This window comes from Sulfurimonas sp. HSL3-1 (assembly GCF_039645995.1).
In the GTDB taxonomy this organism is placed as follows: domain Bacteria; phylum Campylobacterota; class Campylobacteria; order Campylobacterales; family Sulfurimonadaceae; genus Thiomicrolovo; species Thiomicrolovo diazotrophicus.
Window position 1 is genome coordinate 1,069,339 of the sequence record NZ_CP147920.1, and the last position, 56,477, is coordinate 1,125,815.

The following is a 56,477-nucleotide window of genomic DNA, read 5'->3' on the forward strand; positions in this document are numbered from 1 at the left end:
CCGGCAGCATGAGGGCCGCTTCAGCACGGTGATCACCTTCGATGCGGCCGTACCGGAGGGTGATCTGCACCTGAGCGTGCAGTAACGTCTCCTTACCGGCGGCATGCTGCCGTCGCTTCACCGCAGATTGACTCTGCGAACTCCTTTACAGACGTAACCCCCACTTTACCGTGCCTCCTGTATAATCGCGCGAATCAACACACGGGGCGGCAGATGGCAGAGATTATCGAACTGATCTTTTTGGGAATTGGCGTCGGTGCGCTTTCGGGCTTTTTCGGCATCGGCGGCGGGACGATCCTGGTCCCTGCGCTGCTCTTTATCGGTTTCGATATGAAGAGCGCCGTCGGTATCTCCGTCGTGCAGATGGTCTTCAGCTCCATCTACGGCAGCTACCTGAACCTGAAAAAGGGGACCCTCGATGTGCGGATGGTCCTGGCAATAGGTGTCGGGGGTGCCGTCGGGGCGCTGGGCAGCAGCTTCATCGTCAGCGCCCTTTCGGGGCGGACGCTCGAGTGGATCTTCATGGGCTTCGTCCTCTTTGCCCTGGGGCGGCTCTTTTTCAAGACCGTCGATCATGACCAGGAGGTCAAAAAAGTCCATCCGGCGCTGCTCTTCGTCATCGGCCTGCTGCTGGGGGCCTTCTCCATCTCCATCGGCGTCGGGGGCTCCATCCTGCTTGTGCCGATCCTGGCAGGCTTCTTGCACGTGCCGCTCAAGAACGCCATCTCCGCCGGCCTCTTCTTTGTCGTCTTCTCCTCCATCTCCGGGCTCGTGAGCCTCTCGGCGGGCGGCTACGTTGATTATTACCACGGCGTCATCATCGGGATCGCGTCGATGGCGGGGGTCTTCGGCGGGATCTGGCTCAAGCACGTGGTGCCGGTCAAGCAGCACAAACTCCTGATGATCGCCTTCTACCTGGTGGTCATCGGCTATTTCTTCTACAGATTGGTGGTAAAGCATGGATAAGATCACGATTACGGGCGCGCGGGAGCATAACCTCAAGGATATCTCCCTCGAGGTGCCCAAAAACAAGCTGGTCGTCTGTACGGGACTCTCCGGCTCGGGAAAATCGACCCTCGCTTTTGACACCCTCTATGCCGAGGGGCAGCGCCGTTATATCGAGAGCCTCTCCAGCTACGCCCGCCAGTTCCTCGACCGCATCGGCAAGCCCGACGTCGACAAGATCGACGGCCTCACCCCCGCCATCGCCATCGACCAGAAGACAACCTCCAAGAACCCCCGCTCGACCGTCGGGACCATCACCGAGATCTACGACTACCTCCGCCTGCTCTTCGCCCGTATCGGGGTGCAGCACTGCCACCTCTGCGGCAAGGAGATCTCGCAGATGTCCGCCGCGGATATCATCGACCAGGTTCAGAAACTCCCCGAAGGCTCCAAGGCCGTCATCCTCGCCCCGCTGATCCGCGAGAAGAAAGGGACCTTCGCCGACCTGATCGAGGGGCTGCGCCACAAAGGCTTCGTACGGGCGATGGTTGACGGCGTCATGGTGCGCCTGGACGAGGAGATCGAACTCTCCAAGACGAAGAAGCACACCATCAAGGTCGTCATCGACCGCGTCGTCATCAAAGAAGAGAACCGCGACCGCATCGCCCAGGACGTCGAAAAGGCCCTCAAGGAGAGCTACGGCGAGGTCGAGGTCGAGATCATGAACCATACCGAGATGGACCTGACCGCGAACATCATCCACTACAGCGAGCACAACGCCTGTTTCGACTGCAAGGTGAGCTTCGAACCCCTCGAGCCGCTCAGCTTCTCCTTCAACTCCCCCAAGGGCGCCTGCCCCGAGTGCGACGGGCTCGGCATTCGCTACGCCCTGGACCATGACAAGATCATCGACGGGGACCTTTCCATCGAGAAGGGGGCCGTCAAGATCGTCTACGGCTTCAACAAGGGGTACTACTTCACCTTCCTCAAAGGCTTCTGCGAGACCGAGGGGATCGATATCACCGTTCCGTTCCGCGAGCTGGAGGAACACCAGAAAAAGGCGATCTTGCACGGCAGCATCAACGAGGTGACCTTCAAGTGGAAGAACCACCCGGTGAAAAGGATTTGGCCGGGGATCATCCGCATCGCCTACGACATGTTCAAAGACGAGAAGGATATCCAGGACTACATGAGCGAGAAGGTGTGCAACGTCTGCGGCGGCCACCGTCTGCGCCGCGAGAGTCTCGCCGTCGACGTGGCGGGCCAGAAGATCAGCGGCGTCATCTCCCAGCCCATCGAGGATACCTACCGCTGGTTCACGGCAGAGGATACCTTCGCCTTCCTCGGCGAGCAGGACCGCATGGTCGCCGCGCCCATTCTCAACGAGATCCGCGAACGCCTCTTCTTCCTCTTCGACGTCGGCCTGGGCTACCTCACCCTCAGCCGCGACGCCCGGACCATCAGCGGGGGCGAGGCGCAGCGCATCCGCATCGCCAGCCAGATCGGCAGCGGCCTGACGGGCGTCATGTACGTTCTCGATGAACCCTCCATCGGCCTGCACGAGCGCGATACCCTCAAGCTCATCCGTACCCTGCGCTCTTTGCAGGAGAAGGGGAACACCGTCATCGTCGTCGAGCATGACAAAGAGACGATCGAACACGCCGACCACATCATCGACATCGGTCCCGGGGCGGGGCAGTTCGGCGGTGAGGTCGTCTTCTCGGGCTCCCTCAAGCAGCTGATGAAGGCGAAGACGGAGACGGCGGCCTATATGACGGGCAAAAAGAAGATCGAGTACTTCTACCGCCGCGAGCAGACGGAGTGGATCGAGATCAAGAACGTCACCATCAACAACATCGAGGACCTCTCCGCCCGCATCCCGCTGCAGAACCTCGTCTGTGTCACCGGGGTGAGCGGCAGCGGCAAGAGCTCGCTCATCCTGCAGACCCTGCTGCCGACGGCAAGGGAACTGCTTAACCGCGCGCGCAAGGTCCACACCGTCGCCGGCGTCGAGATTACGGGTCTGGAGCAGCTTGACAAGGTAATCTACCTCGACCAGAGTCCCATCGGCCGCACCCCGCGCTCGAACCCGGCGACCTATACGGGGCTGATGGACGAGATCCGCAACCTCTTTGCGAAAACGAAGCTCTCCCAGATCCGCGGCTACACGGCCAGCCGCTACAGCTTCAACGTCAAAGGAGGCCGCTGCGAGAAGTGCCAGGGGGAAGGGGAGCTCAAGATCGAGATGCACTTCCTCCCCGACATCATGGTCAAGTGCGACGCCTGCGGCGGCAGCCGCTACAACCCGCAGACCCTGGAAATAGAGTACAAGGGCAAGTCGATCGCCGACGTGCTTTCGATGAGCGTCGAGGAGGCACTGAAGTTCTTCGACGCCATCCCGAAGATCAAGGCGATCCTCAAGACACTGCACGACGTCGGCCTGGGCTACATCACCCTGGGGCAGAACGCCGTCACCCTCTCGGGCGGGGAGGCGCAGCGCATCAAGCTCTCCAAGGAGCTCAGCCGCAAAGATACGGGCAATACCCTCTATATCCTCGACGAGCCGACGACGGGACTCCACTTCGCTGACGTCGACCGCCTGACCCAGGTACTGCACCACCTCGTCGAACTGGGCAACTCCGTCCTCGTCATCGAGCACAACCTCGACATGGTCAAGAACGCCGACTACATTCTCGACATGGGCCCCGAGGGGGGCAGCAAAGGCGGCCGCATCATCGCCGTCGGCGACCCGGAAACGGTGGCAGCGCAGGCCGACGACACCGGCAGCTACACCGGCGAATACCTGAAGAAGGAACTCCCAGCGCAGTAAGCGCCAAGTTGTAAGTGTTTCCATGAAGATGGCATGATTGCCTTAACGCTACACAGCGAATGGAGGTGAGTAATGGCAACGGAGAAAGCGCCGAAAAAGATTTCACTTGCTTTATCGGGCGGCGGCGTACGCGCCGTAGCCCATTTGGGGGTCGTCGAGGTCCTGCAGCAGCAGGGCTACGATATTGCCGCCATCGCCGGCAGCAGCGGCGGGGCCCTGGCCGGGGTGCTGCTCTGCGACGGCTACACGCCCCGGGAGGTCCTGGAGATCTACCGTGAGCTCCGGCGCATCGACCTCGTGCGCCATTTCCGCCAGGGCGGGGTCTTCGCTCTCAAGGGGATCGAACGGCTGCTTTCCCACCACCTCACTGCCACTCATATCGAGGAGCTCCGGACCCCCTGTATTATCACCGCGACGGACCTGACGGCGGGGACGATCCGCTACTTTGACCGCGGCCCCATCGCCAAACTGGCCGCGGCCTCCTCGTCGCTCATTCCCTTCTTCGCCCCTGTATCTTACGAGGGGATGCGCCTGGGCGACGGCGGCTTTATGGACAATATGCCGGTGCGGGCCCTCAAAGCGCAGGGAGTCCCCATCCTCGGCATCAACGTCAACGCCATACTGCCGCAGGAACCGAAGAACGTTATGCAGACGACCTACCGCGCCCTCATATTGATGATGGCGGCCAACGTCGAGGCGTCGAAGCACTTTGCGGATGCCTATTTGGAGATTCAGGGGTGTGCGGAGATGAACATCTTCGACACCTCCAAATTGGACAGCGCCTTTGACGCGGGGCGGCGCGAAGCGGAGGCGGCGCTTAAAAAGGGGTTACTGGATCTTGCGTAGCAGGGCGTCGAGCCCCCGGGTGGGCAGCAGGCGTTTGAAAAGCGCGAGCAAGGTGGTCGCCCCGGTGATGTGGTAGCGCGGGGCCGGGCGCTCCGCCTCCAGGGCCCTGATAACTTTGTCTATCACGGCGTCCGCATCGCGGGTAAAGCGGTCCTTCTCCTCCTTGTTCGCTTTACGCTTGTAGACCTCTTCTTCGTACATGTCGGCAAAACGGCTTTTCTCAACTTCGACATTCTTTTCAAACATTTTGATGGCGTTGTCGCGGAACTTGGAGCGGATCGGGCCCGTGTTGAGGGTGATAACGTGGACCCCCGTGCCCTCGAGCTCCAGGCGCAGGGTGTCGCAGAGCCCTTCGATGGCGTACTTGCTGGCGTTGTAGGCGCCGCGGAAGCGCAGCGAGACGAGTCCCAGCACCGAGCTGTGCTGCAGGATGCGCCCGTAGCCCTGCGCGAGCATAAGGGGCAGGACGCGGCGGGTGAGCTCGTGCAGTCCAAGGACGTTCGTTTCGAACTGTTCGCGCAGGGCGAAGGTCGGGACGTCTTCGAGGGCACCGGGCTGGCCGTAGCCTGCGTTGTTAAAGAGGGCGTAGAGAGTGCCGCCCGTCTGCTCAAGCACCCACTGCAGGGCCGCATCGATACTGTCGGGGTCGGTGACGTCGAGCTGATGGGCATTAAGCCCCTCATTGATGAGCCTGAAGACATCTTCGGGGTCACGGGCCGTGGCAAAGACGTCGTAGCCCTGTCTGAAAAGGGCCAGGGCCGTCTCGTAGCCGATGCCGCTGGAACAGCCGGTAATAAGGATCGATTTTTTCATGGCGCCATTATAGCCTGCCTCCGTGAAAGGGGGCGAATGGCGCTCTGGGGGGAATGGTGGAGAATCAGCCGTGGTAGATGTGGTGGCAGTTATGGCACTTATATTTTCTTTTTCTGAACAGCAGATACTTTTCAACGAACGTACGCTTGAGCCGTAACGCCTGTCCCGCACCGCAGACGGGGCAAACCTTCTGTGTAAACGCTTTCATAATTTTGACCTCTAGAAAAATTCATTCTCTCTTTTTCGCTTCAAGACGGCAATTATATCAGACAAATCTATGATATTCTTATTATAAAATAACAAAAAGCTAAAGGCTTTCATGATTATCTGCCACTGTGATCTTCACTTCGAACTCCCCTACGCGCACTCGCTCAAGGGACGGCGCAGCATCGTGAACAGCATCAGGGAGCGGCTGAAAAGCTTCAACGTCTCCGTCATGGACATCAGCGGCGAATACCCAAAAGAGGCCGACATCGCCGTCGTCTTCCTCTCGCCGACTGCCCGGGCTGCGGCGCAGTACCGCGACGCCATCGAACAGATGCTGGAGCGCCACTTTCCCGAGCTGCAGTACACTATGGCGTATGAAGAGCTGTAGTCGCGCTATAATGGGAGGTAAAAGTTCACCAAAGGAAAAGACCATGGCAGACAAACCGCTCTCCGAACTCGACGAACGCGAACCGGAGCTGGATGAATCCAGCGACTATGAAAAACCGCTCTCTTCCAATAAACGCACCTGGATTCTCAGCGCCTTCGCTATTGCGATCATCGTCTACCTGCTCTACAACATCCTGATGTCTTCTTTTTAGGGAATCATGCTGACCATTTCCAACAACGTAAGCCTCAGCGAGGATGAGATCGAGATCGAGGCCATAAGGGCCCAGGGCTCCGGCGGGCAGAAGGTCAACAAGACCTCCGCGGCCATCCACCTGCGCTTTGACATCGCCGCCTCTTCACTGCCGCCTTTTTACAAAGAGCGCCTGCTCGCCCTCAAAGACAGCCGCATTACCAAAGAGGGGATCGTCGTCATCAAGTCCCAGCAGCACCGCAGCCGCGAACAGAACAAAGAAGAGGCGTTGGAGCGGCTCGTCGAGCTGATCAAAAGCGTCAACGTCTCCAAAAAGAAGCGCATTGCGACCAAACCGACGAAGGGTTCCGTCAAAAAAAGATTGCAGTCGAAAAAGAAACAGGGAGAGAAAAAAAAGCTGCGCGGCAAAGTCGCCGACTGAACTGCTGAAAGCGCGCCAATCGCATTCTAATAAAAGCGCGGGAACAGGGAGTCTTTTCATTTGAAGTGCCGCTCCCGTTTCACGCGGCAGCGGTGGGAGCCTCTGTGCTCCCATGGGCGGTATGTTTGGCCCAGGCGGTGCATACGGCGCACCCTTTAGTAAGATGCCGAACTCCCGAAGGGGCATATGACCTCTCTAAGTGTCGCGAGCCCGATTTAAGCGGCGCGACGTTTCCAATCTCTGGAACGAGGTTGCCCGGCATCTTGTCTGTGAAAGGCGAAGTGACCGCGGTCGCATCTGGTGGCGCTGCACTGTCATGCGCGCCGAGCTCTATTGGCTGCTTCGACCCGGCTTCACCTTGACTCAGAAAAGCATCTTACTTCGCTTACCCGATCCTTCGTCGCGTTTCAGCCCATACCCCAACTCTCTATTAGGGGCGGCATCCTCTTGCAACGAGGGACCCAAAACCGCCAATAAATTCGTTTGATTCATTGGCTTCCTTTGCGGTACCTTGTTAAAGATCTCTAGTACGTACTAAGCTCATGATAACTCCTAAAAAATAAAAGCAAAATAAAATGGAGAAGGTCGTTTCGGGAGGAGATAAAAAGGTGATACGGGGGAGGGTGCGGGCACAATGTGCCCGCGTAGGCGTTACTCGGCGAGCTTAGGAAGCTCGTTCGAGAGGATCTCCAGGTTTGGCAGCATGATGATCTCGATGCGGCGGTTGAGCGCGCGCCCCTCCGGCGTCTCGTTGGTCGCGCGGGGGTGGAACTCGCCGAAGCCGGCGGCGGAGACGTTGTCGGCGGAGACGCCCTCGTCGATCATGAGGTGCACGACGCTGAGTGCGCGCGCCGTGGAGAGCTCCCAGTTGCTCGGGAAGCGCGCGCTCTTGATGGGGACGTTGTCCGTGTGCCCCTCGACCTGGAAGCGGCGGTCGGGGAAGGCGGCGAGGGCCTTGGCGATCTGCGCAAGCGCCTCCTGGCCCGCTTTGTTCACCGTCGCGCTGCCGCTGGCAAAGAGGACTTCATCGGGGAGGTTGATAACGATGCGCCCCTTCTCGATGGAGACGGTCAGCTGCCCGCCGTCGATCATCTTCTGCAGCTCTTTGACGAACTGCGCGTAGATCTCGTTGCGTTTCTGCGTCTCGGCCTCAATCTGCTTCATGGTCTCAAGCTGCTCCTGGGAAGCCCCCAGCTCTTTGCGGGCCGCCTCGAGGTCCTGCTGGAGCTGCAGCTTGCGCATCTCCATCTCGCTCAGCTCGACGTTGTTGAACTCGATCTGCGACTTGCCCTTGGCGATCTCCTCGCGGTCCTTGGCGATCTGCGCCTGGTTGCGCTCAATCTCGTCGCGCTGCTCCTTGATGGTCTGCTGCGCGGAACCGAGCTGCGCGCGGGTCTGGTTCAGCTCCTGCAGCGTCGCCTCGTGCGTACTCTTCATAACACAGCCGGAACTGAGCAACATCACTGCCGCCATCGCGGCCACCGGAATCAGTTTCATAATGGGGACTCCTTTTGATTGGTCGAGGCATTATAACCGAAGAGGAGAAATAGCACCCGCACATGGAAACGTCCCCTTCCTACGCTGTTCTAGGGTGCGAAATGCTGTAAAAAAGGCGAAAAACAGTGCGCAAAAGCGACCTTTGATGAAGAGAATACGAATAATGCAGCGTCATGCGGCGGCTTTCAAAGAGCGCTCAGTGCCAATTTCCGATTTTATTGAATGCGCTTCGACGAGTCGAAGCTCTTTTTTTGACGCTAGCTTCGGTTTGCCGAAGCGCATTAATCAATAGGCTCAGTGTCGTTAAGCATGCCGTGAAAGTCGCCCTGAAGGCATAAAGCCGAGAAAGGGCGAGCGATTCGCGCAACGACGATTTTCTTTTGGTTCTTTTCTTATGAAAAAGAAAAGAATGAATAGAGTGTATTCCTTTGCCACTTTTTTAGAAAAAGTAGCGCAAAAAGCGGCCTTTCGCGAATCGCTCATCCCTCCCGGCTTTATGCCTCCGGGATGGCTTATAAGGAGCGTTCAAGGCCAATGCTTGATTTATTTGAACGCGCTTCGACGTGTCGAAGCTCAATATTTTTCAGTTAGCTTTGGTTCCCGAAGCGTATTTAAATCAATAGGCAGAAGGTCGGGATGTGTGCTTTATAAGCCGTTCCGGAGGCCATACGACGGGAGGAACGTGCGATTCACATCACGACGATTTTCTTTGGGTTCGTTTCTTTGTAAAAAGAAAGGAATGAAGGGAATATTTTCTTGCCACTTTTTTAGAAAAAGTAGCGCAAAAAGCGGCCTTTCGCAAATCGCTCATCCCTCCCGGCTTTGGGCCTCCGGGATGGCTTATAAGGAATGCTCAAGGCCAAGCCCCAATTGATTGGATGCGCTTCGGCGTGCCGAAGCTCTATATTTCCATTAGCTTCAGTCCCTGAAGCGCGTTAATCAATGGGCAGAAGCTCGGTTTGGTTTTTCTAAAACTTAATATAACATATATAGTTATATTACGATAGAATTATTGCATGAAAAAGCTCCAGGAACTCTACAAAGGCGACAAGCCCCGCGAAAAACTGCTGGCAAAAGGTCCCGCTACCCTTAAGGCGTATGAGCTGATGGCAGTGTTGCTCGGCAGCGGGGTTCCGGGCAAGGATGTGCTGCAGCTCTCCAAGGAGATCGTAGGGCTCTTTGATGCCTCTTTCGAATCCCTGACGCTCGATGACCTTACTTCCATCCATGGCATGGGCGAGGCAAAAGCCGCGCAGATCCTCGCCGCCGTCGAGCTCTCCCGGCGTTATCTCATCAAGCAGCATGTCAAAATTACCTCAGCTGCGGATGTCTACGAACTGCTACGCGAATACGGGGCCAAAAAGCAGGAGTATTTCATTGCCCTGGCTCTGGATGGAGCCTCGCACCTTATCGAGAAGCGCGTCGTCTCCATCGGGACCCTCAACCAGTCCCTCGTGCACCCCCGTGAAGTCTTTGCCGATGCCGTTGCGGACAGGGCGGCGGGGATCATCGTTGCCCACAACCACCCCGGCGGCCAGCTCGCCCCGAGCCGGGAGGACGCCGCGGTTACCCGGCGCCTCAGGGAGGCGGGGATATTGTTGGGGATAGAGCTGCTCGATCATGTTATTTTGACCAAAGAGGGGTTCTTGAGTCTGCGGGAAGAGGGGATGTTGTGATCAATCTAAATATATCTAATAAGATATTATTTATATCCTATGAGGCATAATCATGAAATGAGAAGTGGTGTTTTTTACAGATGAGAACGGCTCAAAACCGGTTTATGAGTGGATTCTCTCTCTGGAAGAAAAGACCAAGACAGTTGTATTGAGAAATTTGGATCTCTTGGAGCAGTTAGGTACAGGTATCCGAGAGCCATATGTAAAACACCTGGAAGAGAAACTGTACGAAGTCAGGGCGAAAGATCATAAAGGTATCTACCGGATTATCTATTTTGCACACACCGGTAGACGATTTGTCTTACTACATGGTTTTGTGAAAAAGACGCAGAAGACACCCAGAAAAGAGATTGATATTGCCAAACAGCGCATGAAGGAGATGAAAACATGAGTGAACTCCAGAGATTGATAAAAGAACAATTGAAAAATGAAGAGTTTAAACGCGAATGGGATCGTCTTGAACCCCGTTATCAAGTCATAACACAGCTGTTGAAACTCCGCATCAAGTATGACCTGACGCAGAAGCAGTTCGCGGAAAAGGTTGGAACGACACAGGCCGTCATTTCACGCATCGAAAATGGCAATGTTAACATCGGGATTGATTTTCTTGAACGTGTGGCCAAGGCGTTTGGGAAAAAAGTCGAAGTGAAGCTGATATGAGCACCATGCCGGATCCCAGACAAAGAAAGAACATACGCTTCGGATTGAGCGTTGCCATCGTGTTGAAACAGGACCAGGACACCGGCCGACTGACAGACGGCATCGTCCGCGACATTCTCACCAAAAGCGCCACGCATCCGCACGGTATCAAGGTGAGGCTGATGAGCGGCGAAGTAGGGCGGGTGAAGGAGATACACTAGCAGATTACTATTTTGGTGCTTTCTCCATATACTCTTCGCTTTCTTCCGCCGCCATCATGGCGTTGCCGGAAATAGCATTGGCATAATTCGAAGAATTAGCCGCTTTCTCCGTAGAAGAACCGAGACTCCCTCCGCCATCATAGAACTTCTCTATAAAGCCCATAATCTTATCGAGTACTCTCGGAACGATTTTTTTGCGTTCAAGCAGTTTCGGTTTGACGTTGAGCGTATTGGCGATGTCGTCTTTTAGCGGAGGCCTGCCGTCGTAGAGGTAGGTGTCGATAACCCTGTTGACTTCTGCTTTGTTGAGATCCTCTTCTTCGCAAAGTTCGTCAAAAGCTTTGACCTGCTCTTCGTCCCAGAATTTCTCGAACGCATCATCGATGAGATCGTCGTCTTCGATGTGCATCAGGTGGTCGTCGATGAACTTCTCGATCAGCTCGCGCTTGCTGCGGAGGCCGGGCTGAGCGTTGATGATGCTGACGATGGTGTCACGCTGCTTCTGCTGCTCTTCTGTTTTGGCCTTTCTATATTTGGCCAGGAGTTTGAGGATATAGGCAACATTGATCTCGTCCTTGTGGATGAGCTCCAGCTCAAAGTCGATCTCCTGCAGGACAGAGACCTTTTCCGTTTCATTGCGGCTTTTGGTCCGCTCGTAAAGGTCGAGGTATTTGGACTTGTAGTCTTCGAAGAGTTGCTCCGCCATGGAGAGGTTGTTCCAGTCGAAGTCGGCGAATCCCTCCAGAATATTCCTCACCCGCATCAGTTCCCGGAATGCCTTGATGAATTCCAGCTGTTTCTCTTCGTCGATGATAGCATCGACGCTGTTGATGCTCGGGGCGATAGCAATGAGCTTCGCGAAAGCCTCGTTGAACTTTTCGACATACTCTTCGTAAGGCCCCATGAGAATCTTGTCTTTTTTATCCAGATCAGAGAAGAGGGCAATGGCGTCGTCGGTCGCTGTTTTTAGGTTGCGGAAGCAGACAATATTCCCCTGCGATTTCGTCTCGCCCAGAATGCGGTTGGTGCGCGAGAAGGCCTGGATAAGGCCGTGGTACTTCAGGTTCTTGTCGACGTAGAGAGTGTTGAGGGACTTGGAGTCGAAGCCCGTCAGGAACATGTTGACGACGAGGAGGATGTCGACTTCACGCTGTTTCACCCGTTTGGAGATGTCGTTGTAGTAGTTGTAGAAGCTCTGGCTGTCTTTGGTGCTGAACTTCGTGCCGAACATAGCGTTGTAGTCGTTGATGTACTCGTCGAGCTTCTCGCGGCTGTGCTTGTTGATGTGCTCTTCGTCCACTTTCGTCTCGTCGAAGTCGATCAGCCCGTTGGCGTCTTTGTCCTCCTCATTGGCGGTGTAGGAGAAGATCGTAGCGATCTTGAGGTCGTGCTTTCTACTCTTAAAGGTCTCGTAGTACTTGGTGAGCATGTCCACGCTGCCGACGCACATCATCGCCGTGAACTCTTTGGAATGGGTTTTACGAGGATGGACAGAGAGGATGTAGTCGACGATCTTTTCGATTCTGTAGGGACTTTCCAGCACTTCCTGGGTGTTGATGGCCTCCACTTCGATATCGAGCTCGTTGGCGCTCTCTTTCTCCTTGTATCGCCCGACGTACTCCACGGAGAACTTCAGGACGTTGTCGTCGCTGATGGCATCGGTGATGACGTAGCGGTGCAGGCGGTCGCCGAATAGGTCGGCGGTCGTGCGTTTGCCCAGCTTGTTCCCGACGGCGTTCTCTTCGAAAATAGGCGTCCCCGTAAAGCCGATCATCTGCGCCTTTTCAAAGAAGCGGGTGATGTTGCGGTGGGTCTCACCGAACTGGCTGCGGTGGCACTCGTCGAAGATGAAGACGATGTGCTCATCGCGTAGCTGCTCCATCTCATTTAGGTAGCGCTTTTTGCTGATAGCGGTGTTGAGCTTTTGGATCGTCGTGATGATGAGGTCTGTCTGGACGCTTTGGCCTTTTTTGTCTTTGTAGCGACCTAGGAACTGGTCGACGAGGATCTTCGTATTGTCCGTACCGTCGACGCTTCCTTCGGCAAAGCTGTTGAACTCCTTGGTCGTCTGGAAGTCGAGGTCCTTGCGGTCGACGACGAAGACGACCTTGTGCACATGCGGGAGCTTGACGAGGATCTGCGAGGCCTTGAAGGAGGTGAGGGTCTTGCCCGAGCCAGTCGTGTGCCAGATGTAGCCGTTTTTATTCGTATTTTGCACCCGGTCGATGATTGATTCGACGGCATGGTACTGGTAGGGGCGCAGCACCATCAAAATCTTCGGCACCTCCGCCAGGACGATGTACTTGCAGATCATCTTGGAGATGTGGCAGCGCTCCAGGAAGACCGAGGTGAAAGCTTCGAGGTTGTGGATGTTTTTGTTTTCTTTGTCTGCCCAGAAGAAGGTTTGTTTGAAGGTTTGCTTTTTGTTGTTGGCGTAATACTTGGTGTTGACGCCGTTGGAGATGACGAAGAGCTGCACGTAGTTGAAGAGGGCGCTGTTGTAGCCGTAGGAGTGGCGCTGGTAGCGGTTGATCTGGTTGAAGGCCTCCTTGAGCTCCACACCCCGGCGTTTGAGCTCGATCTGCACGAGAGGCAGGCCGTTGATGAGCAGGGTGACATCGTAGCGGTTCTTATACTTACCTTCGATGGTTACCTGCTGGGTGACCTGGAAGAGGTTCTGGCACCAATGCTCCGAGTCCAGGAACTCGATGTAAGAAGTCGTGCCGTCGTCCTTGGGGAGGGCGAACTTGTCGCGGAGGATCTTCGCTTTTTCGAAGACGTTGCCCTTGTTAAGGTGATTAAGAATGCGGGCGAACTCGGTGTCGCTCAGCGTGGTCTTGTTGTGCTTTTCGAGCTGGTGTTTGAGGTTTGCTTTGAGGGCCGCTTCATCTGTGATGAGGACTTTTTCGTAGCCCAGTTCTTCGCTGAGCTGTTTGACCAGGTTGGCTTCGAGGACGGCTTCGGGTTGGGTGCTCATTTATCCTCTTTACTCTCAGTATAGGTCTTATATAAAAAGATTGCCATAGAACCTGCCATATTAACTGCTAACTCACCATGGCGCTCCAGAGGTTTTACTTTTGTCTTAGTGCTTCCATGGGCATCCCCTAGTTTATTTCTCAAAGTTCCTAGACCATTAATAATGCCGCTGGCTCCACCAAGAATTTGTTTGAAAATCGCTTCTTGATGTTGTTCTGGAGCAAGATTTAAATGTTTTTGCACCTTTTTATATAATTCAGATAGATCCATATTGACATCATACTCTATGTCTTGCTCATCTAGAATATGTTTTAAAACACTTTCGATGAGAGTCCTTGCCATGGTAATAGCACCCTCGGGGTCATTACCTTTGCGTTCTATTGCTTTGATCCAATATTCATGGATATGCTTTTCATCAAAAGTTATTGTTTCTTCTATTGGGGCAAGTGTTTGGAATTCTAATTTATCAAGTAGTGGTAAAAACTCATTTTTTATAAATATTCTTCTTTCTTCGTAAGTCGGAAATTTATTTTTAATAAAATCCCAAAACTGTCTTACATCTCTATTTTGTTTTAGCCAGATTGGTAAATGCTGTTCAAAGCTTTTGTTTTGTACAAGCCGGTTTCTGAGTATTGTGTATATTTCGTCATCACGATTAGCACCTGCAGCCATATCACTAAATTTATCATGTGCAAAACTAACAAGCTCATAGCCAGTGATTGTATTAACTTTGTGAAGTAATGCTTCCCTTTGTTTTTGAATTAGTTGTTGAGTACTTTCAAAAAATTTTAGAAGATTTTCCATGTTGCACCTCACACAAGCATCTGCTGGAGCAGTCTTTTTTTGGATTGATTGACGAGGCTGGCTTCGGGTTGAACACTCATGTTTTTCGAGCTCTAATCTTAATAGGTAATGATATCCAGCATTGCGGCCCGTACCTTCCAAACCTTTCGTTCTTCATCACTAGAAGGTTCCAAGCTTTTATACCAAGGAGTATCATGTATATTCACAATAACCTCGTCCCAATATCTTTCATAATCATGTTGTTTGAGCTCATCCATATTAAAATCTCTATAAACAGGATAGGTATTATTCTTTGTTACACAATAAAAAATGTCAGGTCTTTTCATCGCTAATAGTCTACTCAAGCTTTTTACCCCAAATCCGTAAGGCACGTTTGATTGGACAAAATTAACAAACTTCATGTACATTTCTTTAGAAACCTCGCCTTCTAAAGGAATCGCATCTAATGCTTTTGAAAATTCGTCAGCTGATTCTATGATTTGCTTTTTAAAATAGGGAGAGACCATGTGACCGAAATACATCCAATTAACGTCATGCTCTCCATAGTTAATGGTGCCGGCAATTTGTCTTACGATGTCATCTGGCATTTCACTCAAACTGCTATATTTTTTAAAATACTCTTGTACATGTTCTAGTAATTTCAAACGTTCTTCCAGTGAATCGTCTAAAGCATGTTTTGCTTTGTCAAAAAAATTTTTCCAACTTAATAAGTTAATTGGAGTTTCAGTCATTAATTGTTGAGCATTTTCATTGGACTTATCTACATTGTTTCTATTATTTTCTTGTGCATTATAGTCTTTCAAATATATTTGATATTTTTCGTGGGTCATCCGATAAGCAAGTGAAAAGTACTTGTTGATTTCATCTAAAATATTATCGATGAATGTCTTGGTGTCAGCATCTTGACTATTTAGATGAACCATCATCTCAATATTATTTGCAAGCCCTCCACGTGTGAAGTTTGCGCTGCCTATTAGACACTCCCAATCTGATTTAGAGTTCATAAACAAATAAATCTTAGGATGAAAAATAACACCTTTAGTACTAAACATATATTTGACGCTATTTACATTCAAGAAAGTTTCTATGAACTCAGGTGAAGTGTTGTAACCGGATACACCGACTATCATCATAGAGATTTTTTTTGAATAATTTAAAAGAGCTTGGGAAGAATCCGAACCTAAAGTAGCCCATGCGGTGGCGATATAAATCTCTTGATATTTTTTTATTAATGAGGTCATTTTTTTATCAATCTTCTTCGCATCACTGATAATATTCATGATCTTCCTTCTTTCTTATTGCTTTACACAAACATCTGCTGAAGCAGTCCTTTTCCGAATTGCTTGTTTTTATCAGTAAGTGTTGATGCTCGGTACTCATTCTTCATCTTTGGCAATGTATTGTTTCACAAATGCAAGTAGTGCCTTCGTGACTCTTTCTACTGCTTCACGTCTCTGTAATAACTTAGGCCTATGTTTCATAGTGTCTACTATCGCATCGGGTAGAGGAACACGATGATCAAATTGATATGTCTCAACAATTTTTAGAAGCTCGTTAATATAAAGATTTTCATCCTGACAAAGTGTCGTTATTGCTTCTTCACTACCTTCTAAGCTTAATAGGTCTTTGTATCGCTCTTCAATTGTGTCACTAATATCGCGTTCTTCTTTTATTGGTTCAGCATCTTCCTTTTTATAGACTTGCTCTGTCATTTCTTCTAGTGGCTCAATCTCTTCTTCTGAGACTATTTCTGGCTCAATCTTTTCTTGATCAAGGAGATAGTCTTGAAGTTGTTCTTCGTAGGATGTGTAGTCTTGTTCATATAGCGCTTTGCTGTATTTTACATAACCACCTAGTGGGAATGAATCATCTAAAGAGCCGTTAAAGTTAGGATTTTCTTCATAGGAAATTTGCTCGATTCTCGTTATTTCTAAAGCAAAAAAATGCTTAAGCATATAGACAATGACCACTCCAGTAAATTCTTCTATAAATTTTGCAAATCCTTTAGAGCTACACAAAACTTTAGGAACTGGCTTGCCATGCGCAATATCACCTCTATGCGTACGAATTTCACCTAGCAAATGAATGGGGTGTCTAAAGTGATAAATAAACTCTGCTTCAAATTCATCACTTAGTTCGCCAAGTTTGTTCACAGTAGTGCTAAACAGTTTTTGAAATGGCCATTCTCTCATATCTTTCTCAGTAAGAGAATTGTCTAGTCTCAATAAAATCGTTTTAGAGATACCTTCGATTAATGCTTTGCAAGCTTCAATAGCAATATCAGGATGTGGAGTAAGATTTGTTTCCACTTTTTCTATGAGAAGTTCGTAGTAGCTAAACTCTCCATATTTTTCTGAGTTTTCAGCGATAAGTGTTCTTACGGAATCCATTAGTGCTCTTTTATATAAACATCTGTTGTAGTAGTGCTTTTTTAAATTGCTTGGCGTTTTGCAGCTCTTTGGAAACGAGGTCTATCTTTGTGTCGATGGCGGAGAGAAAATCGGCTATCTTGGTTTGTTCTTCTTTTGAAGGAAGTAAAAACTTCACGTTTGACAAATTGTTTTTCGAGATTCCTAATACCGATATACCCGTTGCCGATTTCATAATCTGATTTCTAATATTGTTTGTCTGCATCAGATAGCTGGCAAACCCAAGTGCCATTACATCATTTTTGTCCCTGGCAATGTATGTATGCAAACCCGCTAAAAGCTTTTCATTCTGCAAATCTATCAACTCAATTGTTTTACCAATATCTTTGTAGTCTTCAGAGGCGTCCGCAATAACCAAATCTTTCACTTGACAATACTGTTCATCTTTTATCTTACTGATTTCTATATCGTCGTTGAGGAAGGGTACGTTTTCTTTGTTTATGTGGAAATTAGAACGATATTTTGTATGGATGTCCCCATAATGAATGTTTTTGACCCTTCCTTGTACATCATTCATCAGAGCTCTTGAAAAGCTGTTCGTGTTGATGAAAGAGTAAATCTCTCCAAATAGCTTCTCTTTCCATTCCGGAAACTCACTCTTGTCATCCGCTCTGAAGCGAATCTCCTGCGAGAAGATTTTTTGCATCCCCCCTTTTTTGTACTGCTCAAGCAGCTCCTGTTTTTTAGTGAGCTTTTCGATTTTGGTATCGACGGCGTTGAGGAAAGAGGCGATTTTTTGTTGTTCAGGTTTCGAAGGATAGTGTAAAACAAACTTTTCAACTATTGTATTATTGAAACTTTGTTGCTTCGTACCTTGTGCATACTTGTAATAAAGGGGTATGCCATATTTTAGATACCAATAAAACAAAAACTTAGTATGTATTTCGTCTGTTTCATAAAATGCCATACATGACTGATTTGTCGTAGCTGGAATATCATTGATTGCACATTTACCTCGTGTACCAGGAGCTTCTAATCCTGTAATCGCAATAAAAAATGTACCCACTGGGTAAAGGCGTAAATTTGTATCTTTGATTGCTTGATCAGAGATTTTTTCAATTGTGTCATTAATATGACCAAAATTTAATTCACCACTAGTTATCCAAAGATTGTTTCCTTGAAAATAGTCTTTAACAAGTCTGCTGGGAGTCGATCCAGTTTTCAGGTTTGTATATAACTCTCCAATGAAATTTTCATGCCATTCATCACTAAACTCAGGAAACCGTAACTTCGGAACTTTGCTTACCGCAGTCATGGTAACACTCAAAACGGCGTCGGGATGCCGAGTTCATTACAAAACTCGGCGATCTGAGCATCGTTGGTTTTTATATCAGCATCGAGGGCTATAAGCTCGCCGGTGACTGCATCCAGATCGACCGGCTCCTCCTCCTCGAAAGTATCGACGTAGCGGGGAATATTGAGGTTGTAGTCATTCTCCTTGATCTCCTCCAGCGTGGCGAGGTGGGAGTACTTCTCGATCGCCTCCCGGTTGCGGTAGGTGTTAATAATTTTCTCGACGTTAGCGTTAGTAAGGATATTCTGGTTTTTCGCCTTTTCGAACTCGTTAGAAGCGTCTATAAAGAGGACGTTGTCGCTGGCTTCGCGGCACTTCTTGAAGACCAGGATGCAGGTTGGAATAGAGGTCCCATAGAAAATATTGGCTGGCAGGCCGATGACGGCGTCAAGGTAGTTGCGGTCCTCGATGAGATAGCGGCGGATGTGCCCTTCTGCCGCGCCCCGGAAAAGCACGCCGTGGGGCAGGACGACCGCCATGATGCCATTGTCGTCGAGGTGCTAGATCATGTGCTGCACAAACGCGAAGTCCGCTTTGGAAGCGGGGGCGAGCTTGCCGTACTGGCTGAAACGGTCGTCGCTCATGTGCAGCGGGTTCGCCGACCAGTGGGCGGAGAAGGGGGGATTGGCCACGACTGCTTCAAAGCGCTTGTCCATATGTTGCGGATGTTCGAGGGTGTCTTCCTGTTTGATATCGAACTTGCGGTAGTGGACGTCGTGCATGATCATGTTCATGCGGGCGAGGTTGTAAGTAGTACGGTTGAGCTCCTGCCCGTAGAAGTTTGAGACGTCGTCGACCTCCTTGGCGACGCGCAGCAGCAGCGAACCGGAACCGCAGGTCGGGTCGTAAACCGATTTGAGCTTCGTCTTGCCCGTAGTGACGATCTTGGCGAGGATCTTGGAAACTTGCTGCGGGGTATAGAACTCCCCCGCCTTCTTACCCGCGCCTGCTGCGAATTGGCCGATGAGGTACTCATAGGCATCGCCCAGAACGTCCCGGTCGTGGTTTTTCAACTCAAAGTTAATGGCGTCGAGGTGGGAGAGCACCTTGGCAATTAGGGTGTTCTTTGCTGCCTCGGTCCGGCCCAGTTTAGTACTGGTGAGGTCGAGGTCTTCGAAGAGATGGACGAAATCATCCTCGCTCTCGTGCCCCATCGTCGTCTGCTCAATATTGCGAAGAATCTGAGTCAGGTCTTCCAGGATAAAGTTGTCTTCTTCACCGTTACCGCGTTTTGCAATCTGGCTAAAAAGCTCAGTGGGTTTGAGGAAATATCCCAGTTTCTCGATAGCCTCTTCCTGGATGGCCTCAAGGTACTCTTTACCGTCTTCGGTTTTTTCGTCAATATCGAGATACTTTATGCCATCTTCGGCAAGGATCTCATCGGCATAATCTTCCATCTTTTCGGAAAGGTATTTGTAGAAGATAAACCCGAGAATGTAGTCGCGGAACTCATCCGCATCCATCTTCCCGCGAAGTGTATTTGCAATGTTCCAAAGCTGCTGTTCTAAAATCTTTTTGTTCTCTTCACCCAATGGGAGTGTCCTTTAAATGCTTAAAATCTTGTCATCATATTATTGCAGTGTATGTTACTTTTAAGTGACTTAAATGATCAAAATCCATCCTTTACGTGAATGACAATATGCAACAAAAATCGCAAATAAAATATTTGGATATAAAATTTAGGAAAATAAAAAGGAGTGTTTATGAACGCGGAAGAAGAAAAAAAAGATAGTAAGCTGACACGTAAATGTTATATGCAAATGAAAAATGCCTATGAAAATAGTACTGTTTGGGCGCTAGCAAAAAAAGTACCGGGCCTAACAAAATGGACAGTGATTTACTTTATTAGTTTAATTGCCAGTGTAGCGTTCCCAATCATAAGTGCAGAATTCATTGATGAATCTTGGATTTATATCTTATCATTGATCATATTTACGATGTTGTTTCTTGCATGGATGATATGGATTATTTATGGAAAGTCGATAATGTTGTTAGAAAAATATTATCACAACTCAAAAAAAATAAAGAAATATAGAAAGTATTGGCTTGGGTCAAGATATGAATATTTTAGGGAAAGCTTGACCCCAAATGACAAATGTGACTTTGATGGGGTTCTAGCACTTCTTCAAGAAGAAAGAAAAAGAGTATATCCGTCTTTTTGGGATCATAAATTATTTGCAACAAACTTGGCCTTTTTAATGGTTGGGTGGAGTGCGATAGCAGGTATGTTGGCAAATGGTGATGTCATCTCAAAAGCATTATTGGTATATATCGTATTCGTATCTATCACAATTCTGCCATTAATTGGGATGCTAGTAATCACGCTACAAACTAAGGACAAAGAATTTGATGAACTTGAGAAGTTCATATTCTGGTATGAATGCGAAAAGGGATGAATTCCGTGGACTTCCATCAAACAGTTTGGCTGTACAGGTAGTCGTGATTAAGATGGGTCAGTGCGGCATCCCAAGCGTTGATGGCTTTTGGCGGGGCTTTGCGATCCAGAACCTGTTTCATGCCTTTGAGCAGCGCTTCGAAGATGAGCTCGAACTGCTCAGGCGTTGCGGTGGGATACATGGCTTTGAATTTTTCTGCATACGTTTTCATTTTTTCGGGGCGGTCGATAAAGCTGGTCAGTGCAATGACGGCAAAGCTGAATTGCTGGGGCATGTCGGCTTTGGCTCCCTGGAACAGTACCTTCAGTTCCGGGTGCTCCGTCAGCAGGATTTTAAACGTCTGCTCGGTAATGGCATTGATGTTCTCTGCCACCTTTGGGGCGCTTTTTTGCAGGTTGTCGTAATGCTCCTCCGGGATCATGACTCTCCTTTTTGCATCGGATAAGCAATTCTCATTCCAATGCCGTTTAAATGCATTTTCGGATTTATGGCATACTGCTAGACAAACGAACCCATAGGACCAACTATGCATTTCTCAAAACTTTTAATGACCTCTTCTTTGGCTGTGGTACTCACGACCCAGACCCTCAATGCCGGGCTGTTCGACTCCATCATGGAGACAGTGACAAAAACGACTTCTGGGGAGACGCAGACGAACGATGCCTCCGGGCTCTCGATCACGGATATCGACGGCGGTTTGCGCGAGGCGCTCAACAAGGGTGTCAAACAGGCCATTGAACAGTTGGGGCAGCAGGACGGTTTCCTCGGTAACAGCCTGGTGAAGATCCCGGTGCCCGACAAGCTGATGATGGTCGAGAAGGGGTTGCGCAAGGCGGGGATGGGCAAGTATGCCGATGACTTCGTCACGGCGATGAACCGGGCGGCGGAGAAGGCCGTGCCGGAGACGGCGAAGATCTTTGCCGACACCATCTCCGCCATGAGCATCGAGGATGCGAAGAAGATCCTGACGGGTCCGGACAACGCGGCGACGGAGTATTTCCGCGAACACTCCGGCCCGGCGCTGCAGGCGGCGATCTTGCCGATTGTCCAGCAGTACACCCAGGAGACAGAGGTAACGCAGTACTACAAGACAATGGTCGATACCTACGACAGTTACGGCGCGCCGGTGCTGGAGCAGACGGGAGTCACGAAGCTGCTTGGTTCCTTGTCGGGTGAATCGAACGCGACGCAGTACGACCCGCGCGACCTCGACGGCTACATCACGGCCAAGGGGGTCGACGGCCTCTTTACGGTCATTGCCGAAGAGGAGAAGCAGATCCGTACCGACCCTGCGGCGCGTACGACGGAGCTCCTGCAGAAGGTTTTCGGCAACTGAGGGTTGGGGTAGAACGGTTTTTGTAATAGGGGAGTCAAAAAAAGGTTCTCTACAGTGCAAAACAAAACGCGTCCAAAAGTCGTTCTTCTCAAAGGCAACGGCCCCATCATCATCAACAGCGAAATGATGGAGCTTATTACGATCACACTGTCCCACGGTCTCGTCGGCCTTCCGCTGGAGGAGCTGCGCGCCGAGAAGGTGATCATCGTCAAAGACCTCGATGCGTTCTGGGATATCCACAAGACCGTCAAAGAAAAACCGGCCTGTTTCGTCTACAGCTATGACGGACTGGAGGAAGAGGACCTCAAAAAGATCCACTCGGACGACATCAGCCACATTTAGGAGAATAAAGCATCAGTGACACCCCGGGTTGAGATTTTCCGCGGCAACGACCTTGCGCTTCCCGATGCGGAGGTCAACGTTGTCATCGATGTCGTGCGGGCTTTTACGGTGGCGCATTACGCTTTTTTGCGGGGCGCGGCGGAGATCCTCCTCGTCCCGGACGTCGCGGCGGCCTTCGCCGTGCGAGAGGAACGGCCGGAGGTGCTGCTGGCCGGCGAAGTAGGTGGACTGCCCATCGAAGGGTTCGACCTCGACAACTCGCCGGCGCGCTTCGCCCTTGCCGAACTGGAAGGGCTTACAATCGTGCAGAAGACGACGAATGGCGTCAAGGCGGCGCTGCACTCGCTGGGCGCGCCCGCGGTGCTGCTGACGGGCTTCTCCAATGCCGAGGCGACGGCGCACTACTTGCAGGCGCGTTACGGCGGCTCCGATGCGCGGATCAACCTCGTCGCCTCCCACCCGACCGGAGACGAGGATTTCGCCTGCGCGGAGTATATACGCTCGCTGCTGCTGGGCGAGGCGATGGATACCGATGAGGTCCGGCGGCGCATCTACGGCTGCGAGACGGTCGCGAAGTTCCTCGACCCCGCCCGTCCCGACTTCAATCCCGAAGACATCGACTACTGCGCAACCTCCCTGCCGCCGGCGTTTGTCATGGCTGTTCGTCAGGACGCGCGGTGGACCAGCGTGCGGAAAGTGACACTATGAACAGAGTCATTTCCGTGAACGCCTCGGCAGGGCCTTTGTATACCTCCCTTACGCTAAAATGAGGCAGGAGAAGACGCATGTTCAGTTTTGAAGAGATTTTTGACCTTGTCGATATCGGGATCACTGTCTATGAACCGTTGGAGGAGGGCAACGATTTCAAGGTCGTCTACATCAATGACAAAGCAAAGAAGTTTTGCCGTTTTGACGTGGGAGAGTCCGTCAGCGAAGCGTTGTCTACGCTCTATCCGGTCAATGAAACCCGTCCTCTGATTGAATTCTTCCGGGAGGTGTACCGTACGGGAGAGGCGCAGGAGATCGCCCTGGTCCCCTGTTTCGGTTTCACCAATCTCTGGCAGGAGGGCTACATCTACAAACTCTCCAGCGGCCACCTCGTTTCGCGCTGTCTAGGGGTGAAGGATGAACGCGCGCGGGAGATCCTGGCCCCGGATGAGCGTCTCACCTTTCGAACGATCCTCGATACGGCGCCCATCGGGATCTGGTCCCAGGACGTCTCCGGCAGACTCCGGTTCGTCAACAAGGCCTTCTGCGATGCCACCGGCATCAGCGAGGAGCGCTTCCTCTCCGTTCCCCATTACGAACCGCTCTACTCGCCGGAAGCCGCGAAGAGCTGCATGCGTTCGGATGCCGCGGCACTGCAGCAGAGCGAACCCCACCTCTCCTATGAGAAGATCCCCTTTACCGACGGCAAAGTGCATGAGGTCCTGATCGTCAAGACGCGGGTCGAAGACGAGTCGCACGGCGTCAGCGGCCTGGTCGGTCTCAGTCTCGATATCACCGAACAGCTCGAAGCGGAGCGGAAGCTCGAGGCGATCAACCGGAACCTCGAGGAGCGGATCAGGGAGGAGATCGAAGCGAGCCGCCGGAAGGACACGATGCTCTTTCAGCAGAACAAGTTCGCCGCGATGGGGGAGATGATCAGCAACATCGCGCACCAGTGGCGGCAGCCACTTAACACCCTGGGGCTGTTGATGACGGGGATGTCGGTCAAGATGATGATGGCACAGGACGACACGCGCGAGAGCGAATTCGAAGCGTTTCAAAGCCACTGCAGCGAGATTATCCAGTACCTCTCCGACACGATCGACGATTTCCGCCTCTACTACCAGGAGGACGGGGGGCACGACAGTTTCTGCATCAGCGATATGGACAAATCGCTGCATACCCTCGTGATCAGCTCCATTATGGGCAACCGGATCCGTTACGAGAACGATCTCGAAAACGTACGGATCAGCGGTCATCTGAACAACCTAAAACAGGCGCTGATCAACCTCTATTCGAACGCGGCCAATGCCATCAAGAGCAACGGGACCGAAGCGGGCTTTATCCAGTGCAGAGGGTTCGTCGAAGGATCGCAGTATGTCATCAAGGTCTGCGACAACGGCGGCGGCATCGACAAGGCGATCATCGACAAGATTTTCGACCCCTATTTTACGACCAAGCACAAAAGCCAGGGCACGGGGCTGGGGCTTTACATGACCCGGCAGATCATCGAACAGAAGTTCAGCGGCACGATCACCGTGAAAAATGAGAAGGCCGGCGCCTGCTTTACGATCCGCCTTCCCTTTCCCGGGGAGGCGTGCTGATCTTCCGCGCCGCCTTGGCGGTTTACATTCATTTACGCCGCAGCAACAATGGTTTGGGGAATATGGCGTATAATATTCCCAATTAACCGGGAGGGGAGATCATGAAAGATTACTCGTTACAACTGCGCGTCTGGCACTGGGCCAACGCCGTCGTCGTCCTCGGTCTGCTGGGGACGTTTTTCCTGCGCAAGACCTTTCTGAGCTGGCACACCAATTCGCAGATTCTGCTGGAGAAGCTCGCATCATTCGGCATTACCGTGACGACGGAGCAGGCGGCGGCCCTGGCCAAGGCGGTGAGGGCACCGATGTGGGAGTGGCACATCATCCTGGGCTACGTCTTCGCCGTGCTCGTTCTCTGGCGGCTGGTGATGATTTTTAAAGAGGGGTTCGGCTACGCGCCGGAGAACAGCCATATGGCGTGGGTCTACAGAGGCTACAAAGTCATCTACGCCGTGATGGCGTTTATGGCCATCAGCGGGCTGCTCATCCACTTCTACAAGGAGATCGGCCTTGCCAAAGACGTCGCGGGTTCGGTCAAGGAGCTGCACGAGATTGTCGCCTGGGCCATCGTCGCCTTTGTCGCGCTGCACATTGCCGGCGTTTTCGTCGCCGACAACCGCGACCAGAAGGGGATTACCTCCAAGATGATCTCGGGCTAGTCCCGGTGGCAGTGCCCGGAGAGAAAGGGGAGCAGGGCGGCATTGAACGCCTCGGGATTCTCGAGGTTGCTCAGGTGCCCCGCCCCTTCAATGATGACGAGCTCGGCGGCCGGGAGGGCGTTGTGCATGTAGACCGAAGCGTCCGGCGGCGCGATTTGGTCCGCCTCGCCGACGAGGATGAGCACCGGGAGGGTGAGCCGGGGGAGTAGGCTACAGGTCTCGTCGCGTTCGCGCATGGCGCGCAGGGAGTGCACGAGGGAGTGCGCGGGCGTCGAAACGATCATCTCCCTGACCGCGGCGACCGTTTCGGGGTGCTGTTCAAACGTCTGTTCCGCCAGCAGTTTGCCCAGCAGCCCCTCGGCAAAGGGTTCGACGCCGTCCGTTTCGATGGCACGGATGGCCTTGAGCCGCTTCTCGCGTCCCTCGGGCGTATCGGCGGCACACTGCGTATCGCAGAGAATGAGGGCGTTGAAGCGCTCAGGGTGTTCCTCCGCCGCCCGCAGGGCGATGTACCCGCCCATGGAGAGGGCGCACAGCGTCGCCGTTTTGACCCGCAGGGCGTCCATCAGCGAGAGCAGGTCCTGCACAAAGAGGGGAATGGAGAAGGGTTCCTCTCCCCCCTCCGTCTCCCCGTGTCCTCTTAGGTCGTAAGCGATGACCCGGCAGTGCTTCCTGCAGGCTTCCGCCTGGCGCTGCCACATTGTCCGGTTCAGGGGAAAGCCGTGCAGAAAGATCAGTGCCGGCATGTCGACCGATCCCAGGTCGTCATAGTGTATTTCAATACCGTTGACCGTCGTTGTCATGCTCGCTCCTTCTATAAGTATATTTAATCAATTTTAGCGAAAAAAACATACTGTATGCATAATGAAAATCTATACGAGTCTTGCGGCGCCCCTTCTGCGGTCGGCAGTGCTATAATGGGGAGAAAGAGCGCTTGCCAAAAAACGGGAGGGAGAGGAGCCGGGATGAAAACCCTATGCAAGATGAGACTGAATACGGATGAGAAGCCGGACAAGGCGCTGCGAAAGCTGCTCTCCTTCCCGAAATACTACTGCAGAAAATGCCTGCGCACCGCAGCGGAGAAGGGCGCGCTGTGCAAGCCGGAGAAGCTATGAACCGTAGACTTCCATCGGCATCCCGATGGCAATGGGGTTGTGGAGCATGACGCTGCGCTTCTCCTCTCCGTCGGCGACAAAGAGGTCATAGGGGACGTAGAGCAGGCGCGCGGAGATCTTTTTGTGCGCCTGCGCCCTCTCCTCGACATGGATGCGGATCCCCTGGGGCGAGGGGGCACTGTACTGCTCGGGGATGGTGACGCGGGCCACGAGGGCGATGGCGTCGACGTCTTCCATCTTCACTTCGCCCTTGAGGCGTTCGAGAAGGTGCTCGTAGCACTGTTTCTCTTCGGCGCATTCGCAGGCGAGATCGCGTACCGTACCGTTCTGCGCCAGCAGTTTGGCAAAGGGGAGGAGGGGCCGGTCGTTCTCCAGGGCGATAACGGCGTCGGCGACGCAGCGCTCCACCATCTCGAACAGTTTCTCTTCGTCGGTCATCGTTTTCCTTTTTGGTTTGTGTGCCCCTTGTACCATTTACAGCGCTTTTTCTGCTTGATGGTGTAGACGTTGTACTGAAACTTCTTGCCGCAGTCGGGGCAGGCGAAGATCGCACGGTTCTTTGCCTTCATATAGCGCACAAAGAGGAAGTTGCCGACCTGGTCGCCCTCGCGGTAGACGGTTTTGTCGTTGCGGGCGGCGAGCGCCTCGGCGTTTTGGGCATCTTCGCGCGCGCGGCGCTGCCAGAGCGGCTCTTCGTCCTCTTCGAACGTGCCGGTGTCGGCGGTGTAGCGTTCGGTCATCGGCAACGGGCCGTCTTGCGCAGCGGAAGTCGGCAGAGAGGTAAGTAGGCAGACATGGGTGAATTATATCCTATCCGCGCGGCGGGAAAAAACGCGATACTGTGTCGGAAACATGCCGTTCGGTTAGAGGGAATGTGCTATGATCTTCTTAGATAATAACGTTCACAAAAAGTGTTAACGATGGACTACGAACTCAATATTCGCGAAGTGATTTACGCCCTCACCGAAGCCCTCGACCTTGTCGGTATCGACGACACGCGCCACGGAAAACGGGTGGCATTCATCGCCGCCGAATGCGCGAGAGCCGCGGGGTTCGACGAGGCATTTATAGACGACATCATCGGTATCGGGATGCTCCACGACTGCGGCGTGTCTACGACGGACGTTCACCGCTCCCTGGTGACGCAGCTGGAGTGGAAGGATGAGCAGATCCACTGTGAACGCGGGGCGATCCTGCTGGGCAAGGTGGCACTCTTTCAGCGCTTCGCACTGCCGGTCTACTACCACTACACCCATTGGGAGCTTCTGGAGCATCTGCCCGTTGACCGGCGTGTCAAACAGCTGGCGAACCTTATCTATCTTAGCGACAGGGTCGATGCGCTCCGCTCGCAGATGGGTGGTACTGGCCTGGAGCGGAGCGCGGAGATCGAACGTATCATCGTCGAGCACAGCGGCACCTTTTTCGCGCCGGATTTCGTCGAGGCGTTCCGGACGGCTTCGGGCCGGAACTCCTTCTGGTTCTCCCTGGAGGACGAACCGCTGGAGGAGCAGCTGATGGAGTGGGTCGGCAGGGGAGAGAACAAACCCTTCTCCTTCTCGGCCGTGCGGGAGATGGCGCAGATGTTCGCCGACGTTGTCGATGCGAAGAGCCCCTTCACCTTTGAACACTCTTTCGGGGTCGCGGCGTTGGCAAATTTCCTGGCCCGGGGGTTCGGGCTGGACGAACAGCGGCGCGAGACGGTGGAGATCGCTGCACTCCTGCACGATCTCGGCAAACTGCGGGTTGAAGACGCCATTTTGAACAAGAACGGGCGGCTCGACACCGGGGAGAAAATACTGATGAACCGGCACGGGTTCGATTCGAACATGATCCTGCGGCGCATCCACGGCTTCCGGGAGATCGCCCGGATCGCCTCTTTGCACCATGAGATGCTCGACGGAAAGGGGTACCCCTATAGCCTGGGGGAAGAGGATATCCCCCTCGAAGCGCGGATCGTGACCGTTGCCGACATCTTCCAGGCCCTGGTGCAGACGCGTCCCTACCGTGCGGCGATGGAGCCGGACGCGGCCTTCGCCATTTTGCAGGATATGGCCGATGCCGGGAAGGTCGATACGGCGGTCGTGGCGATGATCGGCACGAACCTGCAGCAGGCCTACCGCCTGGCAAAGTACAAAGAGCGAGTTAAAGCGGCATAGGCTAGCCTCGGGAGGGCAGTCGCACTACTGTTGGCTGTCAATGGCGTTCTGCAGGGCCGTTTCCAGGAGAAGAATCATGTTGCGGTAGTGGTCGCCGTTCCAGTAGACGCGGCCGCATTCGGGGCACTGCCGGAAGGTGTCAAAGGTCTTGTAGACCTTTTCGGGTACGGCCTTTTGAATCGCGGCGGGGCAGACGCGCACGAGCGGGGCATTGCAGACAAGGCAGCGCCGGTGCGCATCCTCACCTATTTCCAACCCGAAATGCGCCGCCAGTTCGTGCAGCTGCTCGTGGAGTTCGACGGCGTCAAGCAGGTAGACCGGCACGTTTTTGCGCTGCGCAAGGGCGGCATCCCGGGTGAGAACGGTGCGTGTCTCATCCTTGGCTATCCGGAGCAGTTCCGTGTCCTGGATGGTCGGGAAGAAGAGGGTGTCGTACCCCATGAAGCGGAGGTACTTGGCAACACGGCCGAGATGGCAGTCCGCGATAAAACGGTGCTGCGCACTGCCCATCAGGCTTCGGGGGTCGTCTCGGTGACGCTGCTCCAGTCGTTTAGGCTGGCAGGGACGTTGCCATACTCGTTTTCCAACCGGTCCCACTCGGGATAGTCGGTATTGAAAGCGGCGACGTCCTCGGCCGCTTTTTCCGGGCTTTCATACTCCCCGAGCATCTCCTCATCGATCCAAAGCTGGTAGCGCTCGTGGCCGGCCTGTCGGATCTCGAAGGTCCCGATATCGGTGTTGAAAAGGTAGTTCCGCATCTGCTCCTCCTTGGGTGCCTATAAGGAAGATTATACCGTCATTACCGCCCAGGTGTCATCTTTGAGACACTCGGTGAGCATCTCGCCGGTGTGGGTGTTCTCTATGCCTTGGGCTGCAAGCGCCTCGGTGGCGTTGTAATCGTCGGTGCAGACGATGCAGGCGCTCATGGTGACGCCGCTCTCTTGCATCTGTTTCAGGCGCGCCTGTACCTCTTCATCCGCGGCGGCCAGTTTGATGGAGGGGCCCCAGATCATCAGGTGGGCCTCCTCCCAGTAACCCCGTTCCAAAATGACGGAGCCGTAGAGCAGCGGGAGCTTCATGGCAACCTCTTTGTCGCCGTTCGTCCAGACGATCAGGAGTTTTGTTTTCGACATTGTTTTTGCCTTTTTGGTAAAATTCTATCCTAATGATCCGAGAAAAAATCGCAACCGCCGCCTACCGCCTGAAACACAATCCCGCCCTGCGCCGCAGTCTCGCGCAGATGAAGCCGAAAAAAACGGTCTGGGGCTTTTTGGGCATCGTACTCTTCTTCTTTGTCCCAGAGATTATCGCGTTCGCCTGGGGCGCCGACATCACAGCCTACGCGCATGCGCAGATGCTCGACGTCCCCGCCGAACCGCTGGCCACTTGGTACGAGCTGCTGGTCATGCTCTTTGAAGAGGGCGGCAGCTGGCTGAATCTCGGCATCGGCTTCGCTTTTCTCCTCTGGCTTTTCCTGTAAAAAAACAGCTACCTACATTAGCTTCGGTTCCCGAAGCGCATACAATCAATAGGCGTAAGGTCGTTAAGCGTGCCATGAAAGCCGCTGCGGAGGCACAAAGCCGGGAGCAGCGAGCGATTCGCGCAACGACGATTTTCTTTTGGTTCTTTTCTTGGTAAAAAGAAAAGAATGAACAGCATATCTCTTTGCCACTTTTTTAGAAAAAGTAGCACAAAAAGCGGCCTTTCGCGAATCGCTCATCCCTCCCGGCTTTATGCCTCCGGGATGGCTTACAAAGAGCGCTCAAGGCCAATTTCTAATTTTATTGGATGCGCTTCGACGGGTCGAAGCTCTTTTGCTTTTGTTAGCTTCGGTTCCCGAAGCGCATAAAATCGATCGGCGACTTGTCGTTAAGCATGCCTTGAAAGCCGTTGCGGAGGCACAAAGCCGGGAGCAGTGTGCGATTTGCGCAACGACGATTTTCTTTGGTTTCGTTTCTTTGTAAAAAGAAAGGAAAAGGAAAAACCCTTTTCCACTTTTTAGGAGGAACAGGAGAGTTTGAGGTTCTTGTGTTCGTTCGGAGTCGCCTTGGCGTAGCGTTCGAACTGCGGCAGTTCGTCGAAGGGATTGCGGGCGATGGTCAGCAGATCCTCGACCCCGCTGTTGTCAAACTTCTCCGCCTTTTTAATCGCCTCTTGCAGCATGTAGTTTTTCAGCACGTATTTCGGGTTCGTTTGCAGCATGGCGGCGTGGCGCTCCTCCGCGCTGCGCTCTTCGTGCAGCAGCCGGGCGTCGTACTCGGCCAGCCATTCGCGGACAGGTTCGCGGTCGACACAGATATCGAGCAGCGGTTTGCCGTCGCCGTCGTAACGGCTGAGGGTGCGGAAAAAGAGGGTGTAGTCCGCCTGGCTATTTTGCAACGCGGTGAGCATCTTTTTGAGCAGGATGATGTCGTCCTCCTTCACCGTCGCCAGTCCCATTTTGGCGCACATGATCTCGACGTAGGTCTGGGTGTAGACGGAGCCGTAATCATCGAGCTTCTTCTCCATCCGCTCCTTTGAGACGATGGGGGAGAGGGCCTCGGCGAGCATCGAGAGGTTCCAGTAGGCGACATGGGGCTGTTGCCCGAAGCCGTAGCGGCCGTGGGTGTCCGTGTGGTTGCAGATAAAGGAGATGTCGTAGTCGTCGAGCATGGCGTAGGGGCCGTAGTCGATGGTGAGTCCGCCCATGGACATATTGTCCGTGTTCATAACCCCGTGGTTGAATCCGACGCTCTGCCACTGCGCCAGCAGACGGGCGGTGCGCTCGACGACCTCGGCAAACATCAGGAAGTAGGCATCCTCTTCGCCTTTCAGGTGCGGGTAGCTCTCGGCGATGACGTAGTCGGCGAGGGGTTCGAGTTTGTCGTGCTCCTCTTTATAGTAGAAGTACTCGAAGGTGCCGATACGGACCCAGGTCGGCGACATCCGCAGCACGACCGCCCCGCGCTCGAGGCGCTCGCGTACGACCTTCGTTTCCGAGCCGATCAGCGCAAGCGCGCGGGTCGTCGGGATGCCGAGGTGGTGCATCGCCTCGCTCATCAGGTACTCGCGCACGGAGGAGCGCAGGACGGCCCGCCCGTCGCCCATGCGCGAATAGAGGGTCTCGCCGCTCCCTTTGAGCTGCAGGTTCCACGTGCCGCTCTTGCCGAGGTTGATGGCCCGTCCGTCGCCAAGGCGCGGGACGAACATCCCGAACTGGTGCCCGGCATAGCACATGGCAAAGGGTTTGGCGCCTTCTGGGGTGAAGGTGCCGTTGAGCAGCCCGACGAGTCTGTCGTCCGTGCCGGCGTCCGAAGAGAGGCCGATCAGTTCGGCGGCGTCGGGGTTGAAACTGATAAGGTAGGGGTTTTTCAGCGGCGTCGGATCGGTCGGATCGTAAAAGAGCGGATCGAGGTCGAGATAGGGGGTGTCGAGTGTGAGTGCATCCAAAGTCATGCCGACTTTGTACATTTACTGTTCTAAAAGCGCAAGGACGCGCGGCGATGCGTGCTCGCCGCCTGGTTTCACCCCTCCGTCTTGACAAGGTAGGGGTTGTCGTCGATATGCCGGCGGCGAAGGTTGACGGCGCTCTCAAGCGTCTGCTCCTTTACCTCGCGCCACGCTTCGATTCCCGCAGGCACACGGATGGCTTCGCTCTCAAGGTCGTCCCATTCGATGTAGCCCGTGTTGAATGTCGCGACGTCATCGGCAGCTTCGGCAGCCGTGGCGTACTCGCCGAGTTTCTCGTTTTCCAGCCAGAGTTCGTACATCCGGTGGTGGCGGCCGTTCGTAATCTCGAACGTGCCCAGGTCGGTATTGAAAATATAGCTGTGCATCCTCTCTCCTCTTGATGAATGCATCAGCCCTTGCGTTTCGCTTTCTTTTCGACACGCTCTTTGACTTTGTAGTCTTTGATGTGCTTCTTGACCTCCTGCTTGAGCTCTTTCTTCAGTATGTTCTTGAGCTCTTTTTTGACGTATTTGCTGACTTTTTTCTTGTCGATCATCGCATCTCCTTTGCAACGGTATGGTTACATCATAAAACAGGAAGGCTTAAATGTCAACGTTGCGGCAGCCGGTTTGTCGTGCTGTCGGAAGAGGGCGGGCGATGGGATCGTGCGTAGGCCGCTTACGCGGCGGGGCTGCCTTCGCGCACCGTTCGGCGGGAGAGGCAGGTCGGGTAGGAGCGCGCTTCGGCGATGGAGGAGGCTTCGGTCTCGATCAGCTGCTCCGGTGGGACGGCCGGCACGTCGAAGGTGCGGGTCCCCTGCACGGCAGCGTCGGCGTAGCCGAGGTTCACAAGGCGTTCGACGATGGCGTCGGTCATGCTCAGCACCGAGGAGGCTTTGACGACTTCGCAGCGGGCGTAGCGCTCCCCCACGAAGGAGACGTCGGCCGCGCGCAGGGTCGGGTCGTCGCCGGGGATCTGCTGGGCGCCGAAGAGGGGCTTGGAGGCAACCTCGGCGTCGATGAAGGCGGGGATATAGCGCGCCATATGCTCGATGGCACGGCGGCTGCGGCGTTCGACGCAGGACCACTCCCACTCCCGGTCGATCATCTCGATAAAGCGTTCGTCGAGATTGGGCTGGGCGCTGGCGGGGGTGCTGCCGACCAGCCCTTCATCGAAGAGGGTGATGTCGTTGGTCATGCCGTGCAGCTGCACGAAACCGCAGGGGTAGGGGGTGAACTGCGCCATCCCGTTGGGGGTGCCGCGCTCGCCGTGGAAGATCACCTCCGGCCAGACGGCGCTCTCCTGCCATTTGGTGACGTAGGCGGCCTTGAACTCGACCATCCGCTCGCGTTGGAACCCGAGCATGTCGTCGATCTCCCCGGTGCGGAAGCCCGCGGCGTTGATCAGGTAGTCGAAGCGCTGCTGCGTCGTATGTTCTCCGTCGGTCGCGGTGACAGTGAAACCGTTACCGTCATCACTCCGGGTCGCGGCGGTGACCGCCGTGCCGAGCTGCAGGTCGCAGCCGTCGAGTTTTTGGAGCGAGAGAGCAGCGCCCGCGCCGAGTCGGAAGAGGTTCAGGCCGTACTCCTGGACCATGATGAGCGGAAATTTGACGGTGGAGAGGTCGACCTCGCGGGCGACGGGGATCATCCACTCGTCGGGGGTCTGCGGCATCGCGACCGGTTCGCGTTCGCGGAGCGCTTCGACGCTTTCGCGGTCGTAGAGGCGGAAGTAGGTTTCCGGGTCGCCCAAAACCTGGTTGCGTTCGTCCTCAGCGATAAAGCGCTGGTATTCGCGGCGCAGCATCTCCAGCCGGGGGTAGAGGTCTCCGGGTTCGCCCGTGTCGGTCAGGGGAACGGCGATGACTGTCGGTCGGAAATCGACGGCGTAGGGGTAAAAACGCAGCAGGTCGATGGACTGGCGCAGCAGGGTAACGCACTGTTCGTCGGAGATCTCGCGGTAGAGGTTCCCGCCGGCATGCAGGTGGCAAAACGGGGGACCGGAGACGAGGCTCTCGCCCTTTTCGAAGAGGGTGACCCGCATTCCGATGCGGCTCAGGTAGAGCGCCGCCGTCGCTCCCGCGACCCCGCCGCCGACAATGGCGATGTTAGCCGACACCATGGGAGACTCCGAAGGGGACAGCGACCTCGGCGAAGGTGTCGCAGACAAGATTGGGGGTATACGAGGCGATCGCCTCCCCGTAGTTGTAGCCGTAGCCGAGGCCGATGGCATCCATCCCGGCGGCTTTGGCCGCGAGAATATCGTTTTTGGAGTCGCCGACCATGACGCAGCGTTCCTTGTCGACGCCAAGGGTTTCGCAGACGTGCAGCAAAGGCCGGGGGTCCGGTTTCCGTTGGGGCAGCGAATCGCCGCCGAGGGTATATTCGAACAGTTCAGACATCCCCAGGCTGTGCAAGATGGGTTCTATAAAGGCGTAGGGCTTGTTGGTCACGATGGCCAGGCGGTAGCCCTCTTGGTGGAGTTGTTGCAGGACTTCGGGGACCTGCGGATAGGGACGCGTCAGCACGGCGAGGTTGCCGGCATAGAACTCCAAAAAGATCGCGAGGGCGCGGTCGACCGTTTCGGCGGCGTCCTCCGTGTCGCTGCTCGCGCGCAGGGCCCGCTCGACAAGGGTGCGCGCGCCGTTACCGACCCAGCCGCGGACCGTCGTCTCTTCGAAGGGGGGACGCCCGAGCTGTTCAAGCATATGGTTGACCGCCAGCGCCAGATCGGGGGCGCTGTCGATGAGGGTACCGTCAAAGTCGAATAAAATCAGCTCTTTATGCTTGAACACCAGTCAGTTCCTTATGTAAATTTTTCGTCGGGATTATAGCGCAGCCCGATTAATCCCGTTTTCGTTAAAATGGCTTCCGTTTTTATCTAAGTGCAACTTTAAGACCAAAAGAGACCTGTTATGCCCAAAACCATTACCGTCATCGATACCTTCGGTTTCTTCTTCCGCAGTTTTTACGCCCTGCCGCCGCTCACGAACAAAGAGGGTTTCCCGACCGGACTGCTCACCGGGTTCATCAACTTCATTGACCGTCTTCACCAGGACCACGCCAGCGACTACATCGTCTTCGCCCTCGATGCCAAGGGGCCGACCTTCAGGAACGAGATCGACCCCGAGTACAAGGCGCACCGCCCGCCGCCGCCCGACGAGCTCAAGGCGCAGCTGCCCATCGCCATCGAGTGGATCGAAAAGATGGGGTTCAAGACCCTGATGCAGAGCGGCTTCGAGGCCGATGACATGATCGCTTCCATTACGAAAAAGGCGGTCGAGGCGGGGATGGTCGTGCGGATCGTCTCCCACGACAAGGACCTTTACCAGCTCATTGACGACGACAAGGTCGTGCTCGTCGACGCCATCAAGCGCAAGGACGTCAACGAGACGGAGTGCCTGGAGAAATACGGCATCCGCCCCGAACAGTTCACCGACTACCAGGCGCTGCTCGGCGACAGCGCGGATAACGTGCCGGGGGTCAAGGGGATCGGAAAGGTGACGGCGCAGAAGCTGCTCAACGCGTATGAGACCCTCGATAACGTCTACGCAAACATCGACGAAGTGAAGCCGGCCGGGGTACAGAAGAAGCTGCGCGAAGGGGAGGAGAACGCCTGGATGTCGCGGAAACTCGTTACCCTGCGCGACGACCTTTTCGAGACGGTGGCGTGGGACGAGTACGATATGGATGATCGCAACCCCTTCTTGCCGATCGTGCCGGAGCTGATACGCTATGAAATGAACGGAATCATCCGCAAGCTCAAGGCGAAGAAGCTCATCAGTGAGGAGGAGATCAGTCAGGAGAACGCCGTGCAGGAAGCGGAGTGCCCGCTGCCTGCGAACGCCGGTTTCACCGCGAAACTGATCACCGACGAATCGGAGCTCGCCGCGCTCACCGGCGCAATTACCCCGGAGACCCTTGTCGCTTTCGATACGGAGACGACGGGGCTGGATTACCTGGAAGACACGATGGTCGGGTTCAGCTTCTGTCTGAGCGCAGAGGAGGCCTACTACGTCCCCGTCGCGCACAGTTACCTCGGCGTTCCGGAGCAGGTCGGTAAAGCAGCCGCCTCGGCGGCGCTGCGGCAGATCTTTACCGGGCGGGTCGTCGGGCATAACCTCAAATTCGACCTCCACTTCGTCAACCACTATATGGAAGGGTTCGAACCCTCTCTCTATGCCGACACAATGATCATGGCATGGCTCGCCGCGCCCGAGAGCGCGCTCTCCCTTGACAAACTCGCGCTGCTGCACCTGAATCACACGATGATCAGCTTCAAGGAGACGGTCAAGAAGGGGGAAGACTTCTCCGGCGTCGATCTGGCCGATGCCTGCGGCTACGCCGCCGAGGATGCCTGGGCGACATGGAGGCTCTATGAGAAACTGACGGCGCTGCTTGGCCTGCAGGGCGAGCATCTTCTCGAAGAGGCCGCGGCAGTCGAGTTTCCCTTCTCGCTGACGCTCGGCGCGATGGAAGAAGCGGGCATCCGGGTCGATACGAAGGTGCTTGCGGTCTTCCTGGAGGAGGCGAAGGAGCGTTTGGCGGCGCTGACGCAAAACATCTATGAGCTCACCGGCAGTGAATTCAACATCAACTCCACGAAGCAGCTAGGGGAGGTGCTCTTCGAGAAGCTGGAGCTGCCCGTGGTCAAGAAGACGAAGACGGGCTATTCGACGGACGAGAAGGTTCTGAACGCTCTGATGGAAGAGCACCCGGTGATCGAAAAGCTGCTTGAATACCGTGAACTGCACAAGCTCGTCTCTACCTACCTCGACCCGCTCTTGCAGCTGGGGCAGCAGCGTCCCGACGGTCGCATCCACACCTCCTACGTGCAGACGGGGACGGCGACGGGGCGGCTCAGTTCGAAAAACCCGAACCTGCAGAACATCCCGACCCGCACCCCGTTGGGGGCGCGTATCCGCGAGGCCTTCGTGGCCGGTAAGGGCAAAAAGCTTATCGGCATCGACTATTCGCAGATCGAACTGCGGCTGCTGGCGCACTTCAGCGATGACCCGACCCTCGTCGACGCCTTCAAGCATGACAAAGATATCCACCTGAGCACCGCGATCGCGCTCTTTGGCGAGGAGGAGGCCCCGAAGAAGCGCAGCATCGCCAAAACCGTCAACTTCGGCCTGCTTTACGGCATGGGGCAGAAGAAGCTCTCCGATACCCTGGGCATTACGACGAAGGAGGCGCGCGAGATCATCACCCGCTACTTCGAGACCTTCCCGACGGTCAAATCCTACTTCGCCTCCATCGTCGAGCGCTCCAAAGAGCAGGGGTACGTCGAGACCCTGCTGGGGCGCCGCCGCTATTTCGACTATGACAAGGCGACGCCGATGCTCAAAGCCGCGTACGAGCGCGAATCGGTCAACACCGTCTTCCAGGGCAGCGCGGCCGACCTGATCAAAATGGCGATGAATCGCATCGATGATGTGATAAAAAAAGAACGCCTCCCTGCTACCATGCTGCTGCAGATTCACGACGAACTGATCTTCGAGGCGGATGCGGCCCAGGCCGATGCGCTGGGGCAGCGTTTCCAATCTATTATGGAAGAGATCCATCCCCTGCATATCCCGCTGCGGGCGTCGCTGAACATCGGGGCGCACTGGGGCGAACTGAAATAGGCTCTGAATAAGCAACGCTTATTCAGCCTCTCCCGCCGATTGAAAGACTCCGTTAACCGAAAATGACTACAATTACGCACTTTGGGGGCCGCACAGCCCTCTGACTGCATGAAAAGGAATGAGATGAAGTACCTCCTCTCTGTGATCAGCTCCATGAAAACCATGGCCACGTTAATGCTGGTGTTTGCCGTCTCCGTCGGATACGCGACTTTTGTCGAAAACGATTTCGGCACGCCGACGGCCAAGGCCATGATCTACAACGCCCGATGGTTCGAGGTGCTGCTGGGTATTCTGGCGTTCAACCTCGTACTCAATATCGTACGATTCAAGATGTGGAAGAAGGGGAAGGGGCTTGTCTTCCTCTTTCACTTCGCTTTCCTCGTCATCCTGTTCGGCGCGGCGGTGACCCGCTATGTCGGTTATGAAGGGATGATGCACATCCGCGAAGGGCAGACGGAGGACAAGATCACCAGCTCCACGAGCTACCTCAAAATCGTCTATGACGACAACGGCAAGGTCGGCGAGTACAAGCAGAGTCTCTATCTTTCCAAGCTCGGCGGCAACGACGTCGACACGACCTTCGATGTCGCCGGCAAAACGGTCAGCGTCAAACTGCTTGAATACATCCCCGATGCCGTCTACAGCGTTGTGGAAGCCGCGGACGGCAAGCCGATTGTCAACATGATGATCACCGGCGGCGGCGCCCCCGACCAGATGCAGCTCTCGCAGGGCGAACAGTATGAAAACGAGAAACTCATTATCGACTTCGACTCCGGCAAGCCGGTGCACGACGGCAAACCGGTCGTCCGCCTGTTTATGGAAGGCGACAGCCTGAAGATGGCCAACGGTTTCCCGATGACCTACCTCAAGATGGATGACCAGAGCAGCGGCGCCGTTGCACCTTCCCTGGAGAATAACGCGTCGACACGGACGCTCTATACAACGGAGAACGGCGCGAACTTCGTCATCCGCAGCTTCTTCGCCAAGGGGAAAAAGACGGTTGTCTCCCAGGAAACGAAAAAGAAGGGGCCGATGATGCGCAGTGCCTCGCAGGACGCAATGCGCCTGCAGTTCAGCGACGGCAGCGAGACCCAGGAGGTCGTCGTCATGGGCACCTCCGGCAAAGTCGGCGTGCCGGAACCGGTGACGCTCTCGGGCATCCCGATGTCGGTCAGCTACGGCGCCGATCTCATCCGCCTGCCGTTCGCCCTGAAGCTGACGGATTTCGAGCTCGACCGCTACCCGGGATCACAGTCACCGATGTCCTATGCGAGCGACGTCGTCCTGATAGACAAGGAACAGAACATCGAAATGCCTTACCGTATCTTTATGAACCACGTTCTTGACCACCGTAACTACCGTTTCTTCCAGTCCTCCTACGACCGTGACGAGAAGGGGACGGTCCTCTCCGTCAACCACGACCCGGGGACCCTGCCGACCTACATCGGCTACCTGCTGCTGGCCATCGGGATGTTCGGTTCACTCTTCGTCAAGGGCGGACGCTTCCGCCAGCTGGGCAAGATCGCCAAGCGTGCGGCCGAAGAGAAAGAGAAACTGGCCGCAGGGCTTATTGCAGCACTGTTGCTGACGTTCGCGCCGCAAAGCGCCAAAGCCGATACGAATCCGATGATCAAGGAGATCACCTCCTTTGACCGGACCCACGCCGATATGTTCGGAGAGCTGATCGTCCAGGACAGCAACGGCCGTATGAAACCGGTCGATACCCTCAGCACGGAGATCCTGCACAAGATCAACCGCGGCGATACTATCCTCGGTCTCAATGCAAATCAGATCCTGCTCTCGATGATGCTGATGCCCGAAGCGTGGCGCGACATCAAGATGATCAGTTCGGACAAGCTGGTCAACAAGGAGCTGGGATTCGACGCCGGTGAGAAAACCCTCGCCTTCAACCAGTTCTTTGAATACCCCGATGAGATGGCCGGCTACAAACTTAACAAGTATGTCGAAGAGGCGATCCGCAAGGCGCCGGGCAAACGTGACAAGTTCGACAAAGCCGTCATCAAAGTAGACGAACGCGTCAACGTCGCCTACATGGTCTACACGGGTGCGCTGCTGCGCCTCTGGCCGGATGCGGGGGATGCGAACCACAAATGGGTGGCGACGATTGAGGCGATCAACGGCTTTACCCCACAGGAGAGCATGCTCGTACGCTACCTCGCCGCCCAGTACTTCTCCTCCATCGACGACGCGGTTAAGAGCGGCGACTGGAGCAAGGCGGATGCCGCGCTGGAGCAGATCGCCGAGCATCAGAAAAAGGCGGGATCTACCGTCTATCCCGACGAGAACAAGGTGAAACTGGAGATCTGGTACAACCACGCCAACATCTTCGAGCGCCTCTGGCCGCTCTATTTCCTCGTCGGTTTCGTCCTGCTGGTCTTCGCCTTCGCGCACATCATCAACCCGCGCGTCAAGCTGGGGCTCTTCGCCAAGGGAGCCTACGGTCTGCTCGTGCTCTTCTTCATCGCCCACACGGTCGGCCTGGCGATCCGCTGGTACATCTCCGGCCACGCCCCGTGGTCGAACGGGTACGAGTCGATGATCTATATCGGCTGGGCGTCTGTGCTGGCGGGCTTCATCTTCTCGAAGAATTCGCCGATTACCCTTGCGGCCACCTCCATCCTTGCCGGGCTGATCCTCTTTGTCGCCCACCTCAACTGGATGGACCCGCAGGTGACGAACCTCGTGCCGGTCCTGCAGTCGTACTGGCTCAGTATCCACGTCTCTATGATCACCGGCAGCTACGGCTTCCTGGGACTGGGGGCGCTGCTGGGTTTCATTACGCTGATCCTGTTCATGTTCAATTCGGGCAAGCGTGCGCACAGCATCTCGCTCTCCATCAAGGAGCTCAACGCCATTAACGAAATGAGCCTGATGGTCGGGCTGGCGACGCTGACGGTGGGGAACTTCCTCGGCGGGGTCTGGGCCAACGAGAGCTGGGGCCGCTACTGGGGCTGGGACCCGAAAGAGACCTGGGCACTGGTGACGATCCTCGTCTATGCCGTCGTCATCCACCTGCGTTTTATCAAGAAGATCTATACGCCGTACCTCTTCAGCGTCATCTCCCTGCTCGCCTTTACGTCGGTGCTGATGACCTACTTCGGCGTCAACTACTACTTGGCGGGGATGCACTCCTACGCCAAGGGCGATCCGGTACCGATCCCGGATTTCGTCCCGGTCACCTACGCGATCGTCTTCGCGGTCATCGCGCTGGCTTCGCGCCACCGCAAACTCGCACCGCTGTGCAAGGAGTAGGGGCTCCTTTCTAACCCCCGATAACCTGTACCCTTACACTTCCGGTGCCCCTCGGCACCGTCACGCTTCCCACCTGTTTTTCTCTAATTTACAGCTCCCCAATACCCATTGAAATGGTCGGAATTATTTAATTTCAACCCACAGTTATTTTATGGGATAAAATAATTTGGATATAATTTTTTCTGAATCAAAATGAGAGGAGAGAGGTATGGTAAAAATCGTCCTGATGGCACTGATCGCATTCGGTGTCCAGCTGCATGCGGCGGATCAAAAATTCAACCTGAAGTTCAATATGCTGAAGCTCAATGCGGAGATGGGTTCGGCCCGGGAGTCTATGATCCGGAACGACAGGGCGGAAGCGCTGAAAGTGTTCAAGCGTCTCAAAACGGAGGTGCATGATCTCCTGAGCAACAAGGAGAAGATCGAATCCATGCTCCCCTCGGAGAAGAAGCAGAAATCGAGCATTGCCCTCGAGTCGGCAAAGCTGATCGCGGAGAACATCGAGCTGATCGAAGACGCTTACGGAGAGAACACGCGGGACCTGACGCCGCGCAAGCGGCAGATCAAAGCTCAAAGAGCCTATACCTCCATCGAACTGGCCTGTTTCCACTGCCACAACCTGGTGCGCGACGAACTGTAAACATTTTCGATGACGACACGCCCGCCCGGGCGTGTCAGGGTGCCGCGGTCGGGATGACCTCCCACGCCTCCACATCCCCCGCAATCGCTTTAAAGAGCGGATGCGTTTCAATCTCCTGTAACGATTCTAGTACTTTGTAACGGTCCGGGGCCCGGTGTTTCAGTTTGCCCAGCAGATGGGTGAATTCGTATGAGAGCTGACCCGTATGGACAGGCATCAGGGCGCATGCTCCGTGCATCACAATTTTTTCCCTGTTGAACCTATAGCCTCTCCTGTCCGCCTCGTCCGCCACGAAACCGAGATAGCAGCCAATGGCAGTCGCAGGCGCTTCACACTGTTGGAAACGGAGCAGCTGAGGGTGGTGCTTATACCCCTTCGTTCTGTCGAGCAACACGTTCTGTGCCAGCAGTGCCTCGCGCCACAGGGCGACCAACCCTTTGGCGTCCAGGTATTTCGGGTGGATGGACCAGAGTCGCATCGGAGTCTCCTCCTTTTGCCCACATTGTGAGCGGTGTAGCATATCCCACTATACTACAGCTTTGCCAAGAGCGCCGTCACGCCTTCACCAGGTCGATGACCCGTTTAAGCGCGTCGCCTTTTGAAAGCGTCAGCCGGATAACGCTCTTCGTACGGCCTTCGAGGGAGTGGGGGACGTGTGCATCGAAACAGACCATCTCTCCGCATTCAAGGTCGGCCGCATCACCATTGGAGGTGAGTGTAACACAGCCTTCGAGAACCATGATGGTAATCGGTCCGGGCGCGGTGTGCTCGCGCATGATGCTGCCTTTGGTCATACAGATGCGGATCTCCTTGGAAAAAGGGGTCTCCAGCATCTTTTCGACGACGACCCGTTCTCCGAAACGCGGCGCTTCCAGAAACGTGTACGTTTTCATTTCAACTCCCCTTCACCATCGCGATGAAGTTTGCCGTGACGGTGTCCATGGTCGCGATGTGCTGTTGCAGCCACTGTGGCGTATCGGTGCAGATGTAGTCGCGGATGATCTCATCGTCGTTGCGGTTGCGCCACTCCATCATCACCAGCTGGAATGCATTGAGGGCGCGGTCATGCTCGGCTTTGTGCATCTCGAACGCGGGAAAGCCGACCTCTCGCATGAGGTGCTCCTCGTTCGCGAAGTGCTCGCGGGTATGGAAAAAAAGTGCCTCGAGTGCCTGAGAGAGGGCCGTTTCGGGCGCACCGGTGTCGAGGAGCGTCTCAATATGGTTGAGCTGTTCCACCTCTTCGGCATGAACGGTGTTCATCTCGTTAAAAGCGACTTTGGGGAGTTCGGCGAAAGCGATCATCTGATGATTCCTTTTTTGCGCCAGTATAGGTTATGATAGGGGGGTGTGACATTGATATAGATCAAGTTGGAGGGGGCATGGGACTGGAACACTGCTATCTGTTTAACCGGCTGGAAGGGGATGACCTGGCACAGTTGCGGGAGATCACCCGGGTGAAATCGTACAGCGCGGGGAGCACGCTTTTTTATGCCGGGGAACACCCGGGAAAACTCCGCCTCATCGTATCGGGAGTCGTCAAGGTCGTCAAGCACGACACGGCAGGCAACGAGATCGTCCTGGCCCATTTCCGTGCCGACGACCTGGTCGCCGAGGCGGCACATTTCGAAAACATCCCCTATCCGGCGACGGCGCGCTGCGAAACAGACGTGACGCTCTACGAGATCGATTTCGGGGCTTTCAAAAGCCGTTTTCTGAACCGACCGGATGTGGCGCTGGGCATCATCCGGTCGCTGACGCGCAAGATCAAGCAGCTCGAAGCGGTGATCCGGCGTACCACGGTCGACGATGCGCAGACCCGCCTGGCACGCTACCTGCTGGAACATGCCGACGTGCTCGCCGCGACGACCCAGAAGCAGATCGCGTCACAGATCGGCCTGACGCCTGAAACGGTTTCGCGCATCGTGCGGCGTTTCAAAGCACGGGGATGGGTCGAGGTGCGCGCGCGGAAGATCGTTATCGTCGATGCAGAGGGCCTGAGAAGCCTGTTGGATGAGTCGGTTTAGCGTTTAAACAAGTCATCAAAAGCCCGGGGAGGCTTATAGATTGGCTCCCTTTGATTTGTGAGGCATATACTTTGTCTTCTTCTTTATCAGCAGTGGATGTAGGATACCTACGAGCTTCGCAACCGGGCGTTGCTTGCATAGTCCGTGAGTGTCGTTTAGCTTGAAACATTGGCTGCTGCGGGGATTTGGTAGCTTGCCAGTAGGATGTTTTCGACCATGGTTTTGAAAATGTATTTATGTATAAAGTAGAGGCTGTACCAGTAAAGGTATCCTCCGATGCCGTTGGGCTCGAAATAGGCGGTCAGCGTTAATCGGGCTTTTCCCTCCTCTTCCTGGACCGGCTGCAGGATGAACTGCAGCCAGGCATTGCCTGGGGTGAGCATCTCCGCTTTGAGCCTCAGCACTTTGTTGCCGGGCTTGTTCTTATAAAACGTGACGACCCAAAAGTCGATCCGGTCACCGACCCTGATGAACTTTGGTGCCCTTTTGGTATCGCGGAGGCCTCTGCCGCCGAGCAGAACATCGATAAACCCGCGGACCTGCCAGAGCCATCTCGGCGAGTAATAGCCCGTTGTTCCCCCGATGTCCTTAACCCGGTAGAAGACATCCTCTATCTTTTCTGCGGGGAAAGTCGCGCTGTATGCTTCAAAAAGCATCCCCTCTTTGAGTTCCGACGTAAAGCGCAAAAACTGCTTTTTCTTTTCGGGATTGAGTACGGACTCTTCATATGGCGTGGACCAGACGCTCAGGTAGGTCAGCTCTTCGCATCTTTGGCCGGCGATTCTCAGTGCCTCCGTAAAAGGTTTCGGTTTAACGGGACAGTGCGGATCGACTTTGGAGACGGGGTGATTGCCGATAATCGCGGCCGAATTCATGCCCTCCAAAAGCCGTTCAACTAGAATGGCGCGCATCCCGGACATCCGCGAGATGATTTTGCTTAACACATAGGGGGTGAAGATCTTGTTAAACAGCGGCAGGGGGGCCACATGCAGTTTTTTATCGACGACGATATCTGCGTAGGTCTGCACGATAGCGGAGTAGGTGAGGACTTCATTCGAACCGATCTCGACGATTTGGTCATAATATTTCTCGTTCAAAAGTGCGTGGGTGAGGTAGGCAACGAGGTCTTCGACGGCAATCGTCTGGCACAACCCCTCTTTGCCTAAAGCTTTGGGTACTAAAGGGAGTTTGGTCGCCAGGCTGCGGATGATTTCGAAACTTGAATTTCCCGCGCCGATGATAACGCCGGCGCGGAATTCGGTCACACCGTCATGCTCTTTGCACAAAAATTCTGCCGTTTGCTGCCTGCTTCTGAGGTGCATTGAAAGCGGATAGCCCTCCGTCTCGACCCCAAGCCCACCCAGATAGATGATCTGTTTGACTCCGGCTTTGGTACAGGCCTTGCCCACGAGCCCTGCCAGCCGGTTGTCCTTGAGCGAAAAATCATAGTCCCCTTTGACATAAAGCGAGTGGACGAGGTAATAGACGGCATCCACTCCTTGAAGTGTCGTGACGATATCGTCAAAGCCGCGCACTTCAAGACGCTGTTCCGCTATGCAGATGTCTGGGCTGGTCCGTTCAAGAAAGTAGCACTCGTCGTTTAAAAACTCAAACTTGCGCGTGGTCCGTGTAAAGAGGGTGATTTTGTAACCGGCGTTGTAGAGCTTGGCAATGAGGTGCGTTCCGATGTAACTGGTCGATCCGAAAATAGCGATATGGTGATTCGTACTGTTTTGCATCCCGGTATCATATGAAAATTAGGCAAATAGTGTTAGGAATAGATTTTTTGTGATGATCTAAACTAGTTGTAAGCTGCCCGTCCTCCCGGAACACCATGCGGAGCAATGGACGTAACGCTTCCTGCTTCCTAATCCGATTAACCTGTAAAGAAACGTCTTTTTCATCCGCGGCTTTTTTACGTGCAACGTTTAGTTTGATAATGGGATGATGGCTATTCAAAGACTCTCAGCGTAATCTGTCAAAAATGCGGGATATTGTCATGTTCAGCTTCTATGGTGTCAGCGGAACCGTTATAATTCCAACCATGTTACCCGAACTTCCCATCCAAGCCGTCCTGCCCGAAATAGGGCAGGCGCTTTCCGGCAATCATCAGCTTATTCTGCAGGCCCCTCCGGGTGCGGGGAAAACGACCGTCGTCCCGCTGGAACTGCTTAAAGCGGCCTGGCTGGAAGGCAAAAAGATCGTCATGCTCGAGCCGCGGCGGCTCGCGGCGCGTAATGCGGCGCTGCGGATGGCGGAGCTGCTGGGCGAAGCGGTCGGACAGCGGGTGGGGTACCGCATCCGGCAGGAGACGAAGGTCTCGGCAGCCACGCGGATAGAGGTCGTCACCGAAGGGATCCTGACGCGGATGCTGCAGCGCGACCCGTCACTGGAGGAGGTGGGGGTGCTCCTCTTCGACGAATTCCATGAGCGCTCCATCCATGCCGACCTGGGATTGTCGCTCGCGCTGCAGTCGCAGTCCCTGCTGCGCGATGACCTGAAGCTCGTGGTGATGTCGGCGACGCTGAACGCCGAAGCGCTGAAAGGTGTATTGCCCGACGCCGCCGTCGTGACCAGTGAAGGACGCTGCTATCCCGTAGCGTACCGTTACCTCGATATCCGCCGCAAACCGCCCGAGGCGAAGAGCATAGCATCACTGATCGCGGAAACGATCCTAAGCGCATTGACAGAGGAGCAGGGCAGTATGCTCGTCTTTCTGCCCGGCGTCAAAGAGATCAACGCCGTCGAGCGTGCGCTGCAGGGGAGTACGTCGAGCGACATCGTTATCGCGCCCCTGTACGGCGATCTCTCCAAAGCGGCGCAGCAGCACGCCATCGCCCCCGCTGCTGAGGGCAAACGCAAGATCGTCCTGGCGACGAACATCGCCGAAACCTCGCTGACGATCGACGGTGTTCGGATCGTCGTCGACAGCGGGCTGGAACGTTTCGTGGAGTACGACGCCGCCTCTGGGATGAACCGGATGCGAACCCGCATGATCACGCAGGACTCCGCCGTGCAGCGTGCCGGGCGTGCCGGACGGACGCAAGAAGGGGTCTGCTACCGCCTTTGGCATGAAAACAAGCCGCTGGTACCGCATGCACGGCCCGAAATACTGCAGTCAGACCTGGCACCTCTGATGCTGGAACTCGCCAACTGGGGGGCCGGCGTCGATGAACTGACCTGGGTCGATAGGCCGCCCGTGCATGCGGTGGAAGAGGCCTCTATGATATTAATATCACTTAATATGGTAGATGTTTCCGGCCGCATAACGCCGCACGGCGAAGCGGCGCTGGCGCTTGGGCTGCATCCGCGCCTGGCCCATATGCTGCTGCGGGCCAAGGCGGAGGGGCTCGGGTACGAAGCGGTACTGCTGGCGACGCTGCTGCAGGAGCGGACGGGCTTCAGCGGGACGGATCTTGCCGAAGGCGTGAGGTGGCTGGACCGTGCGCTGCAGACGGGCGAGAGCGGCCACCTGCTGCGCCATGCCGTCAACCTTCTCAAAAAGCGTACGGGCTGCGAGCGGGGCAGCAGGGTGCAAACCGGTGCGGCCGGGGTGCTTGCGGCACTGGCGTATCCCGACCGCATCGCCAAGCGTCGCATGAGAGGGTCGGAGCGCTTTTTGCTGGCCAACGGCAAAGGGGCGGTGCTCGGCGATGCGACTATGTTCCTGCACGACGACTACCTAGCCGTCGCCGAAGCGGGCGGACAGGGGGAGACGCTGCGCATCTTCCACGCCGCCGCTTTATCGCAGTCTGAACTGGAAGCGTGGTTCGGCGATGCCATTGTGACGGAGGAGCAAGTCGCGTGGAACGACGATTCGGGTCGCGTCGAAGCACTTCGGCTTCTGCGCCTCGGTGCCTTGACACTGGAGCAGTCGCGCATCGAGAACCCTTCGCCGGCACTGGTCGCGAAGGGTGTGCTGGAAGGCATACGGCGAAGCGGACTTTCCGTCTTGCCGTGGGAGAAGAAGAGCCTGTCGCTCCGCGAGCGGGTCAATTTCGTCAACCGGCATCTGCCGGGAACCTTCGAATTGATGGATGACGACACTCTGCCGAAGACGCTGGAACACTGGTTGCTGCCCTACCTGGACGGGGTCCGCGACCTCAAGGGGTTGCAGAAGCTCGATATGCATTCGATCCTCTCCGCGCTGCTGGGCTGGGACGCATTGCAGAAGCTGGATGCGCTGGCACCGGAGACGGTGACGGTACCCAGCGGTTCAACCATCCGTATCGACTACGCAGACCCTGAGCAGCCCGTGCTCGCCGTGCGACTGCAGGAGGTCTTCGGCTGGGAGCGCACGCCGGCGGTGCTGGCAGGGAAAATGCCGCTGATGCTCCACCTGCTCAGCCCCGCCCAGCGTCCGGTACAGGTGACAAAGGATCTGGCGTCGTTCTGGCGGGAGGGGTATGCCGAGGTACGCAAGGAGCTGCGGGGCCGGTACAAGAAACACTACTGGCCCGAAGACCCCTACGAGGCGGTCGCGACTGCTAAGACAAAGAAGGGGATGGCGCGGGGATGACGTGAGCGTATTTGTGTTAGCATAGCAGCATAAAATAATAAATAGGAATAGTTGATGTTGACACTGCTTGCCATCCTGATCATCTTTTTCCTCATCCTTGATCTCTACAAGAAGAACAGAGAGCTGCGCGAACGCCTGGATGCCCTGGGGGATGAGGAGCAGTCCGCGAAGCGCGAGAAACGGGAGCGACCGCGCTCCCCGCTGGAAGAGGTGAAGAAAACGCTGGTCCCTCCTGCCATGAAAACGGTGGTACCACCGGAACAGAATGCCAAAACGGTCACCCGGCCGGAAGCGGCGCAACGCCCGGTTCGGAAGACGCCGGAAGCGGCAGGCCCGGATACCGTTCGGACCGGGGCTGCGGAACCGTCGCCGCTTGCCCAGATGATTAACCGCTTCCTCACCGGCGGCAATATGCTGGTGAAGGTCGGCGGCATCATCTTTTTCCTGGGGCTTGTTTTCCTTGTCAAGTACGCTGCCGAGCACAACATGATCAGTATCGAAATGCGTCTGATCGGCATTGCGCTCGGTGCGCTGGGCATGACCGCTTTGGGGTGGCGGCTGCGGGAGCGGGAAGGGTATTACGGACTGGTCCTGCAGGCGCTGGGGGTCGCTTCGTTCTATCTTGTCGTCTACGCTTCGGCGAAAATGTACGGCCTGTTGACGATGCCGCAGGCCTTTGTCATTATGCTGATCGTTGTCATCTGCGGCTCGCTGCTGGCCGTGGCCCAAGATGCCGTTATCCTGGCGCTCTTTTCGATCACCGGCGGTTTCCTGGTCCCGATCCTGACCTCCGACGGCAGCGGTTCGCACATTGTGCTGTTCAGCTACTACGCCATGCTCAACATCGGGGTCCTGCTCATCGCATGGTACCGTTCCTGGCGGGTGCTCAACATTGCCGGTTTCTTTTTTACCTTTGTTATCGCCACCGCCTGGGGCGTACTGCGGTATGACCCGGCGCTCTTCATATCGACCGAACCGTTTTTGATCTTCTTCTTCCTGCTCTACCTAGGCGTGAGCATCCTGTTTACGTCGAAGCAGCCTTTTGAGGTATGCGCCTTTATCGATTCCACGCTGGTCTTCGGGCTGCCGCTCGTCGCCTTTTCCCTGCAGGCCTCCATGGTCAAGCAGTACGAGTACGGTGTGTTTTACAGCGCAATGGTTGTGGGAAGTCTCTACCTCACGCTTTTCCGGCTGCTGTCGCCACGGGTGAAGATGCAGATGCTGGCGGAGGCGTTCCGCGCGATCGCCGTTGTCTTCTATACGGTGGCAATCCCCTATGCGCTTGACGATCGGATGACCGGTGCACTATGGGCACTTGAAGGGGCGGCGGTGATCTGGATCTCCCTGAAGTATCGCAAACATTACGGGGTGATTTTCGGGATGGTGCTGGAGCTGGCGTCGAATGTGCTCTACCTGCTCTCCACCGTAGGCCTTTCGGCCGAATTCGCTTTTGCCAACGGGATCTTTGCCGGCTATGCCGTCGTGGTGACGGCGGCCCTCTTTACGGCCTACCGGCTCCGGGCACACCCCGGCGGCGAGCCAGGGACCCTCACGCAGGCATTCTCCATGATCTTCCTGGGGACGGGGCTGCTCATGTGGCTGCTTGCCGGTTTTCTGGAAGCCGGCCGCAGCAGCTTTGAAACGGGGAATGTGCTGCTGATCTACGCGGCATTGAGCGCCGTACTGTTTGCCGCCGCCGCCATTCGTTTCGCCTGGGCGGAACTGGGCGGGGTGTCGCAGTACTACCTGCCGTTGGGCATCGTCATCTTTGCGACGCTGCTGCAACACTTTATCGCGGCACACCCCTTCGCCGGGATCGGGAGCATCGCCATCGTTCTTTTCTTTACCGTGCATTACGGTCTGCTCTGGCGTTTCGGCTCGGACTGGAAACTGGGTGCACTTTTGCACGTTGCAGGGATGGTCCTTTTGGTGCTTATCCTGTCACGGGAGCTTCAGTATGCCGTGGAAACATGGACGGGGATCACCGTGCTCGGTCACGGGGCATTCGGCGTGATGCCGATCCTGACACTGCTGCTTCTGGTGCAGTCTGATCGCTACTATCCCTCTCTCATCCGGGAGTACCTCACCGTCTACCGCCTGGCGGGTGGGATCGCGCTGAGCACCATTGTCGGCATCTGGGAACTGAAAATCAGCGCCCTGGACGGGGCGGTGCCGTTTATGCCCTACATTCCGCTGTTAAGCCCGCTCGATCTCCTCCAGGCGGCAGGGCTGGCCGTATTTGTATACTGGCTTTATCGTGTGGAGCGTATCACGGCCGCGGCCGACCGGTTCGCGTTCAAAGCGGCCGGTATTGCGGCGTTTCTCTTCGCGACGTTGCTCCTGGGTCGTGCGGTCCATTTTTACGGGGATGTCGGGTATACGACCTATGCCCTGGCGGCGAGCCTGCTGTTTCAGGCGTCGCTCTCGATCCTGTGGAGCTGTATGGGTATCGCCGCCATGCTTGTCGGCAAGGTGCGGGGCGAGCGTACGGTATGGCTGGCGGGGGCAGGGGTCCTTGGGGTGGTGGTACTGAAGCTCTTTCTGGTCGATCTCGCGGGGAGCGGAACGGTCGAGCGGATCGTCTCTTTCATCTCCGTCGGCGTCCTGCTGCTGCTGGTGGGGTATTTTGCGCCGATTCCGCCGTCTAAAGACGGCGCAGCGGAACAGACAGGGGCGTGACTACTCCCGGAGCAGGTCGTAAAAGGGCGGGATCTCCGGTGTGAAGAGGGTGTCGTCGAGGTTACGGTTGATCTTCTGTTTTGAGAAGCGGATCTGGACGCTATTCTCGAAAGGGTCGTTGTAGGAGATCGCCAACGGGATGTCGTCGCGGATCTTGATGGTGAACTGCTGGGACTTGTGGGTCGCCAGGTAGGTTTCGTCGTCGAGTTTTACAGCGTTGGCGAGGATCTTGAAAAGGTCGATCTCATCGCGGAAGGTCTTGACGATGGCCTGTTCGAGTTCCGGTTCGATGATGGTGACTTTGTGGCCGATGACGAAGACGCTCTTCTCGACGGGCTTGAAGTAGTGCCAGTGGGCCTTGTCCGGGCGCGTCGCATCGACATGCCCCTCGTAGGTAATGGTCTTGTTCGTATCGTCAACGATCTGCTGGGTAAAATCCGCGCTGAAAGAGCGGATGGAGTCGGTAAACCCGAAGAGGGCGCTAAAAGCGGCGAGCAGCAGAAAAATTGTTTTCATTTGAAACCTTTTTTGCGCAATTGTAACCAAAAATGGTGACCGGACACCCCTTTACGAAACCTTTATAGAAACGATACCTTCGCTTAGTTATAATCAGCGCAAAAAAAGGGGCACTGCCGGTGCCCGGAACTAGGGAAAAGATGCTGCAGACGATGATGGGCAAGGTGTTCGGCACCAAGAACGACCGGGAGCTGAAACACTACAAACGGGCACTCAAAAAGATCAATGCGCTCGAAGCGACGTACGAAGCGATGGACGATGCGGCACTGCAGGCCGCTTTCGAAGAACTGAAAACGGCCGTGCGCGCCGAAGAGAAGAGCCTCGAAGAGGTCCTTCCCGACTCCTTTGCCATCACGCGCGAAGCGGCCAAACGTACCCTGGGAATGCGTCACTTCGACGTCCAGATCATCGGCGGTATGGTCCTGCACGAGGGACGCATCGCCGAGATGAAGACGGGGGAAGGTAAAACCCTCGTGGCCTCGCTTCCGGTCGCGCTCAACGCGATGACGGGCAAAGGCGTCCATGTTGTCACCGTCAATGACTACCTCGCGCAGCGCGACGCCACGGAGCTCACGCCGCTGTACGGCTTCCTGGGCTATGAGGTCGGCACGGTCCTCGAAGGGGAGTACGACCCGCAGGCCAAGCGCACGCAGTACGCCGCCGATATCACCTACGGTACGAACAACGAGTTCGGATTCGACTACCTGCGCGACAACATGAGTTTCTCCCGCGACCAGATGGTGCAGCGCGGACACCACTTCGTCATCGTCGACGAAGTAGACTCCATCCTCATCGACGAGGCGCGGACCCCGCTGATCATCTCCGGCCCGACCAACCGTACCCTCGACAACTACGTCCGCGCCGACGAGATCGCCAAGCAGCTGACGAAAGAGACCCACTTTACCGTTGACGAAAAAGACCGCCTCGTCCTCATCACCGAAGAGGGGATCGCCAAGGCTGAGGAGCTTTTCGGCGTCGACAACCTTTACAGCCTGGAGAACTCCGCCCTGTCTCACCACCTCGACCAGGCGCTCAAGGCCAACTACATTTTCGAGATCGACGTCGATTATGTCGTCAAGGACGGCGAAGTCGTCATCGTCGACGAATTTACGGGCCGCCTTTCCGAGGGGCGCCGCTACTCCGAGGGGCTGCACCAGGCCCTTGAGGCCAAAGAGCGTGTGCAGATCAAGGAGGAGTCGCAGACCCTCGCGGACATCACCTTCCAGAACTACTTCCGCATGTATGACAAGCTGGCGGGGATGACCGGTACGGCGCAGACGGAGGCGACGGAGTTCGCCCAGATCTACCGTCTTGACGTCGTTTCCATCCCGACAAACGTCCCGGTCGTCCGCGAAGACCTCAACGACCTGATCTATAAGACCGAACTCGAGAAGTTCCAGGCATCCATCGAGAAGATCAAGGAGCTCAACGCCAAAGGGCAGCCGGTCCTCGTGGGTACGGCCTCCATCGAGAAGTCCGAAGTGCTGCATGAGCTGCTGAAGCGCGAGAAGATCGCCCATACCGTTCTCAATGCGAAGAAGCACGCCCAGGAGGGTGAGATCATCAAGAGCGCCGGCGAAAAAGGCGCGGTCACGATCGCGACGAACATGGCCGGGCGCGGGGTCGACATCAAGGTCAGCGACGAGATCAAGGCGATGGGCGGCCTCTACATCATCGGGACCGAGCGCCACGAGAACCGCCGTATCGACAACCAGCTGCGCGGCCGTTCCGGCCGCCAGGGCGACCCGGGGGTCAGCCAGTTTTACCTGAGCCTCGAGGACAACCTGCTGCGCATTTTCGGCTCGGACAAGATCAAAACGATCATGGAGCGCCTCGGCGTCGAGGACGGCGAGTACATCGAGTCGAAAATGGTCACCCGCGCCGTCGAGAAGGCGCAGAAGAAGGTCGAGAACCTCCACTTCGAAGGGCGGAAGCAGATCGTCGAGTACGATGACGTCGCCAACGAACAGCGCAAGATCGTCTACCGTTTCCGCAACCAGCTGCTCGACCCGGAATTCGACATCGCCGTGAAGGTCAACGAGATCCGCGAAGCGTACGTGGCGCGCGCACTGACGGAGTGCGAGATCTATGAAGGCGGGGGCCGTGAGGAGTTCGACCTCGAAAAGCTCGCAAAACTGCTGCAAGAAGAGGTCCATTTCATTGTGGAGGCTGCCGACTTCGAGGGGCTCGATTATGAAGAGCTCGCCGGGAAGCTCATCGCCGACGTCAAAGATGAGTATGACACGAAGATGGCCGTCGTGGACGAGCCGGTCCGCCGCGACATCGAGCGCGAGATCTATCTCAAGACCCTCGATACGGCGTGGCGGGAGCACCTCTACCGCATGGATACGATGAAGACGGGTATCCGTCTGCGTGCGTACAACCAGAAAGATCCGCTTGTCGAGTATAAAAAAGAGAGTTTCAACCTCTTTACGGAGCTGATCGAGACGATTAAGTACGACACGATCAAAACCCTGCAGATCATCCGCTTCCAGCTCCGTTCGCCGGAAGAGGAGGCCGAAGCCTTCGCCCGTGCGCAGGAGATCGAACGCAAGCAAAAAGAGATGCAGATGCAGCTCAACCGCGAAAGCGACGAAGCGGCAGACGCGCCTTCCGCGAAAAAACCGGCCCGCAACGACCCTTGTCCCTGCGGCAGCGGTAAGAAATACAAAAACTGCTGCGGACAGAGCGGACCGAAGAAGGGGGCGTTTGCCTCTTGAAAAAGCAGCGCGGCTTGACGAACTACCTGTTGCGCCGCTTTCTGCGGTTTGACCGGGAGCAGCCCTTCATCTTCCTCTCCGCGATGCTCGCTTTCCTGGGCATCATGCTCGGCGTCATGGTCCTTATCATCGCCATGGCGCTGATGAACGGTTTCGACAACGAGTTCAAGAAAAAACTCACGATCATGAACTACCCCCTGACCATCGTGCCGCGCTTTTACGGCAGCGTGAACAGCGAGCTGCTGATGCGGCTCGAGCAGGAGTTCCCGCAGCTCAAGTTCAGCCCCTACGTCGCGGCTTCCGTTATCGCCCGCAGCGGCTCGCAGCTGGAGGGAGGCTACCTCTTCGGCGTGGACTTCAAAGCGGAACGAGAGGTCAACCCGGTCGTCGCGAAGGGACTCGAGACGTTGCCGGAAGGGAACTTCAAGGTCCTCGTCGGCGAAGCGCTGCTCGAAGCGTTCGCCCTCGGCGAGGGGGATCGTCTGATGTACATCTTCACCCAGATCGAACCGGGCGGGCTGGCGGTGACGCCGAAGCTCAAGCGTTTCGTCATTGCTGGGAGTTTCGATTCGGGCCTGAGCGCCTATGACAAGGCCTACAGCTACACCGACCTGCACTCGCTGCAGACGATCATGCACCTGCCCGATAACGTCTATGACGGCATTCACATTATGACCGATGACCCCCAGAAGGTGATAGAAGAGGTCCGTTCGGTCCTGCCCGAAGGCGTGCGCATCAAGGGGTGGTGGGAAGACAACGTTAACTTTTTTGCGGCGCTGGAGCTGGAAAAACGTTCGCTCTTTATCGTGCTGATGCTTATCATCCTGATCGCGGCCGTCAACATTATCTCGTCGCTGCTGATGACGGTGATGAACCGCCGCAGCGAGATCGCGCTGCTGATCTCGCTGGGGGCCTCCCCGGCACAGATCAAGAAGCTCTTTTTGAAACTGGGCGTCGTCATCGGCATCGGGGGGATCGCCACCGGGGCCATTCTCGGGCTTTCGGGCGTATGGGTACTGCAGACCTTCGACATCATCACGCTGCCCAAACACGTCTACCCGACGGCCCGCCTGGCGCTGGACCTCTCCTGGCAGGATTTCGTCTCCATCCTCGGCGGGGCCTTTGCCATCGTCGTCCTCTCTTCGTGGTACCCGGCGAAGAAAGCCAGTGAGGTCGACGTCCTCACCGTGCTGCGCAACGAATAGGGTTGCGCCCCGGCACCTCTTTCTCCCTTTCATCCCTCCAAACCAAGACAAAATTGTTACACAGATAATAATATTATCGATAATCACTATCAAATTAAAGCTTCTTTGAAGAATATCTTTTGCATACTATCAAAACGATTATGATTATCAATAATGGAGTCAAGATGAAAATACGAACGTTTACGGGACTTGGAATCCTGCTGGTGCTGCTCGGCGGCTGTAACGAATCGAACGAGAGCGGTCTCGATCCGCAGAAGGTGGCATTAGGCGAGGCGTTTTTTAATGATACGAACCTCTCAAACACGGGGAATCAGGCCTGCGCCTCCTGCCATGACGCGGGACGCGCCTTCAGCGAACCGCGCACGGTAACGGCCCAGAACGATTTCGGGGCCGTCTCCATCGGCGATGATAACCTTTCGATCGGCGACCGCAACGCGCCGACGGCGATGTACGCGGCGTTTTTCCCGGCGTTTCATTTCGATGACGAGGCGGGCGAGGGCGAAGGGAGCGGCGGCCTTTGGCTGGGAGGCCAGTTCCATGACGGCCGTGCCGCAGACCTCAAAGCACAGGCGAAGGGGCCGTTTTTGAACCCCGTCGAGATGCAGATGCCCGATTTTAACAGTGTCGTGGCACGGGTGAAGGCGAACCCATCTTATGTTTCGGAGTTGACGGCTCTTTACGGCGACAGCGTCTTCGACGATGATGCCGCGGCCTACGACGCGATAGGCGATGCGATCGCCACTTTTGAGAAGAGCGACGTCTTCGCGCCGTTTGATTCGAAATACGACCGCTGGCTCAAAGGCGAAGCGGAGCTGACGGCGCTGGAACGCCAAGGGCTGGAGATGTTTGTACGCGCAGACAAAGGCAATTGCGCCGCCTGCCACCCCAACGTCGGGACCGGCGGCGCGCCGGCGCTCTTTACCGATGCGACCTTCGACAACCTGGGGGTTCCCGTCAATGAAGCGGTCCGCAGCAACCCAAACAATCCGCTCAGCGCCGTGGCGGATTACCGCGACCTGGGCCTGGGGGAGACGACGGGCGACCCCTCCCTCGATGGTGCGTTCAAAGTGGCGACGCTGCGCAACATCGCGGTGACGGGACCCTACATGCATAACGGCGTCTTCAAAACCCTCAAAGCGGTGGTGCACTTCTACAATACCCGTGACGTGACCGGTGCGCTCAACCCGGAGACGGGCCTGCCGTGGCGCACGCCGGAGGTGCCCGAAACGATCAATGTCGACGAGCTCGGCAACCTTGGGCTGAGCGACGAGGAGGAGGATGCCATCGTCGCCTTCCTCAAAACCCTGACAGACGCCCGTTACGAATCGCTG

53 protein-coding genes and 1 pseudogene (2 of these 54 only partly in view) are annotated in these 56,477 nt (G+C 55.5%); 29 read left to right on the top strand and 25 right to left on the bottom strand.

What is annotated here, in order from left to right; genetic code table 11:
- The 4 genes from WCY31_RS05515 to WCY31_RS05530 form a co-directional block, all read left to right on the top strand.
- A protein-coding gene (locus WCY31_RS05515) for a hypothetical protein (RefSeq protein ID WP_345973558.1) crosses the window boundary here: on the top strand, positions 1-85 show its end. 1,139 nt of this gene lie to the left of the window's left edge; only the last 85 of its 1,224 coding nucleotides appear in the window; its start codon lies off the left edge, out of view; the stop codon is at positions 83-85.
- A gap of 128 nt (positions 86-213) precedes the next feature.
- Complete coding sequence (locus WCY31_RS05520) at positions 214-966, top strand: sulfite exporter TauE/SafE family protein (protein ID WP_345973559.1); 753 nt, start codon at positions 214-216, stop codon at positions 964-966.
- Positions 959-3,775, top strand: coding sequence for an excinuclease ABC subunit UvrA (gene uvrA, locus WCY31_RS05525; RefSeq protein WP_345973561.1), 2,817 nt, complete (start codon positions 959-961; stop codon positions 3,773-3,775). Before WCY31_RS05520 ends, uvrA begins: the two co-directional genes overlap by 8 nt.
- A 72-nt stretch (positions 3,776-3,847) precedes the next feature.
- A complete protein-coding gene (locus tag WCY31_RS05530) occupies positions 3,848-4,621 on the top strand; it encodes a patatin-like phospholipase family protein (RefSeq protein ID WP_345973562.1) in 774 nt (257 codons plus the stop codon).
- On the opposite strand, the gene WCY31_RS05535 is transcribed toward WCY31_RS05530, so the two are convergent.
- Positions 4,604-5,434 carry an SDR family NAD(P)-dependent oxidoreductase gene (locus tag WCY31_RS05535; protein WP_345973564.1) on the bottom strand — a complete coding sequence of 277 codons (831 nt, stop codon included), beginning with the start codon at positions 5,432-5,434 and terminating at the stop codon, positions 4,604-4,606. The two genes, WCY31_RS05530 and WCY31_RS05535, sit on opposite strands and share 18 nt — an antisense overlap.
- A 319-nt stretch (positions 5,435-5,753) precedes the next feature.
- On the opposite strand from WCY31_RS05535, the gene WCY31_RS05540 reads away from it, so the two are divergent.
- From WCY31_RS05540 to arfB, 3 genes are read left to right on the top strand one after another with little or no spacing between them, the layout of a single operon-like run.
- On the top strand, positions 5,754-6,029 hold the full coding sequence (locus tag WCY31_RS05540) for a DUF503 domain-containing protein (protein WP_345973566.1): 276 nt from the start codon (positions 5,754-5,756) through the stop codon (positions 6,027-6,029).
- 43 nt (positions 6,030-6,072) lie between these two features.
- Positions 6,073-6,240, top strand: coding sequence for a hypothetical protein (locus tag WCY31_RS05545; protein WP_231021079.1), 168 nt, complete (start codon positions 6,073-6,075; stop codon positions 6,238-6,240).
- 6 nt (positions 6,241-6,246) lie between these two features.
- Positions 6,247-6,660 (top strand): alternative ribosome rescue aminoacyl-tRNA hydrolase ArfB, encoded by a 414-nt coding sequence (arfB, locus tag WCY31_RS05550; RefSeq protein ID WP_345973568.1) that lies wholly within the window; start codon positions 6,247-6,249, stop codon positions 6,658-6,660.
- 651 nt (positions 6,661-7,311) lie between these two features.
- Here the strand turns inward: arfB and WCY31_RS05555 are convergent.
- The gene (locus WCY31_RS05555; protein ID WP_345973570.1) at positions 7,312-8,157 is read right to left on the bottom strand and encodes an OmpA/MotB family protein; all 846 of its coding nucleotides are present in this window, start codon (positions 8,155-8,157) and stop codon (positions 7,312-7,314) included.
- Positions 8,158-9,173: 1,016 nt separating this feature from the next.
- Here WCY31_RS05555 and radC point away from each other — a divergent pair.
- The 4 genes from radC (at position 9,174) to WCY31_RS05575 (ending at position 10,693) form a co-directional block, all read left to right on the top strand.
- Complete coding sequence (gene radC, locus WCY31_RS05560) at positions 9,174-9,833, top strand: RadC family protein (RefSeq protein ID WP_345973572.1); 660 nt, start codon at positions 9,174-9,176, stop codon at positions 9,831-9,833.
- A gap of 67 nt (positions 9,834-9,900) precedes the next feature.
- Complete coding sequence (locus WCY31_RS05565; protein WP_345973573.1) at positions 9,901-10,224, top strand: type II toxin-antitoxin system RelE/ParE family toxin; 324 nt, start codon at positions 9,901-9,903, stop codon at positions 10,222-10,224.
- Complete coding sequence (locus WCY31_RS05570) at positions 10,221-10,493, top strand: helix-turn-helix transcriptional regulator (protein WP_345973574.1); 273 nt, start codon at positions 10,221-10,223, stop codon at positions 10,491-10,493. The genes WCY31_RS05565 and WCY31_RS05570 overlap by 4 nt, the downstream gene beginning before the upstream one ends.
- A 5-nt stretch (positions 10,494-10,498) precedes the next feature.
- Positions 10,499-10,693, top strand: a complete 195-nt coding sequence (locus tag WCY31_RS05575; RefSeq protein ID WP_345973758.1) for a YwbE family protein — start codon at positions 10,499-10,501, stop codon at positions 10,691-10,693.
- Positions 10,694-10,700: 7 nt separating this feature from the next.
- On the opposite strand, the gene WCY31_RS05580 is transcribed toward WCY31_RS05575, so the two are convergent.
- The 6 genes and pseudogenes from WCY31_RS05580 to WCY31_RS05605 form a co-directional block, all read right to left on the bottom strand.
- Positions 10,701-13,670, bottom strand: a complete 2,970-nt coding sequence (locus WCY31_RS05580) for a type I restriction endonuclease subunit R (RefSeq protein WP_345973576.1) — start codon at positions 13,668-13,670, stop codon at positions 10,701-10,703.
- A complete protein-coding gene (locus WCY31_RS05585) occupies positions 13,667-14,473 on the bottom strand; it encodes an abortive infection family protein (RefSeq protein WP_345973578.1) in 807 nt (268 codons plus the stop codon). The genes WCY31_RS05580 and WCY31_RS05585 overlap by 4 nt, the downstream gene beginning before the upstream one ends.
- 98 nt (positions 14,474-14,571) lie before the next feature.
- A complete protein-coding gene (locus tag WCY31_RS05590; protein WP_345973580.1) occupies positions 14,572-15,753 on the bottom strand; it encodes a phospholipase D family protein in 1,182 nt (393 codons plus the stop codon).
- Positions 15,754-15,849: 96 nt separating this feature from the next.
- Positions 15,850-16,863 carry a hypothetical protein gene (locus WCY31_RS05595; protein ID WP_345973582.1) on the bottom strand — a complete coding sequence of 338 codons (1,014 nt, stop codon included), beginning with the start codon at positions 16,861-16,863 and terminating at the stop codon, positions 15,850-15,852.
- A 10-nt stretch (positions 16,864-16,873) separates the two neighbouring features.
- A complete protein-coding gene (locus tag WCY31_RS05600; RefSeq protein WP_345973584.1) occupies positions 16,874-18,157 on the bottom strand; it encodes a restriction endonuclease subunit S in 1,284 nt (427 codons plus the stop codon).
- Positions 18,158-18,165: 8 nt separating this feature from the next.
- A pseudogene (locus WCY31_RS05605) lies at positions 18,166-19,728 on the bottom strand (type I restriction-modification system subunit M).
- 171 nt (positions 19,729-19,899) lie between these two features.
- On the opposite strand from WCY31_RS05605, the gene WCY31_RS05610 reads away from it, so the two are divergent.
- Positions 19,900-20,592, top strand: a complete 693-nt coding sequence (locus WCY31_RS05610) for a hypothetical protein (protein WP_345973585.1) — start codon at positions 19,900-19,902, stop codon at positions 20,590-20,592.
- Positions 20,593-20,608: 16 nt separating this feature from the next.
- Here WCY31_RS05610 and WCY31_RS05615 read toward each other — a convergent pair whose 3' ends face one another.
- Positions 20,609-21,013, bottom strand: a complete 405-nt coding sequence (locus WCY31_RS05615) for a globin domain-containing protein (protein ID WP_345973587.1) — start codon at positions 21,011-21,013, stop codon at positions 20,609-20,611.
- Positions 21,014-21,157: 144 nt separating this feature from the next.
- Between WCY31_RS05615 and WCY31_RS05620 the strand changes: the two genes are divergently transcribed.
- The 5 genes from WCY31_RS05620 to WCY31_RS05640 all read left to right on the top strand — a co-directional run bounded on the left by WCY31_RS05620 (position 21,158) and on the right by WCY31_RS05640 (position 25,241).
- Positions 21,158-21,928, top strand: a complete 771-nt coding sequence (locus WCY31_RS05620; protein WP_345973760.1) for a DUF4197 domain-containing protein — start codon at positions 21,158-21,160, stop codon at positions 21,926-21,928.
- A 54-nt stretch (positions 21,929-21,982) separates the two neighbouring features.
- On the top strand, positions 21,983-22,270 hold the full coding sequence (locus WCY31_RS05625; protein WP_345973589.1) for a hypothetical protein: 288 nt from the start codon (positions 21,983-21,985) through the stop codon (positions 22,268-22,270).
- A 15-nt stretch (positions 22,271-22,285) separates the two neighbouring features.
- Positions 22,286-22,978, top strand: a complete 693-nt coding sequence (locus WCY31_RS05630) for a 2-phosphosulfolactate phosphatase (protein ID WP_345973591.1) — start codon at positions 22,286-22,288, stop codon at positions 22,976-22,978.
- A 77-nt stretch (positions 22,979-23,055) separates the two neighbouring features.
- Positions 23,056-24,582 carry a PAS domain-containing sensor histidine kinase gene (locus WCY31_RS05635; protein ID WP_345973593.1) on the top strand — a complete coding sequence of 509 codons (1,527 nt, stop codon included), beginning with the start codon at positions 23,056-23,058 and terminating at the stop codon, positions 24,580-24,582.
- Between the two features lie 101 nt (positions 24,583-24,683).
- Positions 24,684-25,241, top strand: coding sequence for a cytochrome b/b6 domain-containing protein (locus tag WCY31_RS05640; RefSeq protein WP_345973594.1), 558 nt, complete (start codon positions 24,684-24,686; stop codon positions 25,239-25,241).
- On the opposite strand, the gene WCY31_RS05645 is transcribed toward WCY31_RS05640, so the two are convergent.
- The gene (locus WCY31_RS05645) at positions 25,238-26,044 is read right to left on the bottom strand and encodes an alpha/beta fold hydrolase (RefSeq protein ID WP_345973596.1); all 807 of its coding nucleotides are present in this window, start codon (positions 26,042-26,044) and stop codon (positions 25,238-25,240) included. The two genes, WCY31_RS05640 and WCY31_RS05645, sit on opposite strands and share 4 nt — an antisense overlap.
- 162 nt (positions 26,045-26,206) lie before the next feature.
- Here WCY31_RS05645 and WCY31_RS05650 point away from each other — a divergent pair, with 162 nt between their 5' ends.
- The gene (locus WCY31_RS05650) at positions 26,207-26,356 is read left to right on the top strand and encodes a hypothetical protein (RefSeq protein WP_345973597.1); all 150 of its coding nucleotides are present in this window, start codon (positions 26,207-26,209) and stop codon (positions 26,354-26,356) included.
- On the opposite strand, the gene WCY31_RS05655 is transcribed toward WCY31_RS05650, so the two are convergent.
- Both WCY31_RS05655 and WCY31_RS05660 read right to left on the bottom strand, forming a co-directional pair.
- Complete coding sequence (locus WCY31_RS05655) at positions 26,351-26,794, bottom strand: hypothetical protein (protein ID WP_345973599.1); 444 nt, start codon at positions 26,792-26,794, stop codon at positions 26,351-26,353. The genes WCY31_RS05650 and WCY31_RS05655 overlap by 6 nt on opposite strands.
- Positions 26,791-27,096, bottom strand: a complete 306-nt coding sequence (locus WCY31_RS05660; protein WP_231021102.1) for a hypothetical protein — start codon at positions 27,094-27,096, stop codon at positions 26,791-26,793. Before WCY31_RS05660 ends, WCY31_RS05655 begins: the two co-directional genes overlap by 4 nt.
- A gap of 180 nt (positions 27,097-27,276) precedes the next feature.
- On the opposite strand from WCY31_RS05660, the gene WCY31_RS05665 reads away from it, so the two are divergent.
- The gene (locus tag WCY31_RS05665; RefSeq protein WP_345973600.1) at positions 27,277-28,512 is read left to right on the top strand and encodes an HD-GYP domain-containing protein; all 1,236 of its coding nucleotides are present in this window, start codon (positions 27,277-27,279) and stop codon (positions 28,510-28,512) included.
- Between the two features lie 24 nt (positions 28,513-28,536).
- On the opposite strand, the gene WCY31_RS05670 is transcribed toward WCY31_RS05665, so the two are convergent.
- Genes WCY31_RS05670 through WCY31_RS05680 form a run of 3 tightly spaced genes read right to left on the bottom strand, consistent with a single transcriptional unit; the run spans position 28,537 to position 29,645 of the window.
- Positions 28,537-29,022: a Mut7-C RNAse domain-containing protein gene (locus WCY31_RS05670; protein WP_345973602.1), complete on the bottom strand. Its 486-nt coding sequence runs from the start codon at positions 29,020-29,022 to the stop codon at positions 28,537-28,539.
- Positions 29,022-29,270: a hypothetical protein gene (locus WCY31_RS05675; RefSeq protein ID WP_345973604.1), complete on the bottom strand. Its 249-nt coding sequence runs from the start codon at positions 29,268-29,270 to the stop codon at positions 29,022-29,024. Before WCY31_RS05675 ends, WCY31_RS05670 begins: the two co-directional genes overlap by 1 nt.
- 30 nt (positions 29,271-29,300) lie before the next feature.
- A complete protein-coding gene (locus tag WCY31_RS05680; RefSeq protein WP_345973605.1) occupies positions 29,301-29,645 on the bottom strand; it encodes a DsrE family protein in 345 nt (114 codons plus the stop codon).
- A gap of 32 nt (positions 29,646-29,677) precedes the next feature.
- On the opposite strand from WCY31_RS05680, the gene WCY31_RS05685 reads away from it, so the two are divergent.
- Entirely contained in the window at positions 29,678-29,992 is a 315-nt protein-coding gene (locus tag WCY31_RS05685; protein WP_345973607.1) for a hypothetical protein, read from the top strand.
- Positions 29,993-30,510: 518 nt separating this feature from the next.
- Here WCY31_RS05685 and WCY31_RS05690 read toward each other — a convergent pair.
- The 5 genes from WCY31_RS05690 to WCY31_RS05710 all read right to left on the bottom strand — a co-directional run bounded on the left by WCY31_RS05690 (position 30,511) and on the right by WCY31_RS05710 (position 34,735).
- Positions 30,511-31,947 (bottom strand): protein adenylyltransferase SelO, encoded by a 1,437-nt coding sequence (locus tag WCY31_RS05690; protein ID WP_345973609.1) that lies wholly within the window; start codon positions 31,945-31,947, stop codon positions 30,511-30,513.
- A gap of 68 nt (positions 31,948-32,015) precedes the next feature.
- Positions 32,016-32,327 (bottom strand): hypothetical protein, encoded by a 312-nt coding sequence (locus WCY31_RS05695; protein ID WP_345971335.1) that lies wholly within the window; start codon positions 32,325-32,327, stop codon positions 32,016-32,018.
- A 23-nt stretch (positions 32,328-32,350) separates the two neighbouring features.
- The gene (locus WCY31_RS05700) at positions 32,351-32,497 is read right to left on the bottom strand and encodes a hypothetical protein (RefSeq protein ID WP_231021110.1); all 147 of its coding nucleotides are present in this window, start codon (positions 32,495-32,497) and stop codon (positions 32,351-32,353) included.
- 122 nt (positions 32,498-32,619) lie between these two features.
- A complete protein-coding gene (locus tag WCY31_RS05705) occupies positions 32,620-34,062 on the bottom strand; it encodes an FAD-dependent oxidoreductase (protein ID WP_345973611.1) in 1,443 nt (480 codons plus the stop codon).
- Positions 34,049-34,735: a phosphoglycolate phosphatase gene (locus WCY31_RS05710; protein ID WP_345973613.1), complete on the bottom strand. Its 687-nt coding sequence runs from the start codon at positions 34,733-34,735 to the stop codon at positions 34,049-34,051. Before WCY31_RS05710 ends, WCY31_RS05705 begins: the two co-directional genes overlap by 14 nt.
- A gap of 120 nt (positions 34,736-34,855) precedes the next feature.
- Here WCY31_RS05710 and polA point away from each other — a divergent pair, with 120 nt between their 5' ends.
- The 3 genes from polA to WCY31_RS05725 all read left to right on the top strand — a co-directional run bounded on the left by polA (position 34,856) and on the right by WCY31_RS05725 (position 41,483).
- Positions 34,856-37,570 (top strand): DNA polymerase I, encoded by a 2,715-nt coding sequence (polA, locus tag WCY31_RS05715; protein WP_345973615.1) that lies wholly within the window; start codon positions 34,856-34,858, stop codon positions 37,568-37,570.
- Between the two features lie 123 nt (positions 37,571-37,693).
- On the top strand, positions 37,694-40,843 hold the full coding sequence (gene ccsA / locus WCY31_RS05720) for a cytochrome c biogenesis protein CcsA (protein WP_345973617.1): 3,150 nt from the start codon (positions 37,694-37,696) through the stop codon (positions 40,841-40,843).
- 208 nt (positions 40,844-41,051) lie between these two features.
- Positions 41,052-41,483: a hypothetical protein gene (locus WCY31_RS05725; protein ID WP_345973618.1), complete on the top strand. Its 432-nt coding sequence runs from the start codon at positions 41,052-41,054 to the stop codon at positions 41,481-41,483.
- Between the two features lie 34 nt (positions 41,484-41,517).
- Here the strand turns inward: WCY31_RS05725 and WCY31_RS05730 are convergent, their stop codons facing one another.
- The 3 genes from WCY31_RS05730 to WCY31_RS05740 form a co-directional block, all read right to left on the bottom strand.
- Complete coding sequence (locus WCY31_RS05730) at positions 41,518-41,961, bottom strand: pyrimidine dimer DNA glycosylase/endonuclease V (RefSeq protein ID WP_345971341.1); 444 nt, start codon at positions 41,959-41,961, stop codon at positions 41,518-41,520.
- Positions 41,962-42,037: 76 nt separating this feature from the next.
- A complete protein-coding gene (locus tag WCY31_RS05735; RefSeq protein WP_345971342.1) occupies positions 42,038-42,376 on the bottom strand; it encodes a cupin domain-containing protein in 339 nt (112 codons plus the stop codon).
- Position 42,377: 1 nt separating this feature from the next.
- Positions 42,378-42,785, bottom strand: a complete 408-nt coding sequence (locus WCY31_RS05740; protein ID WP_345971343.1) for a hemerythrin family protein — start codon at positions 42,783-42,785, stop codon at positions 42,378-42,380.
- 77 nt (positions 42,786-42,862) lie between these two features.
- Between WCY31_RS05740 and WCY31_RS05745 the strand changes: the two genes are divergently transcribed.
- Positions 42,863-43,507 carry a Crp/Fnr family transcriptional regulator gene (locus WCY31_RS05745; protein WP_345973620.1) on the top strand — a complete coding sequence of 215 codons (645 nt, stop codon included), beginning with the start codon at positions 42,863-42,865 and terminating at the stop codon, positions 43,505-43,507.
- A gap of 155 nt (positions 43,508-43,662) precedes the next feature.
- On the opposite strand, the gene WCY31_RS05750 is transcribed toward WCY31_RS05745, so the two are convergent.
- Entirely contained in the window at positions 43,663-45,246 is a 1,584-nt protein-coding gene (locus WCY31_RS05750; protein WP_345973622.1) for an SDR family oxidoreductase, read from the bottom strand.
- 305 nt (positions 45,247-45,551) lie between these two features.
- Here WCY31_RS05750 and hrpB point away from each other — a divergent pair, with 305 nt between their 5' ends.
- Together hrpB and WCY31_RS05760 are read left to right on the top strand one after the other, a co-directional pair.
- Positions 45,552-48,026: an ATP-dependent helicase HrpB gene (gene hrpB, locus WCY31_RS05755; protein WP_345973623.1), complete on the top strand. Its 2,475-nt coding sequence runs from the start codon at positions 45,552-45,554 to the stop codon at positions 48,024-48,026.
- A gap of 54 nt (positions 48,027-48,080) precedes the next feature.
- Positions 48,081-50,705 carry a DUF2339 domain-containing protein gene (locus tag WCY31_RS05760; protein ID WP_345973624.1) on the top strand — a complete coding sequence of 875 codons (2,625 nt, stop codon included), beginning with the start codon at positions 48,081-48,083 and terminating at the stop codon, positions 50,703-50,705.
- Here WCY31_RS05760 and lolA read toward each other — a convergent pair whose 3' ends face one another.
- Entirely contained in the window at positions 50,706-51,221 is a 516-nt protein-coding gene (lolA, locus tag WCY31_RS05765) for a LolA-like outer membrane lipoprotein chaperone (RefSeq protein ID WP_345973626.1), read from the bottom strand.
- 140 nt (positions 51,222-51,361) lie between these two features.
- On the opposite strand from lolA, the gene secA reads away from it, so the two are divergent.
- The 3 genes from secA to WCY31_RS05780 all read left to right on the top strand — a co-directional run.
- Positions 51,362-53,941, top strand: coding sequence for a preprotein translocase subunit SecA (gene secA, locus WCY31_RS05770; protein WP_345973761.1), 2,580 nt, complete (start codon positions 51,362-51,364; stop codon positions 53,939-53,941).
- Positions 53,938-55,146, top strand: coding sequence for an ABC transporter permease (locus WCY31_RS05775; RefSeq protein ID WP_345973627.1), 1,209 nt, complete (start codon positions 53,938-53,940; stop codon positions 55,144-55,146). Before secA ends, WCY31_RS05775 begins: the two co-directional genes overlap by 4 nt.
- A 164-nt stretch (positions 55,147-55,310) precedes the next feature.
- Positions 55,311-56,477: the 5' portion of a cytochrome-c peroxidase gene (locus WCY31_RS05780; RefSeq protein WP_345973629.1), read on the top strand. It continues 6 nt past the right edge of the window; only the first 1,167 of its 1,173 coding nucleotides appear in the window; it begins with the start codon at positions 55,311-55,313; its stop codon lies beyond the right edge, outside the window.

Bases quoted from the DNA above. Each gene is read 5' to 3' on its own strand.
- WCY31_RS05520 (WP_345973559.1), top strand. From the start codon at position 214: ATGGCAGAGATTATCGAACTGATCTTTTTGGGAATTGGCGTCGGTGCG.
- uvrA (WP_345973561.1), top strand. From the start codon at position 959: ATGGATAAGATCACGATTACGGGCGCGCGGGAGCATAACCTCAAGGAT.
- WCY31_RS05530 (WP_345973562.1), top strand. From the start codon at position 3,848: ATGGCAACGGAGAAAGCGCCGAAAAAGATTTCACTTGCTTTATCGGGC.
- WCY31_RS05535 (WP_345973564.1), bottom strand. From the start codon at position 5,434: ATGAAAAAATCGATCCTTATTACCGGCTGTTCCAGCGGCATCGGCTAC.
- WCY31_RS05540 (WP_345973566.1), top strand. From the start codon at position 5,754: ATGATTATCTGCCACTGTGATCTTCACTTCGAACTCCCCTACGCGCAC.
- WCY31_RS05545 (WP_231021079.1), top strand. From the start codon at position 6,073: ATGGCAGACAAACCGCTCTCCGAACTCGACGAACGCGAACCGGAGCTG.
- arfB (WP_345973568.1), top strand. From the start codon at position 6,247: ATGCTGACCATTTCCAACAACGTAAGCCTCAGCGAGGATGAGATCGAG.
- WCY31_RS05555 (WP_345973570.1), bottom strand. From the start codon at position 8,157: ATGAAACTGATTCCGGTGGCCGCGATGGCGGCAGTGATGTTGCTCAGT.
- radC (WP_345973572.1), top strand. From the start codon at position 9,174: ATGAAAAAGCTCCAGGAACTCTACAAAGGCGACAAGCCCCGCGAAAAA.
- WCY31_RS05570 (WP_345973574.1), top strand. From the start codon at position 10,221: ATGAGTGAACTCCAGAGATTGATAAAAGAACAATTGAAAAATGAAGAG.
- WCY31_RS05575 (WP_345973758.1), top strand. From the start codon at position 10,499: ATGCCGGATCCCAGACAAAGAAAGAACATACGCTTCGGATTGAGCGTT.
- WCY31_RS05580 (WP_345973576.1), bottom strand. From the start codon at position 13,670: ATGAGCACCCAACCCGAAGCCGTCCTCGAAGCCAACCTGGTCAAACAG.
- WCY31_RS05585 (WP_345973578.1), bottom strand. From the start codon at position 14,473: ATGGAAAATCTTCTAAAATTTTTTGAAAGTACTCAACAACTAATTCAA.
- WCY31_RS05590 (WP_345973580.1), bottom strand. From the start codon at position 15,753: ATGAATATTATCAGTGATGCGAAGAAGATTGATAAAAAAATGACCTCA.
- WCY31_RS05595 (WP_345973582.1), bottom strand. From the start codon at position 16,863: ATGGATTCCGTAAGAACACTTATCGCTGAAAACTCAGAAAAATATGGA.
- WCY31_RS05600 (WP_345973584.1), bottom strand. From the start codon at position 18,157: ATGACTGCGGTAAGCAAAGTTCCGAAGTTACGGTTTCCTGAGTTTAGT.
- WCY31_RS05610 (WP_345973585.1), top strand. From the start codon at position 19,900: ATGAACGCGGAAGAAGAAAAAAAAGATAGTAAGCTGACACGTAAATGT.
- WCY31_RS05615 (WP_345973587.1), bottom strand. From the start codon at position 21,013: ATGATCCCGGAGGAGCATTACGACAACCTGCAAAAAAGCGCCCCAAAG.
- WCY31_RS05635 (WP_345973593.1), top strand. From the start codon at position 23,056: ATGTTCAGTTTTGAAGAGATTTTTGACCTTGTCGATATCGGGATCACT.
- WCY31_RS05640 (WP_345973594.1), top strand. From the start codon at position 24,684: ATGAAAGATTACTCGTTACAACTGCGCGTCTGGCACTGGGCCAACGCC.
- WCY31_RS05645 (WP_345973596.1), bottom strand. From the start codon at position 26,044: ATGACAACGACGGTCAACGGTATTGAAATACACTATGACGACCTGGGA.
- WCY31_RS05650 (WP_345973597.1), top strand. From the start codon at position 26,207: ATGAAAACCCTATGCAAGATGAGACTGAATACGGATGAGAAGCCGGAC.
- WCY31_RS05655 (WP_345973599.1), bottom strand. From the start codon at position 26,794: ATGACCGACGAAGAGAAACTGTTCGAGATGGTGGAGCGCTGCGTCGCC.
- WCY31_RS05660 (WP_231021102.1), bottom strand. From the start codon at position 27,096: ATGACCGAACGCTACACCGCCGACACCGGCACGTTCGAAGAGGACGAA.
- WCY31_RS05665 (WP_345973600.1), top strand. From the start codon at position 27,277: ATGGACTACGAACTCAATATTCGCGAAGTGATTTACGCCCTCACCGAA.
- WCY31_RS05670 (WP_345973602.1), bottom strand. From the start codon at position 29,022: ATGGGCAGTGCGCAGCACCGTTTTATCGCGGACTGCCATCTCGGCCGT.
- WCY31_RS05675 (WP_345973604.1), bottom strand. From the start codon at position 29,270: ATGCGGAACTACCTTTTCAACACCGATATCGGGACCTTCGAGATCCGA.
- WCY31_RS05680 (WP_345973605.1), bottom strand. From the start codon at position 29,645: ATGTCGAAAACAAAACTCCTGATCGTCTGGACGAACGGCGACAAAGAG.
- WCY31_RS05685 (WP_345973607.1), top strand. From the start codon at position 29,678: ATGATCCGAGAAAAAATCGCAACCGCCGCCTACCGCCTGAAACACAAT.
- WCY31_RS05690 (WP_345973609.1), bottom strand. From the start codon at position 31,947: ATGACTTTGGATGCACTCACACTCGACACCCCCTATCTCGACCTCGAT.
- WCY31_RS05695 (WP_345971335.1), bottom strand. From the start codon at position 32,327: ATGCACAGCTATATTTTCAATACCGACCTGGGCACGTTCGAGATTACG.
- WCY31_RS05700 (WP_231021110.1), bottom strand. From the start codon at position 32,497: ATGATCGACAAGAAAAAAGTCAGCAAATACGTCAAAAAAGAGCTCAAG.
- WCY31_RS05705 (WP_345973611.1), bottom strand. From the start codon at position 34,062: ATGGTGTCGGCTAACATCGCCATTGTCGGCGGCGGGGTCGCGGGAGCG.
- polA (WP_345973615.1), top strand. From the start codon at position 34,856: ATGCCCAAAACCATTACCGTCATCGATACCTTCGGTTTCTTCTTCCGC.
- ccsA (WP_345973617.1), top strand. From the start codon at position 37,694: ATGAAGTACCTCCTCTCTGTGATCAGCTCCATGAAAACCATGGCCACG.
- WCY31_RS05725 (WP_345973618.1), top strand. From the start codon at position 41,052: ATGGTAAAAATCGTCCTGATGGCACTGATCGCATTCGGTGTCCAGCTG.
- WCY31_RS05730 (WP_345971341.1), bottom strand. From the start codon at position 41,961: ATGCGACTCTGGTCCATCCACCCGAAATACCTGGACGCCAAAGGGTTG.
- WCY31_RS05735 (WP_345971342.1), bottom strand. From the start codon at position 42,376: ATGAAAACGTACACGTTTCTGGAAGCGCCGCGTTTCGGAGAACGGGTC.
- WCY31_RS05740 (WP_345971343.1), bottom strand. From the start codon at position 42,785: ATGATCGCTTTCGCCGAACTCCCCAAAGTCGCTTTTAACGAGATGAAC.
- WCY31_RS05745 (WP_345973620.1), top strand. From the start codon at position 42,863: ATGGGACTGGAACACTGCTATCTGTTTAACCGGCTGGAAGGGGATGAC.
- WCY31_RS05750 (WP_345973622.1), bottom strand. From the start codon at position 45,246: ATGCAAAACAGTACGAATCACCATATCGCTATTTTCGGATCGACCAGT.
- hrpB (WP_345973623.1), top strand. From the start codon at position 45,552: ATGTTACCCGAACTTCCCATCCAAGCCGTCCTGCCCGAAATAGGGCAG.
- WCY31_RS05760 (WP_345973624.1), top strand. From the start codon at position 48,081: ATGTTGACACTGCTTGCCATCCTGATCATCTTTTTCCTCATCCTTGAT.
- lolA (WP_345973626.1), bottom strand. From the start codon at position 51,221: ATGAAAACAATTTTTCTGCTGCTCGCCGCTTTTAGCGCCCTCTTCGGG.
- secA (WP_345973761.1), top strand. From the start codon at position 51,362: ATGCTGCAGACGATGATGGGCAAGGTGTTCGGCACCAAGAACGACCGG.